Genomic DNA, 57,008 nt, shown 5'->3' with positions numbered 1-57,008 from the left:
CCAGGCGCAGCCGCTCGGGCAGGCCGTCGGTGAGCCGCCCGGCGGGCAGGTCGGCGAGGCCGACGGTGAGCGCGTCGGCGGCCTCGGCCAGCGCCTCGGCGGCGGCCGGGGTGATGACGGTGCGGGAGCGGCGGCCGGCCCGCTCGACGGCCTCGGGGGTGATCTCGGCCTGCGCGGCGGAGGAGACCCGGTCGGCGAGCTCGTGCGCCTCGTCGACGATCAGCAGCTTGTGCGGCGGGACGATCTGCCGGTCGGCCAGCATGTCGACGGCGAGCAGGCTGTGGTTGGTGACGACGATGTCGGCCTCACGGGCGCGAACCCGGGACGCCTCGGCGAAGCAGTCGGCGCCGTAGGGGCAGCGGGCCACCCCGACGCAGTCGCGCGCCGGCATGGACACCTGTTTCCAGGCGAGGTCCTCGACGCCGGGGTCGAGCTCGTCGCGGTCGCCGGTCTGCGTTTTCGCCGCCCAGGCCTGGACCCGCTGGATCTGCTTGCCGAGCCGGCCGGCCTCGCCCAGCCACTGCCCGGCCTTGGGCGCGACGGGCCCGGCGTCGAAGAGAGTGTCGGTCTGCCCGTCCTCGTCGGCGTGTTCGAGTTTCGCCACGCAGAGGTAGTGGTGCCGGCCCTTGAGCACGGCGAAGGTGGGTTTACGCCCGAGGACCGGCTGGACCGCCTCGGCGAGCCGGGGCAGGTCGTGCGCCACGAGCTGGTTCTGCAGCGCCAGGGTGGCGGTGGAGACCACCACGGGGCCGTCGACGAGCAGGGCGGGGGCGAGGTATCCGAGGCTCTTCCCGGTGCCCGTGCCGGCCTGGACGAGCAGGTGCTCACGGTCCCTGATCGCCTTGTCGATGGCCTCCACCATGGCCTGCTGGCCTGGGCGGGCGGACCCACCGGGAACCGCACCGACGGCGGCGGCGAGCAACTGCTCTGCGGTGGCTTTCTTCCTGGAAGCTGCGGGCACGGAGGAACCGTACCCGCCACCACCGACAGAACCGGGTCACCGCTAGGGTGCAAGCCATGCCGAGCGAGATGGTCCGGGTCATCTACACGAAGTACGACGGTTCGGCGCATCGCGATTACCCGGCACGTCGTCTGGCCGAGGACGACCTCGGCATCTGGGTCGGTGTGACCCGTGGCACCGCGTCTGTCTACCACGGCCGCCCGTCTGTCGAACAGATCCCGTTCGTCCTGCTGATTCCGCATCACGCGTGGTGGACCGGCATGTTCAACCCGCCCCCGCGGACCAGCGAGGTGTATTGCGACATCACCACCCCGGCCCGCTGGGAAGGTGACACGGTCCACATCATCGACCTCGACCTGGACGCGGTCCGCCGCCGCGAGACAGCCGTGGTGGAGCTGCGTGACGAGGACGAGTTCGCCGTGCACCGGGTGGCGTTCGGTTACCCGGACGATCTGGTGGAGCACGCCTTCGCGGCGTCCCGGCAGCTGATGGCGGCGCTCGGCGACGGCTCCGAGCCGTTCGCCTCGCATTACCGCAAGTACCTCCTCCAAGTGACCCAGCAGTAGTGCGGGTTCCCTCGGCGAAGACCGCTCTTACGGCATGTCGCGGGCGAAAATCAGCTTCTCCGGGTTCTGCTGGTTGAAGACGCCGGTGATCCGGCCCTCGTGGACCGCGACCGTGACGACCACGAACAGACTGTCGCCGTCCCGGTGGGTGGCGCGGAGCATCATCGCGGCGGAGCCGTTGACCAGGACCGGGTCCACCTTGATGTCGGTGAGGTCGGCCAGCCGGTGAGTGAGCAGGCCGGCGAAGAACCGGGCCACCTTGTCGGCCCCGAGGACCGGGCGCAGCGCGGTGCGGACCACTCCGCCGCCGTCACCGATGGCGACCACGTCGGGGGCGAGTACGGCGGCGAGGGTCCGCATGTCGCCGCCCTGTGCCGCCGCGAGGAACGCGGTGAGCACCCGCCGCTGCTCGGCGAGCCCCGCGGTGTGCCGGACCCCACCGTCGGCGACCGCCCGCCGGGCCCGTGACGCGTGCTGGCGGGCCGCCGTGGGTGTGCTGTCGAGGACCGCGGCCACCTCGTCGAACGGCACGCCGAACGCGTCGTGCAGGACGAACGCCACCCGCTGTTCGGGGGTGAGTCTCTCCAGGACCACGAGCAGGGCGATGCTGACCTGGTCGGCGAGTTCGGCCTGGCCGGCGGGGTCGCTGTCGGGTTCGATCACGAAGGCGGGGAGCCACTCGCCGGGGTACGAGGTACGCCGTACCCGCGCCGAATTGAGCTGGTCCAGGCAGATGCGTGCGGTGACGGTGGTGAGCCACCCGCGCGCGTCTCGTATCTCTTGGGTCTGCTGCGCGTAGCGCAGCCAGGCCTCCTGGACCGCGTCCTCGGCTTCGGCACGGCTGCCGAGCATCCGGTAGGCGACGGCCATCAGGTAGGAGCGCTGGTCCTCGAACTCGACCGCGGAGGGTGACGGCATGAAGGGAATTGTGCTCGACATTTGCCAGCCTGCGAGTATCAGCTGTGCCACAGTATGAAACACCCATAACGTACGAATCGGATGGTGCGTGGTGCAGGACATGGCGACTATCGCCGGCGGACTGGCCGGTCTCGCCGGCGCGGGAGGCGCGGTCTCGGTCGCGGTGCTCCGCCGCGCCCGCCCCTGTCTCGCCGCCGGTCACGCGCTGACCGGCCCGGACGCGACCGACCCGCTGCCCGGGGTGCTCAAACTCCGGCTGGCCGGCCTGACGGTACGGGTGGCGCCCGGCCCGCACGGCGAGCTCTTCCTCGGCCCCGGTCAGCCCCAGCCGGGCCGTACCCTGCGCCGTCTCGTCCTGGCGCCGCTCTTCGCCCGGGCCGCGGCCGCCGGCGGCCGGATCTGGCCCGACCAGCGGGCGCCGTTCCGGCTGGTGATCGAGTTCGGCGGGACGAACCGTGATCCGGCCGCGCTGCTGCGCGCCTACCGAATGCTGGACCGGCAGCTCCAGGACCACGCCGGCCTGCTGAGTCGCTGCCGTGACGGCGTGCTGACCCCGGGCGCGGTGACCGTGACGGTGACCGGCGCCGTCGACGTGCGTGACCTGCTCGCCGCACAGGCCGAGCGGTACGCGTTCGCCGACGGCACGTTCGACGACCTGGGCTCCCGCTCCACCCCGCCGTCGCTGGCGCCGATGGTCAGTGAGTCGTGGACCCGCCGGTTCGGCTGGGACGGCCAGGAGCCGATCACCGCCGAGGAACGGCACCAGCTGCACGCTCTGGTCCGGGCCGCGCACGACGACGGCCGTACGGTCCGGATCGCCGGCCTGCCGGACGGCACCAGGAAGGCTCGCGCGGCGATCTGGACCGAGCTCGGCGCGGCCGGGGTGGACGTGATCGCCGACACCGACCTGACCGGACTGGCCCGCCACCTACGCCGGCACCCGGTGGCCAGCCCTCCCCGCCCCCATCTTCCGACCAGGGCGGCCCGCCGTTCCGCACCCCGTCCCCACGCTCTCCGAACGCCGGGAAGTCATGAACCGGTTTAAGACCCGTCGCGAAGGGTGATCTCGCGAGGACCGATAGCATGCGTCCGGAGATCCATTCAAAAGCCGTCGATCGAGGTCCGCGTTGTGAAGTTCTCATTCCGCCCCGTCGAGGGGGCTTTCTACGAACTCTTCACCAGGGCCGCGGCCAACCTGGTCAAGGGCACCGAGCTGTTGAACGAGCTGGCGCTGCCCGGAGTGGACGTCCAGTCGGTCGCCGACCGGCTGAGCGATGTGGAACACGACAGCGACTCCATCACGCACGAGCTCTACAAGAAGATCAACTCCACCTTCATCACCCCGTTCGACCGGGAGGACATCTACTCGCTCGGCTCTCAGCTGGACGACGTGATGGACCACCTGGAGGCGGCCGGCAACCTGCTGTACCTCTACGGCCTGACCGCGCTGCCGTCACTGCCGCGGGAGATGCACGAGCTGGTCACCGTGCTGGACCAGCAGGCCAAGATCACCGCGGAGGCGATGCCGCGGCTCAAGGCGATGAAGAACCTCGAAGAGTACTGGATCGAGATCAACCGCCTGGAGAACGACGGCGACCGCGCCTACCGGATGCTGCTGGTCCGGCTCTTCTCCGGCGAGTACGACGCTCTCACCGTCCTGAAGATGAAAGAGGTCGTCGACGAGCTGGAAGCCGCCTGCGACGCGTTCGAGCACGTGGCGAACACGGTCGAGACCATCGCGGTCAAGGAGTCCTAGAGCGTGGATCCCGAATTCGTCGCCGTCGCGGCGGTGATCCTCGCCGCGATGGCGTTCGACTACACGAACGGCTTCCACGACGCGGCCAACGCCATCGCGACGAGCGTCAGCACCCGCGCGCTCACCCCGCGGATCGCGCTCGCCATGGCCGCGGTCGGCAACTTCATCGGCGCGCATCTCGGCACCGAGGTGGCCAAGACCGTCGGTGACGGCCTGGTCGACCTGCCACTCGGCATCCCCAGCCTGGGCATCGTCTTCGCCGGCGTGCTCGGCGCGATCACCTGGAACCTGATCACCTGGTACTTCGGGCTGCCGTCGAGTTCGTCGCACGCGCTCTTCGGCGGCCTGGTCGGCGCCACCCTCTTCGCGACCGCGGGCACCGTGCAGTGGGACAACATCATCAACAAGGTGCTGATCCCCATGGTGGTGTCGCCGTTCGTCGGGCTGGCGCTGGGCTTCGTCATGATGGTCGCGATCATGTGGATCTTCCGGCGTGGCCACCCCGGCCGGCTCAACCGCGGCTTCCGGCTGGCGCAGACCGCCTCGGCCGCGGCGATGTCCATCGGCCACGGCATGCAGGACGCGGCGAAGACCATGGGCATCGTGGTGCTGGCCCTCTACACCGGCGGCTTCCAGTCCGACTCCGAGCACATCCCGGAGTGGGTCTACTGGACGTCGGCGACGGTGCTGGCGGCCGGCACCTACGCCGGTGGCTGGCGGATCATCCGCACCCTGGGCCGCAAGATCATCGACCTGGGCCCGGCGGAGGGGTTCGCGGCCGAGACCGTGGCCAGCTCGGTGCTGTACTTCAACGCCCTGGTCCTGCACGCGCCGATCTCCACCACCCACACCATCACCTCGGCGATCATGGGCGTGGGCGCGACGAAACGGCTCAACGCGGTCCGCTGGAACGTGGCGGGCAACATCGTCATCGCGTGGATCACGACATTCCCCGCCGCCGCCTTCTTCGCCTGCGTCTTCTACTTCATAGTCCGCCCGCTGTTCGCCTAAAACTCCTCCACCCACCCGCGATCTTGTCGCTTTGCTGCGCACCGTCTTCGTGGAACTCCACAAGATCGGAATGGGATGGGGGGTGAGAGGTCGACTGCGGAATTCGTCTAGCTGCGGTAGACGACGCCTACCTGTTCGCGCAGCGCGTCCAACAGGGCCATCACCTCGAGTGTGGTGGTGTGCGGGACCAGCGGGCTCTCCAGCTCACCGGCGAGCAGGGCCCGCTGCACCTCGGCCGCCTCGAACTGGTAACCGCTGCCGGAGAACGGGAACTCGAACGTCTCGGGAGCGCGGCCCGGGCGGTTCAGCACGAACGACCGCGGCACGAAGAAGCCGGACGGCAGGTCGATCCGCCCGGCCGTACCGGTGATCGAGGCCGCGTTCCGGCTCTCGCCGTTGATGCTGCACGTCAGCGCCGCCACCGCCCCGGCCTCGTAGCCCAGCAGCACACCGGTGTTCTCGTCGACCCGCTCCGGGGTGAGGTGCGCCCAGGCCTGCGCGAACGCCGGCACGCCCAGGATCAGGTGCGCCAGGTGGATCGGGTAGACGCCGACGTCCAGCAGCGCGCCACCGCCGAGGGCCGGGTCACGCAGCCGGTGCGACGACTCGAACGGGCCCTGCAGCCCGAAGTCGGCGTGAAGGGCGCTGACGTCACCGATCGCGCCCTCGGCGACCAGCTCGGCGATCTTGCGGATGGCCGGGTTGCAGCGCATCCACATGGCCTCCATCAGGAACACCCCGCGGGCCCGCGCCGCCTCCACCAGTTGCGCGGCGGCGGACAGGTCCAGGGTGATCGGCTTCTCCACGAGGACGGCCTTCCCGGCCGCGACGCAGAGCATCGCCGCTTCCAGGTGGAAGGCATGCGGAGTCGCCACGTAGACCACGTCCACGCCGTCGTCGGCGGCCAGGTCCGCGTAGGAGCCGTGCGCACGGGCGAACCCGTACCGCTCCGCGAACGCCTGCGCGCTCGCGGCGTTGCGCGAACCCACCGCGGCGAGTTCCGCGCCCTCCACCAGTGGCAGGTCCGCTGCGAATGTGCTGGCGATCCCGCCGGGGCCGAGAATGCCCCAACGCACCTTCTGTCCAGTCATGATCGATACCGTATCGCCCGGAACCGCACCGGCGGCTCGATACCGGACCGCACAGGCCACGCCGGGCGGTGTGATGACCCGTGACCGGCGCGGCGCCGGATGGAAGGATCGACGGGTGACCGACCCGATGACGCTTCCGCCCGCAATGTCGCAGCGCGCACGCGAATTCACCGGACCACCCGCCCCGGCCCGTCCGGCGGCCACCGTGGTCCTGCTCCGCCCGCACGGCGACACCTACCAGGTCTACGTCCTCCGACGCGCCACCACGATGGTGTTCGGGGGCGTCTACGCCTTCCCCGGCGGCGTCGTCGACCCCACCGACCAGCCGACCACCGTCCGCACCGACTGGTCCGCCCGCCTCGGCGTCCCCGACGAGCAGGCCCGGGCCGTCGTCGGCGCCGCCGCCCGCGAGCTCTTCGAGGAGGCCGGCATCCTGCTGGCCGGCCCGCTCAGCGAGCCGGACCGCACCGTCACCGCGACCGGCGCCCCCGACTGGGAGGCCGACCGGGCCGCCGTCCAGCGCCGCGAGATCACCATGACCGAACTGCTGGCCCGCCGCTCCCTGCGCCTCCGCGACGACCTGCTGCTCCCCTGGGCCCGCTGGGTGACCCCCGACTTCGAACCCCGCCGCTACGACACCTGGTTCTTCGCCGCTCTGCTCCCCGAGGCTCAGACCGCCCGCGACGTCTCCGGCGAGGCCGACGGCACCGCCTGGATCGACCCGCACGCCGGTGATCTGCCGATGCTGCCGCCGACCCGCCGCACCCTGGACCAGATCGCCGCCTGCCGCTCCATCCCCGACGTGGTCGCCGCCTCCGCGCACCGGGACGCCGCGACACCCATGAACCCGCGCATCGAGATCACCGCCGACGGCCAGGTCACCGTCCATCTGCCGGACCAGAACTGAGAACACCCCATCGGGTACGAGCCACCCCGCCCACTGAACCGGGGCCGTCCCGCACTACGACGCGAGGTCCGCGTCACTCCCGGCCGCAGCGCGCGCACCGGGCTGCTGCGCGGTCACCGGCCACGGGATCAGCGGCGAAAGTCGCGGCAGGGCCGGCAGTGGCGCGGACCTCGCGGTGTGGTGCGGGACGGGCCGATCTCGGTGGGGGCGGTGCAGCCGTACCGAAGGATGAACGCCGGCCCGGGCGGACCCGGACCGGCGTTCATCGCGAGGAACCGACGCGGCTCAGCCGAAGCGGCCGGTGATGTAGTCCTCGGTCTTCTTCTGCGTCGGGTTGCTGAAGATCTTCTGGGTGTCGTCGTACTCGATCAGGCGGCCCGGGTCGCCGGTCTTCTCGATCGAGAAGAAGCCGGTCTTGTCGCTGACGCGGGCGGCCTGCTGCATGTTGTGCGTGACGATGATGATCGTGAAGCGGTCCTTCAGCTTGAACATCAGGTCCTCGATCGCCAGCGTCGAGATCGGGTCGAGCGCGGAGCACGGCTCGTCCATCAGCACGACCTGCGGCTCGACCGCGATGGTGCGGGCGATGCAGAGCCGCTGCTGCTGACCGCCGGAGAGGCCGGCGCCCGGCCGGTCGAGGCGGTCCTTGACCTCGTCCCACAGGTTCGCCGAGCGCAGCGACTTCTCGGCCGCGTCGTCCAGGAGCGACTTCTTCTTGACGCCGTTCAGCTTGAGGCCGGCGACCGCGTTCTCGTAGATCGACATCGTCGGGAACGGGTTGGGCCGCTGGAAGACCATGCCGATCATGCGGCGCACGGCGGTGACGTCCACGTCCGGGTCGTAGATGTTCTGGTCGTCGATGGTGAGCCTGCCCTCGATGCGGGCGCCCGGCAGTACCTCGTGCATCCGGTTGATGGACCGCAGGAAGGTCGACTTGCCGCAACCGGACGGGCCGATCAGAGCCGTGATCGTCTTCGGCTCGACGGTCATCGAAACGCTGTCGATGGCCTTGAAGGAGCCGTAGTAGGAGGAGACGTTGCTCGCCTCGATGCGCTTGGCCATTGATGACACCTCTTAACGGGACAGCTTGTTGCGGCGGGCGAGCAGCTTGGCGGAAACGGTCAGGACGAGCACCAACGCGACCAGGGTGAGCGCGGCGGTCCAGGCGCGGTCCGGCGCGAACTTCGAGCCGTCTCCGGCCTGCTGGTAGACGAAGAGCGACAGCGACTGCTGGTTGCCGGCGAACGGGTCCATGTTGATCGCCGCGGCGCCGCCGGCGACCAGCAGGACCGGGGCGGTCTCACCGGCCGCACGGGCGATGGACAGCATCACGCCGGTCACGATGCCGGGCAGGGCCGTCGGCAACACGACCCTGAGGATCGTCTTCCACTGCGGCACGCCGAGCGCGTACGAACCCTCCCGCAGCGGGCCGGGCACCAGGCGCAGCATCTCCTCGGTGGAACGGACGATCGTCGGCAGCATCAGGACCGCCAGGGCCAGCGAGGCGGCGAAGCCGGAGAAGCGCGGCTGTCCGTCGTTGAACCACGGACTGACGATCAGCACCCAGAAGGAGAGGATGAAGAGGCCGGCCACGATCGACGGGATACCGGTCATCACGTCGACGAAGAAGCGGACCGTGGCGGCGAACTTGCCGCGGCCGTACTCGACGAGGTAGATGGCGCCGAGCACGCCGAGGGGCACGGCCATCAGGGTGGCGAGGCCCACCTGCTCCAGGGTGCCGACGATGGCGTGGTAGGCGCCGCCGTTGGCGTCCCGGGCACCGATGTTGTTCATCGAGGTGCCGAAGAAGTCACCGTCGAGGCGCGCGGCGCCCTTCGAGATGAGCGTCCAGACCACCGAGGCGAGCGGCAGGATCGCCAGCAGGCACGCGGCGTAGATCAGCGACTTCATGGTCCGGTTGCGCGCGGCCCGGCGGCCTTCGATGCGACCCGCCACGACGGAGAGGCCGACCAGGTAGAGGGCGGCGCCGAGGACGACGACCAGGACCCAATTGCCGATGCCGAGGCCGAGCACGACCGCGGCGGCGACCACGAACGCGGCCACCGCGACCAGCACGTTGGTGACGACCGGGAGCTTCTTGCTCCGGATGTTGTCCGGCGTCATCACGACACCGGGGATTTCGCGCTCAATGAGGCTCATCGGTGCTCACCTGGCATGCCCTTCTGGCCCTCGCCTGCGAGGTTGTAGTGCGGGGCGGCCGGGTGCCGCTCGGTGCCGGCGGTCATGCCGCGTTGTCCCGGAACTCGCGACGGCGGTAGATGATCGCCCGCGCCGTCATGTTGACCACGAGTGTGATGGTGAAGAGCACCAGACCGGAGGCGATCAGAGCGCCACGGCCGGTGTCGGTGGCCTCGCCGAACGAGTTCGCGATGTTGGCGGCGATCGAGTTGCCGCCGTTCTCGATCAAGTTGAACGAGATGTCGAAGGCGACGCTGAGGGTCAGCGCCAGGGCGATGGTCTCGCCCAGGGCGCGGCCGAGTCCGAGCATCACCGCGGCGATGACGCCGGGCTTGCCGTACGGCAGGACCGCGGTCCGGATCATCTCCCAGCGGGTGGCGCCGAGAGCCAGGGCCGCCTCCTCGTTCATACCCGGGGTCTGCTGGAAGACCTCCCGGGAGAGGGAGGTGACGATCGGCAGCACCATGATCGCCAGCACCAGGCCGCCGAGCATGACCGACTGGCCGAACGGGCCGTCGCCGCCGAAGAGCGGGATCCAGCCGAAGTACTCGTTGAGCCAGAGCGAGAAGTCGCGGACCGGCACCTGAAGGACGTCGCGGCCCCAGAGTCCGAAGACGACACTGGGCACGGCCGCGAGCAGGTCGATCACGAAACCCAACGGGGTGGCCAGCCGCTTGGGCGCGTAGTGCGACAGGAACAGCGCGATGGCCATGGCGATCGGCACCGCGACGATCAGCGCGATGATCGAGCTGAGCACGGTGCCGAAGGCGAGCGCCGCGATCCCGAAGGTGGGTCGCGCGTCGTTCGGGGCCCACTCGAACTGGGTCAGGAAGTCCCCGTTGTTGGCCTGGAGAGCCGGAATCGCCTTGGAGATCAGGAAGACGGCGATGGCGACGATGATGACCAGCACCATCGCGCCGGAGGCTGTGGACAGGCCGCGGAAGCCCGTCTCGATCGAGAAACGGGACTTCTTGGCCAGAACGCCACCGCCACCGAGCGGGGGCTCGTTGAAATTGCTCGGGGAAGAGCCGTAGCCGGCGCCCCGGGCATGACGCGGAGTCATGCCCAGGTCGCCGGCGGTGGCGTTCGCCGAGCGGGAGGGGTTGTCACCCATCTGCGCGCTCGCTGTCGTCTCGGAGGGATTGACGAGGGGTCAGGTCAGGCGATTGCGGCGACCGACTCGGCGACCTTGGCGCGCAGGGTCTCCGGCAGCGGGGCGTAGCCGACCTTCGCCAGAGCCTTCTGGCCCTCGGCGCTCGAGGTGTACTTCAGGAACGCCTGGACCTCCTTGGCCTTGCCGCTGCCCTTGCTGCAGGCGATCTCGTAGGTCACCAGGACGATCGGGTACGCGCCCGGCGTGGTGGTGGCGTAGTCGATCGACAGCGCGAGGTCGCCGTCCTTGCCCTTGATCTCGGCGTTCTCGAAGGTCTTGCCGGCGCTCTCACCGGACAGCTCGGCGTACTCACCGGCGCCGTTCTTGATCTTCGCGGTCTGGAGGCCGAGGTTCTCCGCGAACGACATCTCGACGTAGGAGATGGTGTTCGGGGTGGTCTTGACCTTGGTCGCGATACCGTCCGACTTCGCGATGGCGGTGCCGCCCGGGGCCTTCCACGCCTTCGCGTTGCCGTAGGTCCAGTCCGCCCCGGCGGCCTTGCTCAGGTACTTGGTGAAGTTGTCGCTGGTGCCCGACTCGTCAGCGCGGTGGACCGACTCGATCTTCGCGTCCGGCAGGGTCTTGCCGGCGTTCTCGGCGGCGATCGCGGGGTCATTCCACTTGACGATCGCGCCGGAGAAGATCTTGGCGAGAAGGGAGGGCGAGAGCTGCAGACCGTCGACACCCTGGACGTTGTAGACGACGCCGATCGGGCCGATCACCATCGGGAGGTTGAGGGCCTTGCCGCCGACGCACTTGGCGTCGGCCTTCGTCTGCTCCTCCTCCTTCAGGGCGGAGTCGGAACCGGCGAAGTCGGCGGTGCCGTCGGTGAAGGCCGCGATCCCCGCGCCCGAGGCGGTGCCCTGGTAGTCGACCTTGGAGTTGGCGCACTTGGTCTGGTACGCCTTGATCCACTCGTCCATGGCGTTCTTCTGGGCGCTGGAGCCCTGAGCCGTCAGGCTGCCACTGACGCAGCTACCCGCAGCAGCGGACGTGCCACCGGCCGCCGGCTCGACGTTGTCCGAGCCGCACGCGGTGAGCGCGAAAGACGCAGTCAAAGCAATGCCGGCCACGAAACCGGACCGCTGGAGCTTCACGGTAGTCCCTTCAGATCATCTGCAGCCGGTCGCTCACCGGCTCACATGGGGAAAGCTAAGAGCGCCAAGTGACCGGATCCCCGGTCGCAAATGAACTGGGGGTGAACACGTCGGCCCCGGAAGGTAGCTATCCTCTGAGGGCTAGTTGTCCGTTAAGTGAACCACGCGCTTGCTAGGCGATATGCCGGAAATTTCCGGCGTACCGTTACCGGCTCGACACAGTGGCTTGTCCGTGGCGTTATCCGCGGCAGAGCAGAGCCGTCGTGGGCACACCTGACAACCGCGGATCTCTGGCGGAGAGCAGGCGCACGACGAGTCACCGATCGTCGCCCCGCGGCCCCGGGTCAACGGCGGTAGTTCACGTCCGTCTTGTAGACCTCGAAGCCGAGCCGCCGGTACAGCTTCACGGCAGCGGTGTTCGACTCGTCGACATAGAGGCTGGCGACGGTCAGGCCGGCCCCGGCCAGGTGACGCAGACCGGCCACGCTCAGCGCCGCGCCCAGCCCACGACGGTGCCCCGCCGGGTCGACACCGAGCACATAGATCTCGCCGATCGCCGGCTCGTCAGCGGTGGCCGGGTGCACCTTGGTCCAGTGGAAGCCGGCCAGGGCGTCCGTGATGTCCACGGCGAGCAGGAAGCCGGCCGGATCGAACCACGGCTCGGCCTGCCGGGTGCGCAGATCGTCCAGAGTCCAGCGGCCCTGCTCCGGGTGGTGCGCGAAAGCCCGCGCGTTGACGTCGAGCCAGGCCTGCTCGTCGGAGCCGGGGCGGAACCCGCGGACCGTGACGCCGTCGGGCAACGGAATGTCCGGCAGAGGATCGAGTAGGGAGCGGCGCATCTGCCAGAGCACCCGGGCGCGATCGAAACCGTTGCGCCCGGCGAAGGCCGCCGCGCCCAGATCGTCGCCGTGCGCCCAGAACCGCATCGGACCCGGCCCGGCGGCCGCCAGCAGAGCGGTGCCGAACCCGGCGCGGCGGTGATCGGGGTGGACGATCAACTCGCCGGAGGGTTCGGCGGAACTGTCCAGGAAGGCGTAACCGGCCAGCCGGTCGGCGGCATACGCGAGCAGATGCCGGCCCTCGTAGGGCACATCGCCGCGAACCCGCAGCACGACGTCCTCGGAGAGCGGATAGACGCCGTCCAGGTGGCCCGCGGCCGCGGCCAGGGCGAGAACGTCGTCCACCTCGGACGGCGACAGCCGGCCCGTGACACGGACCGGCTGTCGAATCGTCATGAGGGGACTCCGGGGTCAGACCGGCAGCGAGACGTGCTCGTTGTCGGGGAGCTGACGGCCCGAGGGGGGAACCACGAACTTGTAGCCGACCTGGCGAACCGTGCCGATCATCGACTCGTACTCCGAGCCGAGCTTGGCGCGCAGACGCCGGACGTGCACATCGACCGTGCGGGTGCCACCGAAGTAGTCGTAGCCCCAGACCTCGCGCAGCAGCTGGTCGCGGGTGAAGACCCGGCCGGGGTGCTGGGCTAGGAACTTGAGCAGCTCGAACTCCTTGTAGGTGAGGTCGAGCGGGCGGCCCTTGAGTTTCGCGGCGTAGGTGTCCGGGTCGATGTTGAGCTCGCCGGCCCGGACGGAGCCACCGGCTCCGGCGGTCGCGTTGTTGAGGCGGCCGACCGCCAGGCGCAGCCGGGCCTCGACCTCGGCCGGTCCCGCGCTCGCGAGGATGACGTCGTCGACACCCCAGTCAGCGTTCAGCGCGATCAGGCCGGCTTCGGTGACCACCGCGATCAGCGGGACACCGATGCCGGTGGCGTGCAGCATGCGGCAGGTGGCTCGTGCCTCCGACAGCTCGGAACGAGCGTCGACCATGACGGCGTCAGGGCTGGGGCCGGAAACCAGGGTGCGAACGTCACGGGGGGCGGTGCGAACCGAGTGGGGCAGAAGGTCCAGGGCGGGCAGTACGGCGGAAGGCTCACCAGCACGTGCCGTGACCAGCAGAAGGATCTCCACACTCACCTCCGTCCTTGCGGCTCGAAGCCGCTCGGGTGACCCGGTCTGCGCAGCTGGAGGCTTCGCCACCGGAGAATGGGGCCCGGCGTCACCGACGGGTGGGTTGCGCTTACCTTAACCGATACATCAGCCCCGGATACCGGCTCGCACTCGCAAGTGATGTAGAGAACGCCGGGAAGGTGGCCGAACGGCCGATTCTTAACCGGCCTTTTACCCGACCGGCGCAGCGATTGGGCCGACGGGTGTGGGGTCTGGCACGATCGCAGTCGTGTTCCCCTCGATGCCGAACGACGACCCCTGGGACGCCGAAGCCTCCCAGCAGGTCGCACGCTTGAACCCGGGCCGGCCCAAGGCCGGGTTCTACGGCGCCGTCCCGGAGGAGGACGAGGGCGTTCAGCCGCCCGGGTCCGAGGACGAGGACGAGGAGTTCGAGGAGATCGAGGTCCTCCCGGTCCGGCCGAAACTGTCCGCCGCCATCGGGGGCTTCGCCGCGCTGCTGGCCCTCGCCCTGATCGTCGGCGCACACGCGACCGGGCCCGGCTCGCGGGTGTCGTACGCCGTCGTGCTCTTCGGGGTGCAGTTGCTGGGCCTGCTCGCCTGGATCATGGCCCTGCGCCCGCCGGCGGCCGGTGTCACCGCGTCGGTCGTCGCGCTGACCGCGCTGGGCGCCGACTACCTCGCGGTCACCGGGGAACCGGGCGAGCTGCTCCCGATGTTCCTGACGGCTCTCGGCGGTTTCACGGTGGCGATGGTCGCCCAGGTGGTGCGGGCCGGGGACCGGCAGCGCGCCAAGGACTCGTGGCGCAGCACTCTTCTCATCGTCGGCGGCGCCACGGCGTACGCCACCCTGATCACTCTCACCCGGGAACCACTCGGCGCGCAGGCGATCCTGGTCTGCTGCACCGGCGCCGGCATGGCGCTGCTGGTCGCCCGGCTCACCGACGCGGTCTTCCCGAAACCGCGGATCGCCGCGCAGGTGGCGCGCGGCGCGACCGGCATCGTGGTCGGCGCCATGCTGGGCACGCTGACCTCGGCCATGCTGGGCAGTTACCTGGTGCTGCCGTTCACCCCGGGGAAGGGCGCGGTGCTCGGCCTGGTCGCGGCGGTCGCCGCGCACCTGGTCGACCTCGCGGTCAACTTCGGCGAGGCGGGGCGCCGGCTGGCCGGCGAGGCCCCGACCTTCTGGGTGGCCCGGCACATGCAGGGTCCGCTCGGCGGTCTCGCCCTCACCGCCGTCGCCGCGTACGCGTCGGTGCACTGGTACCTCTCCTGACCCTTCGGTTTCGCTGAACCCTGGAGCCGGGCATGTACGTTTCCCAGGGCAGCCGGTGATTCGGGAGGAACAGTGGCCGAGGTGTACGGATCGGAACGTCCCCGCCGCCGCCGGGGGCGCGCACCCTTCTTCGTGGTCCTGTCGTTGCTGCTGATCCTGCTGGTGGGACTGGTCGTGGTGGACCGGGTCGGCGCGTCGTTCGCCGAGAACGTGCTGGCCGAGAAGGTGTCCCAGGAGGTGGCGAACCAGAAGGCCACCAGCGGCCCGCCCCAGGTGACCATCGCCGGTGTCCCGTTCCTCACCCAGGTCCTGGCCGGTGAGTACAAGGAGATCCGGATCGAGCTGCCGGACTTCTCCGCGCCGGCCGGCACCGGCCAGGACGTCCGGATGGACCTGCTGGACATCCGTGCCCGCGACGTCAGCGCCCCGCTGAGCGCGCTGCGCTCCGGTCAGGGCGCGGTGGTGGCGGGGTCGGTCACCGGCACCGGCACGATCGGCTACGACCTGCTCGCGAGCGCGACCGGCCAGGAGGGTGTGACGCTGGCCGAGAAGGACGGCAAGGTGGTCGGGTCGGCGAAGTTCAAGATCACGCAGACCCAGTCCGTCGACCTGTCCGGCACGGCCGAGGTGAAGGCCGCCGACGGCAAGGTGCAGGTGCGTTTCACCGATGTGACGGCCCGCGACCTGCCGAACATCCCCGGCGCCCAGAGCCAGATCAACGCTTTCGCGCAGCAGATGGCCTTCGAGTTCAAGGTGCCGAAGCTGCCGATGAACCTGGTGGTGCAGGAGCTGAAGCCGCTCCCGGAGGGGCTGCGGGTCACCTTCGGGGCCAGCGATGTCACCCTCGCCGCGGGCGGGGTGTGACGACCGTCCGATCCCGGATGGTGGTCGGTCCTGTTCCGAGGGTTGAGCCCGCTGGTAGGGTCGTTTCCCATGAGCCTGTTGCTCACGAAAAGGCGCGCGATTGATCTGTGTCGCGTGGCCGCGTGCCTGTGTCGCCCTGTCAACTGACGGGGCCATTCAGTGCTGAGCACCTTCTCCCGCTCTAGCTAGCCCAGGGCAACTTCTAGCCCGGCAGTGGCGCCGTCGCACAGCAGCCCGTGATCCCACCTACCCATGGGTCCGCGCGGAGTGCGACACCAAGCTCTCTCCGTGCGCTGACTCTCCTCCACCCACCTTCCATAGGGAGTGAACCGATGAGTCGCGACACCGCACTCGTCTCGGCCGAGTGGGCCGAGCAGAACCTGGAAACCCCTGGCCTGGTCTTCGTCGAGGTCGATGAGGACACCACCGCCTACGACGGCGGCCACATCCCCGGCGCGATCAAGCTGGACTGGAAGAAGGACCTGCAGGACCCGGTCCGGCGTGACTTCGTCAACCAGGAGCAGTTCGCCGCTCTACTCTCCGAGCGCGGCATCTCCAACGACGACACCGTGATCCTGTACGGCGGCAACAACAACTGGTTCGCGGCGTACGCGTACTGGTACTTCAAGCTGTACGGCCACGAGGCGGTCAAGCTGATCGACGGCGGCCGCAAGAAGTGGGAACTGGACGCCCGCGTCTACACCAAGGACGTCCCGGTCCGGGCGGCGACCACCTACGTGGCGAAGGCGCCCGACCTGTCGATCCGCGCCTTCCGTGACGAGGTCGTCCAGGCCATCGGCGTGAAGAACCTGGTCGACGTGCGCAGCCCCGACGAGTTCGCGGGCCGCCTGCTCGCGCCGGCGCACCTGCCGCAGGAGCAGTCGCAGCGGGCCGGCCACATCCCGACCGCGATCAGCGTGCCGTGGAGCAAGGCCGCCAACGAGGACGGCACCTTCAAGTCCGACGAGGAACTCGCCAAGATCTACGGCGAGGCCGGCCTGGACGGCAGCAAGGACACCATCGCCTACTGCCGCATCGGCGAGCGCTCCTCGCACACCTGGTTCGTGCTCAAGGAGCTGCTCGGCCAGGAGAACGTGAAGAACTACGACGGTTCCTGGACCGAGTACGGCTCCCTCATCGGTGTGCCGATCGCCCTCGGCGACGAGCCTGGAAAGGCCTGATCATGACTTCTCCCGCTACCAACATCGCCACCACCGCGGCCGGCTGCGCCGCCCCTGACCAGTCCGCGCCCCTCCCCAGCAGCGTGGACCTGGCCAAGGAGACCGTCATCACCGGCATCGTTCGCAACGCCGAGGGCGAGGCCGTCGGCGGCGCCTACGTGCGCCTGCTGGACGGCTCCGGCGAGTTCACCGCCGAGGTGGTCTCCTCGCCCGAGGGCGTCTTCCGTTTCTTCGCGGCTCCCGGCTCGTGGACCGTGCGGGCGCTCAGCCGGCACGGCAACGGCGAGCTGGCCGTCGACGCCGCCCGTGGCGTCAACGACATCGCGCTGAACGTCGCCACCGCCTGACCCACGCTCTGTCGCACCGAAAAGGGGGACCCTCCGGGGTCCCCCTTTTCACGCCCGGCCCCGGCGTGCGGATCATGCGCCGCCGGTGGTGACCACCTCGGCGTGCGGCGGGATCTCCGGGCGCCGCCGGGACAGCCGGCGCACGCCGGTGTTGAGCACCGCGATCAGCGGCACCGCCACCAGCGCCCCGATGATGCCGGCCAGCACCACGCCGCAGGCGATCCCGACGATCACGGCGAGAGGGTGTACGGCCACCGCCCGGCCCATGATCAGCGGCTGGAGCACGTGCCCCTCGATCTGCTGCACCAGGATGACCGCGCCCAGGGTGATCAGGGCGACCACCCAGCCCTCGTCGACCAGCGCGACCAGAACCGCGACCACACCGGACACGCTGGCGCCGACGATCGGGATGAACGCCCCCAGGAAGACCAGCGCGGCCAGCGGGAACGCGAACTCCACCTCCAGCACCACCAGCGCCATGCCGATGCCGACCGCGTCGATGAAGGCGACCAGCACGGTGGCGCGGACGTAGGCGCCGAGGGTGGTCCAGGAGGCGTCCCCGGCGTCGGCCAGCGACCAGCGCGCGTTCACCGGGAACAGCCGGACGATGAACCGCCAGATCATCCGCCCGTCCCGCAGGAAGAAGAACGTCGCGAAGATGACCAGCAGCAGACCGGTGACCAACTCCGCGATGGTGGCGACGGTGGCGATGCCGGTCGACGTCAGGGACGCCGTGTTCGAGTTGATCCACGCCTGGGCGGAGTCGATCGACTGGTCCACCTGGGCGTCGGAGAGATGCAGCGGCCCGGTCCGGGCCCACGTCTGAATCTGCCGGACGCCGGCGCTGGCGTTCTCGGTCAGTTTCGGCACGCCGGCGATGAACTCGTTCACCACCAGGGTCAGGGTGCCCGCGACCGCGGCGATGCCGGTGACCATCACCAGGAAGGTGGCCAGCGACCGGGGCAGGCGCAGCCGCAGCAGCCAGCCCACGGCCGGGCCGAACAGCGCGGAGAGCAGCAGGGCGATGGCGAGCGGGACGACCACGATGCTGACCATGCTGATCAACTGGAGCAGCGCCCAGCCGATCACACCGACCACGATCAGCCGCCAGCTCCAGGCCGCCGCGATGCGCAGCGGCTGGGGCACGTCCGCGTCGTCCCGGCTGGAGGTCGAGTTGTGCACGAGTTCCGGGTCTGGCGAGGGCAGGACGAAATCGTCGTACCGCTCGGGGTCGGGGGCCGGACGGAGGGAACGGGCCACCCGCACCGAATCCCGGCCGGCGTCATAGGCCCTCTTCAGGTTGTCCCGGACCCGCTGAATGCGGTTCAACCGCAGTACCCCCTCGACCTGTCGAATGCGCGGTAATCACGCTAATACCCAGGTGCCCGGATCGCCTTCCCCGCCGCCGTGGCAAAACGGCGGCGGCGTACCGTCTGCAATCGTGAGTACCGACCCTGGACTGCCCATCCGGATGCTGCACGATCGCGTTCTCGTCCGCCAGGACGGCAGTGAGGGCGAGCGCCGGTCCACCGCCGGCATCGTGATCCCGGCCACCGCCTCGATGGGCCGCCGCCTGTCGTGGGCCACCGCCGTCGGAGTGGGCCCCAACGTCCGTTCGATCGTGGTGGGCGACCGGGTGCTGTTCGACCCCGACGACCGCTCCGAGGTGGAACTGCACGGCAAGGGCTACGTCCTGCTCCGCGAGCGGGACGTGCACGCGGTCGCTGCCACCCGGGTCGAACCCGACGGGACCGGCCTCTACCTCTGAGCCGCTACCTCTCCAGCCGCTACCGCTACATCTGAGCCGGCGGCATCGGCGCGAAGGGCGGCGGGCCTCCGTAGTGCGCCGGGGCCGGCGGCGGCAGGCGCACCGGCACCGGCATCACCGGCTCCGACGGGGGCGCCACGGTCCGCACCACCCCGTCCGGGAAGGCGATCCGGTAGTGCTTCCCGTCCCACCAGGCCGGCGGGGTCTGCGGGTCGCGCCCGGTGAACGTCGACCGGTAGGCGGAGATCGCGAGCAGCAGATCCCGTTCCTCGTTGAGGGCCCTCTGCAACTCGAGCGGGTTACGCAACAGGCCGCGCTGCATGCCGTCACGGACCAGGGCGAGCCTGGTCGCGGCGAACTGGAACTCACCCATCGCCCGGTGCCCGACCGGCCCGGCCACCCGGCGCGCCCACTCCCGTGCCGAGTGCCGGCGCCCCCGCGTGCCGAGCGCGGCGACCTCGGGCGGGGCGAACCAGCCGGTATCGGCGTACTGGTACAGCACCCGCTCGGCCAGCCGGCCCTCCCAGCTGCGCAACGCGACGGCGAGTCCGACGACGGCGAAGAAGAACGGCACCATGAAGCCGAGGTAGCCGTACAACATGATGAGGGTCTCGCCGGTGGCGCCGGCCAGCGTCGGCAGCAGGTTGAAGATGCCGTGCAGGATCATCGCCAGGATCACGCCCGCGATCGGCGCCAGGCGCCGGATCGTCCGGTCACTGGAGCGCGCCGCGATGCCGAGGCCGATCCCCGCCATCGAGGTGAAGAGGGGGTGCGCGAAGCCGGTGAACAGGATCCGCAGGATGAAGACCAGGAAGAGGTTCTGCAGGCCGGTCGCCGGGCCGTACTCGTCGGCGCCCTCGGCGTAGCCTTTCCCGCCCAGGTAGAGCACGTTCTCCACCATGGCGAAGCCGAGCGCGGAGAGACCGCAGTAGACGATGCCGGCAGTGATCCCCGACCAGTCGCCGCGCCGCCACCAGAAGAGCGCGAGCGGGCCGAGAACCTTCATCGTCTCCTCGATGAAGGGCGCGACGAGCACCGCGACCAGCGCGTCCGGCAGGCCGACTGCCTGGAACACGGCGGCGAAGCCGATGTTGACCCGGAGCGCGGTCAGGGTCGCCACGGCGGCGCCCCAGGTGAAGCAGAAGATCAGGTAGCGGCTCGGCTGCGGATCGTAGCGGTCCAGCCAGATGAAGCTGGCGACCAGCAGCGGGACCGGCAGGATCGCCGCGGCCAGACCGATGGGCAGGCCGGGAAAGCCGAGCTCGGAGCCGAGGATGTAAAACATGACCATTGCTGCGGCCGGGATCAACACGATGACCAGGGTGATCGGCAGCCAGCGCCGCCACCCGGTGCGACGCTCCGGCACAGGCGCGCCGGCCATCACGGGGTACGGCGGGACCGGCGGCTCGGGCGGCTCGGGCGCAGCCGGTGAAACCGCCTGCGGAGGGGCGGCGGGATCGGGTGAACCGCTCGGCGAGACGTCGGCCATGCCCGCCAGCGTAGTCACCACATCCCCGGCCGACCGGCCCGAGGAGCCCGAAACCGATCAAGGCGGCGCCGGCCCCTCAGCACCCGGGCCTCCGGCATGCCCGTGCGCCGGAAGCAATGCCCTCCGGCGAAGACCGGGATCAACTGCTCGACGTCGATTTCGGACTGGAGTCTGCCGGCACCCCAATAGCCGGAATTCACCTTAATAATGACACCGTACGACCCGCGTGACCGGTTGCGGTCACTACGCCGATAAATCGTCGCGGCCCGCCAGCCCATTCCCACTATCAGGGCGGCGCCGACAAAGCAACCACCGCCGGAAAAGTTCGTCATTCATGGCTTACGCGGATCAGGGCTGATAACTTTTCGTCGCCTGGCCGGGAACGAAACATTTTTGGAGCGATCCCGGCAGCACGGTTCCGCCGTCGCGGGCATTTATCAGCAATCCTTCGGAAGGACACAAAATGGCGTGGCTTTCGCTTGCCGCTAAGCTCATCAAGATGGGCGCCAAGTACGGATCCCGTTTCGCCAACTGGGTCTGGAACAACAAGAGCCGGATCATGAACTGGGTCGGCGCCGGCTGGACCGTCGTGGAGATCTTCAACTACATCGTTCGGATCCTCGGTTACTGAACAAAACATCTGTTCATTGATCGAAAATTGCGACGCACTTTTCTTTTGATGATCCAAAGTAGGTCGGCTCATTCACATGAGCCGACCTACTTTGTTTTATGCGCTCGCAGGCCTCGGACCGGCCGGGGACGCCGGCCCGGGTCGGGCACCCCGCGCACGGGCAAACAGCAGCCCCCGCCTCGGCGGGCTCGCACCGCACGCTCTCCGGTCACGGCACAGAGCCGCGGGTCCGGGCGGGGCCGCATGATCGGGTCCGACAGGCGACGACAGCAAGCCGGGCATGACCAGTTCGAATAGACCATCGTGGCGTAGAGGCCTCGATAATCTTCGGAACTGGTCATGCCCGGCTTGTCGTCACCAACAGCGGCGTCCGTACTAGACGTCACGACGATTCATGGACACTGCGGCGCCGCTGATGAACGCGGCCGACCACGCGACGAGCGCCGCCGCCGCGCCGGCCCATTTGCCGACGTCGTCCCCGGGGCTCAGCAGGGTGGTGACCGCTCCTCCGAAGCTGTGGTCGGAGATAGCGGCCGGGAGAACGCTGGCCGGAATCAGGGCCAGAACGATCGTCACCACGATGAGCAGGCCCAGGATGGCGAATACCGCACCGGCCGAGCTGCGCAGCAGACACCCGAGGCTGACGGCTGACACGCTGATGGCAGCGGTGGCGACAATCGCGCCGACGATGCCCAGAAGACTGGTCAGATTGGTGAGCGGGGTGAACAGCGGGCCCGGTGTGAGCGCGAGCCAGTTGACCGCTGCCACCAACAGGACCGTGACACTGACCAGAGCGGTGGAGACGCCGCCGACAGCGACGAGTTTGGCGGCCAGAACAGGTGTACGCCGAGGAGCCGCGCCGAACGCGAGCCGGATCATGCCGTTCCCGAAGTCACTGGCTCCCGCCACCGCACCGGCCGCGGCCACCAGGAATATCGACAGCTGCAGGCCCACGAGCGTCGTACTGATGTGGGTCTGGAGGATGTCGGCGGTGGTCTGCTGGGCGTCGATGTCGGTGAACAGAGCGACGGGAATGCCGATCGCGGTGCAGAGCGCCGTCACGGCCAGCAGGGTGACGAGCGATCGCACCGTCAGGAGTTTGATCAGTTCGCTCCGGACGAGGCCGGCGAAGGTCAGCTGGCGGGTCGGCGGAACATACTCCCCCTGAGGCGCATCCACAGGTCCTGCTGTGAGCGTCGTCTGGCTCATCTCATCCCATCTCGATCGTGCAAGGCTTCGGCCGGATTGGCGGCGGGGTGTCAGGGACCGGTGACCTAACGTCCGGAGAAGGTGACCGAGTCTGCCGTGAGCTCCATGAACGCTTCCTCGAGCGAGGCACGCACGGGAATGAGCTCGTGCAACGGGATCCGATGGACGGCGGCGAGATCGCCCAGCTCCGCCGCGGTCATTCCGTCGACCCGGAGTGACTCGTCCGGTCCGCTCGACATCTGCCCGCCGGCCGAGCGCACCAGCTGGCCCAGTTCGTCCCCGCGGGGCGTGCGGAGCAGGACTCCCCGGGACTTGCCACGGTGGATCAGTGAGCTGATCGCTTCATCGGCGATCAGCCGTCCGCGGCCGATGACCACGACGTGGTCCGCGGTCACCGCCATCTCGCTCATCAGGTGCGAGCTGAGCAGCACGCCCCGGCCTTCGGCTGCCAGCTTCTTGACCAGGTTGCGCATCCACAGGATGCCGTCCGGGTCCAGCCCGTTGATCGGTTCGTCGAACATCACGTTCGCCGGGTCGGCCAGCAGCGCGGTGGCGACTCCCAGTCGCTGCGACATTCCCAGCGAGAAACCGCCGATGCGACGGTCGGCCACGTCGCTGAGGCCCACCATGTCCAGCACGGTGCGGATCCGGGCGGTCCCGATTCCGATCGTGGTGGCGATGGCCTGCAGATGACGGAACGCAGTGCGTCCGGGGTGTCCGGACTTGGCGTCTATCGATGCGCCCAGCGCACCCAGGGGATTGCTGTGCTGGCTGAAGGGCACACCGTTCACGAGGATCGTTCCGCTGTCGGGCCGGGTGAGCCCCAGAATCATCCGCATCGTGGTGGATTTGCCGGATCCGTTAGGCCCCAGGAAGCCGGTGACGATACCGGGGCGCACGGTGAAGGACAGGTTGTCGACTGCCGGCTTCCCACCGTACTTCTTCGTGAGCCCGATGGCCTCGATCATGGATCTCTCTTTCGGTGGTCAGCGCGCGCTGGTCATCTCGATGAATCTGTCGGGCAGGGTGGTTCTTCTGGTCGGCACCCACAGGCGAATGGCTCGCGAGTCATAGACACCCAGACACAGAGCCGCGACTGACAGCCGACTGGAGAGGGCAAGCCGGTAGGAATGTATGAAGTACACGGAATCGCAGGGAACGACGTAGTGGGTGACCCAGAGGAAACCGCGCCGGAAGACGATCACCGAATTGTCCGCGTCGAGATCAGCGGTCGCCCACCCGTAATTGCCCGCGGCCAGCAGCAGGAATGCCACAGCAGCCATGATGACGACTGCTCTCACCGAGGGCATGCCGTGCACAGCGACGCCGGCCAGAATCAGTATCACCGCGCCGGCGCTGACGAGGCACCACCTGAGGGGGCGGCTGATTGTGCACGATCGGTCCATGGCAGGGGCGTACTCGGGGAAGTGTCTCCTGATTTCGTCGCGGAGGAACGCCAGTCGTGCGGCCGGGAAGATGACGTTCGCGCCGATCCGTTCACCGGACTGCCGGGAGACGAAACTGAGCCGGGCATATCCCGTTACCCGCATCAGGGGGTTCTGCTGGATCCTGATTCCCGCGACCTGAATTCGGGAGACCTGCCGCGATTCGGCGTAGGCGAGGCCGCCGGACATGGCGAACATCCCGCCACCGCCACGGACCTCGAACCCGCGGTACCGCAGCCACGCGACGGCCGTCCCGAATCCCAGCGCCACCGGCACGGCTACGACCAGAACCGCGATCATCAGCAGTGCCTGCGCCGCCGTGTCGCCGGGAAGCGCGGGAACCGTCAAGGACAGCGAGAACAGGCCGGTGATGTTCTCGTAGAACCCCATCAGAAACGGAATCACCAGAAGGAACTGCCCATAGGTGATGGAGAGCATCAGGTAGTCCCGTGCCCGAATCCGGTAGATCAGATCGTCGTCCTCCGGCCTGACGGCGTCGTCGACGCTCACCACGCCCGGCCCGCTATCGGTTTCCTCCGCGCTCCGGCTGGCTTTGAAGTAACCCTCGATCTCGGCGGCAACGGCTTTCGGGACGGCTTCGATGACCAGGTTGCCTTTTGACTCCGCGCCGATGCCGATCAGGACTCGCGAGCACCCGAGGAGGCGGCCGGCCGCCGATTGGGACACCTGCACGGAAACTACTTCCGACCAGCCGAGCGAGGTGGAACGCCGGACAGCGAGTCCCTCCTCGAAGCTGACCCCGCCGGCGCCGATCGTGAAGCGCGTCGTCCACCAGTCCGCGATCAGGCTCACCATGACGAGTCCGCCCACCAGGGCGAAGATCGCATCGACCGGGATACCGAACCAGACCGGCCACTTGGCCCGGATGGAGAGCCACATGATGAGCGACGGCACGAGGGTCGTCGCTGCCTCGGCGGCTCGAATCGCGAACATGGCCGGACTGTTTCGGCGCCTGTGGAGTGCCTCGGTCATTCGGCGTACTCACGGATGTGCTTTTCGAACCGGTCGGCTTCCGCCTTGGAGAGCGGCCCGATCGACCGCGAGTCGACAATCGTCGCCGCCCTGACGGTGAACAGATTGAACCAGCTCAAGATCGGGCCCTGACGAGTCTCGCAGTACAGGATTCGAGAGAGTGGATAGACTTGACGCCGTTTCCACCAGTGGCCCTGCTCGACGACGATGCAGGACGAAGTCAGGGTGTACCTGTAGTACCGGTAACGCCGCGGGATCAGAACCAGAGCATCCAAGAGGGCGAAGACCAGAGCGGCGATCGTAAGGATGTGGACCCACCGTTGCCAGTCCGGCGGGATGAACGACGTCAGCGACAGGACGGCGCAGAGGACGAGCACGACAGCGGCGCCGACGGCGTTCTCCACCTGCCAGAAGAGAACAGCGCGCTTGTCCAGTCGCCGCACGGCGGCCGGTGGGTTCGAGCCGACTGTGGCCGGCCGGCCAGGTCCGTCCGATCGAGGGCTCATGACCTACGGGGGATTGCGCCCGAGGACGCCTTCGCCTCGGTCTTCCTTTTGGCATCCCGGCCGTTCGCCCACATCAGGAGCAACATCACGAGGGCGGCGGCCGCTACGAGATAGGGCCGGCCGGGCTCCAGCCGCCCCTGAACGATGAGCATGACGACGGCGGCCACCAGGAGGACGGGCACGATGGCGCCCATCCAGACCGGGCCTTTACGGGCCATGAGCATGTGCAGGCCCAGTGTCGATAGCACCGCTGCGGCTACCCCGATGAGGACAGCGTTCTGGGACATCATGAATTCTTTCGGTAAATGTGAGCAGGGAGGACGGCGAACCTGATTTCTGCGCCCGATCGGACAGCGGGCGGCTTAACCGAAGTGCGAGTTCCTCCGGATGAGGAGGTCGCCACCGGCGCCATGGAGGCGGTCCCTGTTGAACCCGCCCGCAGGAGTCGTCGAAGGCAACGATTTCAGCTCGGCCGTCATCTGCAACAACTGCTCTGAGATCTTCAGCGCCCGCTGACCCTTGCTGGTGAGGCTGAGGCCCCGCACTTCCCGCTCGAACAGCTCGACCTGACACACCTTCTCGACTTCGCGAATGTGATAGGCAACGGTCGACTTGCCGTACTTGAGCTTCTTCGCGGTCTCCGCGATGCTGCCCGTCGAAGCGGCGACCACGAAAGTCTTGAGCATGTCTATATTCACGCAGCCTCCAGTTGTCCGGCACATTCAGCATCCCCTGCCGATGCGGCGCCAGTGTGGTTCGCCAAGCCGTCCGTACGGAAAATTATGACCAGCGAAATGAGGCCACCCGTGCGGTTGCAGTGAAAGGGCTCCAAGGGGGAGCCGCACCGCCGGATTTCCGTTCGGCGAAGGGCTGTCCGCCCTCGCAAGCGAACCCACAGGCTACGAGGTCGGCGGACGAGAAGGCACGGCCGGAAGCGCAGGGATCTTCGAACGCTCGGACGAGCACGTGTCCGACTATTCGATCCAGGGAATCGGCGGAGATCCAGCGAATCGGCTGATTCGGGTGCCCCACCCTCTCGCCCGCGTAGCCGGCCGCTCCGTCCGGCCACTACCGGTTCGGACCGATCATGGCAGCGACGCACGTGCCAGGATGCGGAGGTGATATCTCTGCCCGATGCTTTCCGGTCCGCCGCCCGCGGCGCCGGCGCCACCGCGAGCGACGCGGATCTCGACGCCGCCGCCCAGTACCTGATCGGCCGATGGACCGAGCCGCAACGCCACTATCACGACGTGACCCACCTCGAGGCGGTGCTCGAGGTGATCGATCGCTTCGCTCACCTCACCCCCAGCCCCGACCGGGTACGGCTGGCAGCCTGGCTGCACGACGCGGTCTACGACCCGCGTGCCCTGGGTGACGCGAACGAGCGGGACAGCGCCGAGTTCGCCGCCGGCCTGCTGCAGAGCCTGGGCGCCCCGGATGAGGTGGCCGCCGAGGTGGCCCGCCTGGTCGGCCTGACCGCGGGGCACGCGACCGAGGACGACGACCCGGACGGCGAGTTGCTCTGCGACGCCGACCTGTCGATCCTCGCCGCCGACGCGGAACGTTACGCCCGGTACACCGCCGCGATCCGCCGTGAGTACGCGCACGTGCCGGACGACGCGTTCCGGGCCGGCCGGTCCCGGGTCCTCACCGAGCTGCTGAAACTACCGTCGATCTACCGTCTGGAGCCGATCCGCGAGGCCTGGGAGGAACGGGCCCAGGCCAACCTCAAGGCCGAGCTCGAGGAGCTTGCCTAGGCACCAGGTGCTTGGGGCGGCGCAGCCCGGCTGTCCGGAGCCGGGCTGCCACGTCTCGAGAGGACACCAGGTTGGCGCCGAGCCAGAGCGCGCTGCGGAACCGGAACTCCGGGATGTCGTAGTGGTCCCGGTCGAAGGCCCGCCGCGGCGCGCCCAGCATCTCGGCGAAGGCGTGCAGTTCCTCGAACGACACGTCGCTGACCAGGTGCGACCAGAAGCAGCCGCGACCCGGCCAGCGAGGTTCGTCGACGAGGATCAAAGGTCGATCTCGAGCAGCTCGACCCGGCGGTCGGCGGCCAGCCCGCGCACGTCGGGAGCGCCGATCCGGGCCGCGTCGGCGGTCGCGTCGTCGGGCATGGTCTGCGACTGCCGCTCGGCGGTGACGCCGGCCAGGTAGTGCTCGACCTCCTTCTGCCGGATGGTGGCGTCCCAGCCGAGCGCTTCGCCCATGATCTGGGCGGTGTGCTCGGCCGAGTCGGCGCCCCGGTGTGTGGTCTCGAACGAGATCCGGGTGCGGCGGGTCAGCACGTCGTCCAGGTGCAGGGCGCCTTCGGCGAGGGCCGCGTACGCCACCTCGGCCGCGAGGTACTCCGGCGCCCCGGCGAGCGGGACGGCCAGTTCCGGCTGGGCGGCCATCATCGCGAGGAGGTGGACGGTGAGAGTCCCGTACCGCTCCAGAAGGTGTTCGACGACGCCCGCGGTGACGCCGTGCCGCCGTGCCATGTCCTGCCGGTCGCGCCATGCGGCGGCATAGCCGTCCGCGCCGAGGAGCGGAAGCTCGTCGGTGCGCGAGGGCCGGCCCGGCCCGCCCAGGCGGCGCACCGCGCGGTCGATGACGTCGGCCGCCATCACCCGGTACGTCGTGTACTTGCCCCCGGCCACCAGCAGCAGCCCGAGCATCGGCTCGACCACCGCGTGCTCGCGCGACAGTTTCGAGGTGGAGTCGGCCTCGCCGGAGAGCAGCGGGCGCAGCCCGGCGTAGACGCCCTCGATGTCGTCGGTGGTGAGCGGCCGGTCCAGCACCGCGTTGACCTGGTCGAGCAGGTATCTGATGTCGCGGGCGGAGGCCGCCGGATGGGACCGGTCGAGCTGCCAGTCGGTGTCGGTGGTGCCGATGATCCAGTGACCGCCCCAGGGCAGCACGAAGAGGACCGACGTGGCGGTCCGCAGGATCAGGCCGGCCTCGCCGGTGATCGCCGAGCGGGGCACCACCAGGTGCACGCCCTTGGAGGCGCGGACGCGGAAGCCGGGGCGGACGCCGACGTCGCTGAGCATCTGCGACATGTCGTCGCTCCACACGCCGGTGGCGGCGACCACGGTCCGGGCCCGGACCTCGAAGGGCTCCTCGCCGGGGGCCTCCAGGTCGCGGACCTTGACGCCGACCACCTGCCGGGCCTCGCGCACGAAGCCGGTGACGCGCGCGCTGGTGGCCACGGCCGCGCCCATGCTCGCCGCCGTCCGGGCCAGGTTGACGACCAGGCGAGCGTCGTCGACCTGGCCGTCGAAGTAGCGGATCGCGCCGGCCACCTGGTCGGCCCGGAGGCTGGGGAAGAGGTGCCGGGCGCCGTCACGGGTCAGGTGCCGGTGCAGGGGCATGCCCCGCCCGGCGCCGAAGACACCGGCGAACACGTCGTAGGCGGCCACCCCGAGCCCGTAGTAGCCGCGCTGCCAGGCCCGTGCGGGCAGGCTCGCGGCGGGCAGCGGCACCAGGATGGGCACCGGGCGCACCAGGTGCGGGGCGAGCCGAGTGGCCAGCAGGCCACGCTCGGTCAGCGCCTCGTGCACCAGGTGCAGTTCGAGCTGTTCCAGATAGCGCAGGCCACCGTGGATCAGTTTGCTGGACCGGCTGGAGGTGCCGGAGGCGAGGTCACGAGCCTCGACCAGGGCCACCTTGAGGCCCCGGGAGGCGGCGTCCACCGCCGCGCCGGCACCGGTGACCCCACCACCGATCACCAGGACGTCGAACTGTTCGTCACGCATCCGCCGCAGGTCGGCTGTCCGCCGGAGCGGAGAGAGCCGGCCGGCCGCGTTACGGGAGACCGAGGGATCACGCACCCGTCCTAGGTTAGCCCTTCGTTCCGCAACCCTGGCGGAGGAAAGTGGGCCACCGGTTTCCGTACTGTTATGCGGGGAATAGCGAGCATTCCCCCGTTGGTGGCGGTTAGCGTCGAACCTACGCCGGGCCACCCGGGTCCGCGTCGCACCCCCGAGGACGAGAATGCACCGGACCGGTGCCGCCGTTCTGTTGGTCTACACCGTCATGCTGGCTGCCACGGCCCTGGTCGTGCAGCGGGCCGAGGCGGCGATCACCTCACCGTTCGCGCTGCGTTACTCCGCCAACACCAACGGCTCGATCCTGCTGCGCGGCAACAGCAACCTGGTGTGCCCTCCGGCCGGCGACTGCCTCAACGCCCGCCAGGGACTCCAGCCGTCGGGCGAGTCCCTGGACAACAACGCCTACACGATGATGAACGCGGACGCCGACGGCGACCTCGGAGTCGGCACCGTCAACGACAGCACCGCGACGGTGACCCTCCCGCCCGGGAGCGTCGTCCTGTTCGCGGCGCTGTACTGGGCCGCGGACACCACCCCGGGATCCTCCGGCTCGGCCGCGCCGTTCCCCGGGCGCAAGAACAAGGTCCGCTTCCGCACGCCGGCGAACCCGGTCTGGCAGCCGATCACCGCGTCGACCACGCACGGCAACAACACGTACCAGGGGTTCGCCGACGTCACGGCGCTGGTGGCGGGGTCGGGTAACGGCGTGTACGGGGTGGCGGACATCCAGGCGGGCACCGGCGGGGGCCGGTTCGCCGGCTGGACGCTCGCCGTGGCGTACCGCAACCCCGCCGAGGACCTCCGGGCCCTGCGGATCTACGACGGCTTCGGCTCGGTGAGCACCTCTTCCGGCGAGGTCGACATCAAGGTGGGCGGCTTCGAGACCCCGCACAGCGGCACCGTACGGGCCGAGATCGGCACCGTGGTCTACGAGGGTGACCGGGGCATTACCGGCGACGTGCTGAAGCTCAACGGCACATCGGTGAGCGATGCCGCCAATCCGGCGAACAACTTCTTCAACGGCACGATCAGCGACGGAGGCGTATCCGTCCCCGGCCGGAATCCGGGCTGGCCCAACGTCTTCGGCGCCGACATCGACCAGTTCGACGCCACCGGCCGGCTCGGGCACGCCGCCACCTCGGCCACGCTGACCCTGGACAGCTCGGGCGACACCTTCTACCCCGGAGTCGTCACTTTCGCCATCGACCTCTACGCGCCCAAGCTGACGACCACGGTCACCAGTGTCGATGTGGACGGCGGCGCTCTGCTGCCCGGCGACGTCGTCGAGTACCGGATCGAGGTCCGCAATGAGGGCAACGACAGCGCCGACGCCGCGATGATCTCCAACGCCATCCCGACGTGGACGTCCTACGTGCCCGGTTCACTGCGTGTGCAGGGTGCGACGGTCACCGACGCGGCCGGGGACGACGCCGGCACGTACGCGGCCGGCCGGGCCGACCTGGCGCTGGGCAGCATCCCGTATCAGGGGGTGGTCCGCGCGACCCTGCGGGTCCGGGTGGAGGCCGGCGCCCCGCTCGGCTACGCGATCACCAACCTGGTCAACCTCACCTACACCGGCCGCTCCGCGCAGGTGACCGTCTCCGGGCCGGTCGCCGCTCTGGCCACCCCCATCGCCCCGGCCCAGACCGATCTGGTCGCCGCCCTGACCGTCCAGCCCGCCGTCGTCCAGCGTGCCGACGTGCCGGTCGCGGTCACCTACACCGGCACGGTGGCCAACGACGGCACCGCCCTGGAGAACGCCGCGACGGCGGAACTGACCCTGCCGGCCGGGCTGTCCGCCGGCGCCCTGCCCACCGGCTGCACCGTCTTCGCCCAGATCGTCACGTGCGCGCTCGGCCCGCTGGCACCCGGCACCCGGGCAACAGTGGTGATCCCCGCCACCGCCGGCGGCACGGCGGGCGCGCAACCCGGGGCGACCCTGCAGGCGTCCGGTTCCGGGACGGACGGGAACGTCGCCAACGACACCGCCACGGCCTCGTTCCGGATGAACCTGGCCCCGAACGCCGTCGACGACACCGCGGCGACGACGACCGGCGCCCGGGTGACCGTGGCGGTTCTCGGCAACGACGACGACCCGGACGGGCCCGCGGCCGCGCTGCACGCGACGATCCGGACACCACCCGGGCACGGCGCCGCGGTCGTGGAGGCGGACGGGACGATCTCCTACACGCCGGCCGCCACCTGGGCCGGCGACGACACGTTCCGGTACGAACTGACCGACGCGGACGGGGGCAGCGACACCGCGACGGTGTCCGTGCGGACCGCGAACGCTCGCCCGGTCGCCCGCGACGACGCGGACGCCACCGCCTCGGGCGCCGAGGTCTCCGTGGGCGTCCTCGGCAACGACGACGACCCGAACGGTGACACCCTCACCGTGGTCGCGGTCAGCGGCCCGCAGGCCGGAGCCGGCAGCGTACGGATCGACGGCGGCGCGATCGTCTACAACCCCGTCGCCACCTTCGTCGGCCAGGCCGTCCTCGGCTACACCGTCAGCGACGGGCAGGACACCGCCGTCGCGCAGGTCCTCGTCGACGTGGAGAACGCGCTGCCGACCGCCGCCGACGACCTGGCAGGCGTCTCGTACCGGGGCAGCGTGACGATTCCGGTACTGGCCAACGACGCCGACAGCAACGCGGACCCGATCAGCGTCCACACCGTCGGCGCCCCGTCCTCCGGCAGCGCCACGATCACCCCGGGCGGCATCCTCTACCAGGCGGCGCCCGGCTTCTCCGGCGTCGCGACGTTCGCGTACACCATCATCGACACCCACCTCGGCCAATCGACCGGGCAGGTCACCGTGACCGTCGCGAATGCGCCGCCGACCGCCTCGGACAAGACCGAGACGACCGCCTACCTCACGCCGGTGTCGGTGGCTCCGCTCGCCGGGGCGGCCGACGAGAACGGCGACACGCTGCGGGTCAGCGGCACGACCAGGACCGTGCACGGGCTCCTCGCCCACCACCCCGACGGGACGCTCACCTACACCCCGGACGATCGCTGGTCCGGGACCGAGAGCTTCACCGTCACGATCGCCGACACCCGCGGCGGGACTGTCACCACGACCGTCACCATCACCGTTCTGAACGCGCCGCCGGTCGCCCGTCCCGAGGCGACGACCCTTCCCTCCGGGCTGCCTTCGGTGATCGACGTGCTGGCCAACGACGAGGATCCGAACGGTGACACGCTCGGCGTCACCATCGACCTCCCCGCGGCACACGGCACCGCGACCGTCTCCGCCGGCCGGGTCGACTACCAGCCGGCGGCCGGGTACGCCGGACCCGACTCGTTCCACTACACCGTCAGCGACGGCCGCGGCGGCACCTCCGGCGCGACCGTGACCATCGAGTTGGTGAACGCGTACCCGCTGGCCCGGGCGGACGCGGCCGGCACCGACACCGGCGTCGGTGTGACCGTCGACGTCGCCGCCAACGACAGCGACCCGAACGGCGACACACTGACCGTCTCCGGGTGGACCGCGGCAGCGCACGGCACGGTCGCCGCCGGACCGGGCGGCACCCTGCGATACACGCCGGAACCGGGCTTCACCGGCCTGGACAGCTTCGGCTACACGATCGAGGATCCGCACCGGGCCAGTGCCGCGGCGGGCGTGACGATCACTGTGCGCAACGCCGCGCCCGTGGCGGTCGACGACGCGTACACCGTCCACCAACAGGGCAGCACCATCCTCAGCGTGCTGGGCAACGACAGCGACCCGAACACCGGCCAGACCCTCGGCATCGCCGGCGTCGGCGCCGGCAGCATCGGGACGGTCACCGTGACGGGGCCGGAAACGATCCAGTACACCCCTCGGCCGGGCTCTGCCGGGCTGGACACCTTCGACTATCTGCTCACCGACGACCTGGGCGGCACCGACACCGGCACGGTGCGGGTCACCGTCGACGCCGCGCCCACCGCGGTCGACGACACCGCCGACACTCCCGCGGCCACCTTCGTGGAGATCGCGGCCGCCGGGAACGACATCGACCCGGAGCAGCAACCCCTCACGGTGAGCTCGGCCGGGATGCCCGCCAACGGCATCGCGATGATCCAGGCGGCGGGCACCGTCGGGTACGCCCCGAACCGCGGCTTCACCGGAACGGACGCCTTCCCGTACGTGATCCGCGACGCGGCCGGCAACACCGCCTCCGGCCGGATCGAGGTACGGGTGGCCAACGCCGCCCCGGTGGCCCGCCCGGACGCCGCCGCCACACGGTCCGACGAGGTCGTCGACGTGGATGTGCTCGCCAACGACAGCGACGACAACCCCGGTCAGACACTCAGCCTCAGCGCGGTCGGCCCGCCGGACCACGGCACCGCGACCCGGGTGGGGAACCGGATCAGTTACACGCCGCCGGCCGAATGGACCGGTGAGGACCGGTTCCGGTACGTGGTGAGCGACGACCTGAACGGCCTCGCCGAGACGACCGTCACGGTCACTGTCACACACCAGATCCCGTTGGCCGTCGCGGACCTGCGCGCCACCCCGTACGGGAGGGCGGTGACCGTGCCGGTGCTCGACAACGACCTCGACCCCGCCGGATCTCTCCGGGTCACCGCGGTGACCACGCCCGACCACGGCACGGCCCAGATCAACGACGGGGCCACCGTCACCTACACCCCGCCGAGCGAGTTCTCCGGTACCGCGAGCTTCGACTACACCGCGAGAGGCCACGCCGGGGCGCCGACCACCGCGAGGGTCACCATCACCGTCGAGCCGCCACCGGTCGCCCCCGACCGGGAGGCCGGCACGCCGCCCGGCAGTCCCGTCGCCATCGCGCTGCCCACCAACGACGGCATGGGGCAGCCGGTCACCCTGGGCCGGGTCGCCCGGCCCGCGCACGGCACGGTGACCGTGAACGCCGACGGCACGATCACCTACACCCCGGATCCGGGGTTCATCGGGACGGACCGGTTCACCTACGAGATCATCGACGCGGCGGGCAACGTCGCGTACGGCACGATCGTCGTCACCGTGGCCGCCGACGATCCTTCACCCGATCCGTCCGGGTCCCCGAGCGCCACGCCGCCCGCGCCGTCCCCGTCGGCCATACCGTCCCCGTCGGCCACCGTGTCGACCCCGGTGACGTCACCGCCCGGCACATCGCCGCCCCTCCGGCCCACGGCCGCTCCCCCGACGAGTCCGGCGGGCCCGAGACCACCGGCTCGCACGCCGTCGTCAGCCCCGACGTCCGCGGCCCCGACTCCCGGCGCCGCCCCGGCCCCGCCCGACCTCCCGACGACCGGCCGGAACCTGACCGTCGCCACGGCCGCGGGCGCTCTGGCCACCGTGCTGGGCGCCGCCCTGTACCGGCTGGGGAGTTGCCGCGTACCCCCGGAGGTCCGGCCGGCGGAGCGGAACCGCCGCCGCTGAGTGACGGCGGCCCGGGAACGACAGAAGGCGGCCCGCCGGAGCGGACCGCCTTCCACGTGTGTTGCGACTGGACTTAGAAGTCCATGTCTCCGCCACCCGGGGCGCCGGCCGGAGCCGGGTTCTTCTCGGGCTTGTCAGCCACGACGGCCTCGGTGGTGAGGAACAGCGCGGCGATCGACGCGGCGTTCTGCAGCGCCGAGCGGGTGACCTTGGCCGGGTCGATGATGCCTGCGGCCAGGAGGTCGACGTACTCGCCGTTCGCGGCGTTCAGGCCCCAACCCGCTTCGAGGTTGCGCACCTTCTCCACCACGACGCCACCCTCGAGGCCGGCGTTGACGGCGATCTGACGCAGCGGGGCGTCCAGCGCGACCTTGACGATGTTGGCACCGGTGGCCTCGTCGCCCGACAGGTCCAGCTTGTCGAACGCGAACTTGCCGGCCTGCACCAGCGCGACGCCACCACCCGGGACGATGCCCTCCTCGACGGCCGCCTTCGCGTTGCGAACGGCGTCCTCGATGCGGTGCTTGCGCTCCTTGAGCTCGACCTCGGTGGCCGCGCCGACCTTGATCACCGCAACGCCGCCGGCCAGCTTGGCCAGGCGCTCCTGCAGCTTCTCACGGTCGTAGTCGGAGTCCGAACGCTCGATCTCGGCGCGGATCTGGTTGACCCGGCCCTGGAGCTGCTCGGCGTTGCCGGCACCGTCGACGATGGTGGTCTCGTCCTTGGTGATGACGACCTTGCGGGCCTGGCCCAGCAGGGTCAGGTCAGCGGCGTCCAGCTTGAGGCCGACCTCTTCGCTGATGACGGCGCCACCGGTCAGGATGGCGATGTCCTCCAGCATGGCCTTGCGGCGGTCACCGAAGCCCGGAGCCTTGACGGCGACGGACTTGAAGGTGCCACGGACCTTGTTGACGACCAGGGTGGCCAGGGCCTCGCCCTCGACGTCCTCGGCGATGATCACGAGGGGCTTGCCGCCCTGCATGACCTTCTCCAGGATCGGGAGCAGGTCCTTGACCGCGGAGATCTTGCTGTTCGCGATGAGGATGTAGGGGTCGTCGAAGACGGCCTCCATACGCTCGGCGTCGGTCATGAAGTACGCCGAGATGAAGCCCTTGTCGAAGCGCATGCCCTCGGTGAGCTCGAGCTCGAGCCCGAAGGTGTTGCTCTCCTCGACGGTGATGACGCCTTCCTTGCCGACCTTGTCCATGGCCTTGGCGATGATCTCGCCAACCGTGGAGTCACCGGCGGAGATGGAGGCGGTGGAGGCGATCTGCTCCTTGGTCTCCACGTCCTTCGCGAGCTTGCTCAGCTCCTCGGAGACGCTGGCGACGGCGGCCTCGATGCCCCGCTTGAGGGCCATCGGGTTCGCGCCGGCCGCGACGTTGCGCAGACCCTCACGAACCAGCGCCTGGGCCAGGACGGTCGCCGTCGTCGTGCCGTCACCGGCAACGTCGTCGGTCTTCTTGGCGACCTCCTTGACCAGCTCGGCGCCGATCTTCTCGTACGGGTCCTCGAGCTCGATCTCCTTGGCGATGGATACACCATCGTTGGTGATCGTGGGGGCGCCCCACTTCTTCTCCAGGACCACGTTGCGGCCCTTGGGACCGAGCGTCACCTTGACCGCGTCGGCGAGCTGGTTCATGCCCCGCTCGAGGCCCCGACGAGCCTCCTCGTCAAATGCGATGATCTTGGCCATACGGCGTTGTCCTCCCGGACATCCGCGGTGCCGGGCCTCTTCGGCCCCGCTCTCCGCACATTGAGGAACGTCTGTGGACGTCACCACCTGGCGATGTGACGTCCTCAGGCCGAGCCGGATAGCCCGCGACGACCGGCTCCGTGCCCCGATGCCGATGGCAGCACCGTGACCGGAACCCCACCGTCCCGACCTGCTGGCACTCATGATGCGCGAGTGCCAATCACTTGTTTAGCACTCTCCGATGGCGAGTGCAAGAAAGCCCATCTTCTCGCGAAACCTCGAAAGGGGCCGCCGTTTCAGCTAAGGATCTTGACGGCCCAGCTCAGCGGGGTCGTGAGCCCAGGCGAGGGCCGCCGGGGGCGACGTGACGAGCGCCCCAATCGACCAGCAGACCGCGAGGACGGCCTGCGCCAGCGACCACGTCACCGACACCGGCTCCGCGCCGGGCACCCGCAACCACGACTGCCCGACCGACAGCGCCGTCACGGCGACCGAGGTCAGCACCAGCGCCCCGAGGTCCTTGCGGCCCGCCACCGGCGGAAACAGCGTGGCGCCGAGCGAGCCGATCACGATCAGCGTCAGCAGCTCGATCACGGGCCAGAGCAGGAACGGAAGCCACTCGACGCCACCGCCGAAGATCGTGGGCGGAAGGCTCGAGATCAGCATGCTCGGCGCGATGGTCAGGACCATTGCCACCACCAGCAGACCCAGCGCCCGGGCCAGGGTCACCCGCCGCCTCGCCAGCACGGCGACCACGGTCAGCGGCACGACCATCGGAAGGGCGGTGAAGATCGGGTACAGCAGGTAGGGGGCCACCTCCCACTCGTACCGTCCCGAGCGCATCAGGCTTAACACCAGCAGGGGGTAGGCGACCACGAGAAGGAAGGTGAGCAGCACTGTCGCGGCCAGAGCCCACGGCCGCGCTCGCAACAGCCGCAGGCCGGACAACGACCCGGGGGCAGGGGGCTCTTCGGCGTAGGGCCGCGGGAACTCATCGCTCATCGCCGCATCATGTCCTGCCGGGGCCACTCGTCTTCACGGCAACCAGTTCACGACAACCAGCTTGCCGACCCGGTGCGGCGGCGGTAGGGATGACGCATGGAGAACTGGGACGTACGCCGCGTCACCCCGGAGGACGCCGGGCGCATGCGGGCGCTCCGGCTGGAGATGCTGGCGGACAGCCCACTCGCGTTCCTGGAGACTCTGGCCCAGGCAGCGGCCCGGCCGCACGAGAGCTACCGGCAGCGGATCAGGCAGAGCTCCGAGGGGCCCGACACGGCCCAGTTCATCGCCGATCCGGGTGGGCCCCTGATCGGTCACGCCGGCGGCACCACGGTGCCCGGTGAGCCCGGCTGCACGGTGATCTTCGCGGTCTATCTGACCCCGGCCCACCGTGGCGGCAAGGTGCTCGCCCAGCTCGTCGAGGCGGTCGCCGACTGGTCCGCGGCGGCCGGGCGCGACGAGCTGATGCTGGAGGTGGTCTGCGGCAACGAGCGGGCCGTCCGGGCGTACGAGAAGCTCGGTTTCACCGACACCGGCGTGCGGCTGCCGCACCCGACGGTCCGCGTCCTCACCGAGTTGCAGATGCGCCGGCGAGTCTGAGCGATGGCCGGGCGCGGGTGGCACGTGACCAGGACGGCGCTGACCGCCGCCAACGGGACGACCGCTCTCGGGCTGCTGCTGGCCGTGGCCACCGGCGCACGGATCCGGCGGGGCCGGCACGGGGTGCTGATCGCCGAGAACTACCGCTTCAAGCGGCCGGGAGCGACCTGCTTCACGGTCGGCTCGGTGATCATCACCAAGCGGACCGCCGAGTGGCTGCTGGCCGACGAGCGGGCCCGCCTCTTCACCCACGAGTGCCGGCACGCCGGCCAGTACGCGTTCCTCGGCCCGCTCTTCTGGCCGGCGTACTGGGTCGCGTGTGGCTGGTCGATCACGCTGACCAAGTCCTATGGGGTGCGCAACTGGTTCGAGAAGAACGCGGGCCTGGCCGACGGGAACTATCCGGAGGATCTTCCACTGAGGCCGTGGGTTCTACGTTTCCTGCGGCGGTAGGAGTTTGGTCGGGAGGACGGACGCACAGCGCCTCCGGGCACGTAGCCAGATGGGTCAGCGCTGGATCGTTGGGACCCTCGGAGATTGTCGCCAATGTCCAGGTGAGGGGCCTCGTACGGCGTCGCGTCCTCCCGCAGAGAGCATCCTGCCCATCCGGAGATCCGGATGCAAGTCCTCGGAGGAGGGAAATCCTCGACAACCGGCTGACGACCGGTTACCGACAGTGAGGTTTGCGCCCGGCAGCGGAGGCCGACCAGCGCAAACCCACATCACCCGCGAGACGGGAGAGCCGGCAACAAACCCGGGTCATCCCAGCAGGCCCGCCTCACGCGCGCCGCGCAGCGACGGCTTGATCGTGTGGGTCGGTCCAACCTGGCCGGCGACCGCGTCGAGAGTCTTCAAGCCCTCGCCGGTGTTGTAGACGACGGTCTCCTTGGCGGGGTCCAGCCTGCCGCTCGCCACCAGCTTCTTGAGCACCGCGACGGTGGTGCCGCCAGCGGTCTCGGCGAAGACGCCGGTGGTCTCGGCGAGCAGCCGGATGCCGTCGCGGATCTCGTCGTCGTTCGCGTAGTCCATCCAGCCGCCGGTGCGGCGGACGGCCTCGATCGCGTACGGCCCGGCGGACGGGTCACCGATGTTCAGCGACTTGGCGATACCGGTCGGCTTCACCGGGGTGATCACGTCGGTGTCGGCGTGCAGGGCCACCGCGATCGGGTTGCAGCCCTCCGATTGGGCGCCGAACACGGTCCAGCCGCCCTCGGGCGCCTCGGCCAGTCCGATCTCGACCAGCTCGGAGAACGCCTTGTCCACCTTGGTGAGCAGCTCACCGGAGGCCATCGGGATGACCACCTGGGCCGGGATGCGCCAGCCCAGCTGCTCGGCCACCTCGTAACCCAGGGTCTTGGAGCCCTCGGCGTAGAACGGCCGCACGTTCACGTTGACGAACGCGGTGTCCTCGAACTCGTCGGTCTCCACCAGTTCGCTGCAGAGCCGGTTCACGTCGTCGTAGGAACCCTCGATGGCGACCAGCTCGCCGCCGTACACCGCGGTCTGGATGATCTTGCCCGGTTCCAGATCGGCGGGGATGAAGACGATGCTCGGCACACCGGCTCGGGCAGCGTGCGCGGCCACCGAGTTGGCCAGGTTGCCGGTGGAGGCGCAGGAGAACCGCTTGAAGCCCATCTCCTTGGCCGCGGTCAGCGCCACCGAGACGACCCGGTCCTTGAACGAGTGGGTCGGGTTCTGCGAGTCGTCCTTCACCCAGAGCGGCGCCGTCAGGCCGATCGCGGCGGCCAGGGCCGGGGCGCTGATCAGCGGGGTCAGGCCCGGGTCGAGGCTCACCCGGGTCGCCGGGTCCTGGCCGGCGGGCAGCAGGGCCGCGTAACGCCAGATGTTCTGCGGGCCCGCCTCGATCTGGGCCCGGGTCACCCGCGCGAGCGCCGCCTCGTCGTAGGCCACCTCGAGCGGGCCGAAACACTCGTAACAGGCGTGCTGCGCGGCCAGCGGGTACTCAGCGCCGCAGGCGCGACAGATCAGGCCACGAGCGGGCGAGGTGGAGGTGGCAGCGGGCGCGTTGGCGACAGACGTCATGAGACGTTTCCTCTCATCTTTCCCCGCGGCGACCTGCCGGAACGGGGACGGAATTAGCACCTGCCACGCGCGGTCTCGCCATCGAGAATTGCTGCGCGGTGGTTGCCGGGGCTTCGTCGGGCCGTATCCCTCTGCCCCTCTGGATGAGGTATTCAGTTGTTCCCACACCTTACGACGAGATCCCGCCAACACCACAGGTAGTTCCCGAGGTGTGAGCGACCTCCTTCCCGGAGCGCGGGTCTAGAGCTCGGCCACGCAGGAGAGCTGGGTGGCGACCGGGCGGTAACCGAGACGGGCGTTCACCGCCAGCATCGGGGCGTTGGACTCGTCGTTGCTGGTGTAGGCGGTGCGCACCCCACCGGCCGCGGCCCGGACCAGCGCCGCGGTCTTCACCAGGCGGGCGAGGCCACGGCCGCGATACGCCGGCGCCGTGGCGGTCATGTCCGACCAGACCCGGTCGCCGTCCCGCAGCACCAGCGAGAACGCCACGACCGCCGAGCCGTCGAGCGCGACGGTGCTGGCGTCCCGGTCCAGGCCGGGCTCGTCCCAGATCTCGTAGCGCCAGGTCGGATACGGCGTCGGCTGCGACGGGACGTCACCCGGCTCGTCGGTCGCGGCGGCCACGTCGGCGTCGTAGAGCGCCCGCTCGTCGACCTCCCGGATTCCGGCGAGCCGGATCCCGGGCCCGGGATCCGGGACGCCGGTGAACCCGGTCAGGTCGAGCGCCGAGTAACGCAGCTCGCGGGACGGCTCGAACCCGTGACCACGGGCGAACCCGACCGCCTCCGGGACGGCCCAGGCGCCGGCCCGGCGGACTCCGACGGCTCGCAGATGCGCGGTGGCCTCGGCGAGCAGGGCGACGCCGACGCCTCGGCCGCGGTGGTCCGGGTGCACGTGGAGCGAGACCTGCCCGAACCCGGGATCCGCCGAGCGGGGCTGCCGGAACGCCGAGGCGGAGCCGACCACCTCACCGCCCCTCTCGGCCGCCAGGAAGATCCGGTCCTCACCCGGTGGTGGTGAGGCCAGCATGCGGCGGGTGGACGCCTCTCCACGGACCAGGTAGGGGTAGACCGCGGCGCGGAGCGCGACCACGGCCGCCGCGTCGGTGGGCCGGGCCGGGCGGATCGAGAAGTCAGCAGTCACGCCCGACATGTCACCCGGCCGGTGGCCCCGGAGTCAACCGATATCGGCGTCGGCCGGGGCCCGGCGCGGGGTCAGGAGGTGACGTCCTTGCGGGTGAAACGGTAGAACGCGAACCCCCAGAAGAGGGTGGCGTAGACGACGGCGGAGATCGCGCCCTTGGCCAGCTCGTCCGCCTGGATCGGGGTGGACAGCATCGCGCGCCAGGCCTCGGTGTAGTGCGTCGGCAGGATCTTCCGCAGGTCACCGAGGGCCTCGATCTGGTTCAGGATGCTGGAGAGGATCCAGAGCATCACCGCGCCGCCCACCGCGCCCAGCGCCGCGTCGGTCAGGACCGAGAGCAGGAACGCCAGGCCGGCCACCACCAGCAGGGTCACCGCCAGGTAGGCCACGATGCCGAGCAGGCGGAGAAGACCCTCGGCGGGGGAGATCTCGGCCGCGATGGTGCTGCCCAGCGGCCCCCACCCATAGCGCACGGTGCCGATCAGCAGGCCGGTTCCGACCAGCAGCAGCAGCGCCAGCAGTGAGTAACCGGCGGCGACGGTCAGCTTGACGCCGAGCAGCCGCGCACGTGGCACCGGGACCGCCAGCAGATATCGCAGGCTGCCCCAGCTCGCCTCACTCGCCACGGTGTCGCCGAAGAACAGCGCCACCACCACGACCAGCAGGAACCCGGCCGACACCGCCAGGCAGAAGAGAGCGAAATTGAGGCCGCTGGAGGTGGCCAGGTCGGCGATGCTGCTGAACGAGCCGCCGCCGTCGCCCTCGTCGTCCCCCGGGTTGCTGTTGCCGAACTCGAAGGCCGCCCAGACGATGATCGGCAGCACGACCATGAACCCGAGGGCCAGCTGGGTGCGCCGGCGGGACGCCTGGCGGCGCACCTCGGCCCAGATCGGCAGGGTGCGGGAGGCCTTGTAACCGGCCGCCGCCTCCAGCGTGCTGACAGCGCTCATCGGTCTCCACTCCCTCGCGAGTTGTCGCCGACCAGGGTCAGGAAGGCGTCCTCCAGCCGGCGGCGCGGCACCAGCCGGTCCACCCCGATGCCGGCCCCGACCAGCGAGGCGACCACCTCGGCCCGCGGCGTGCCGTTCATGTCGACGATCAGTCCGTTGGCGCCCTCGGCCGTCACCGAGCGCACGCCCAGCTCCTCCAGGATCCGGGTGGCGGCCGGCACGTCGGAGACGTCCAGCTGCACCGACGGGGACTCGCCGACGATGTCGTCCACCAGGCCGGACGCGACGATCCGGCCCTTGTTGACCACGACGGCGTGGGTGCAGGTCTGCTCCACCTCGGCGAGCAGGTGGCTGGAGACCAGCACGGCCCGGCCGTCGGTGGCGTAACGCTGCAGGACACGGCGCATCTCGGCGATCTGCGGCGGGTCCAGCCCGTCCGTCGGCTCGTCGAGGACCAGCAACTCGGGCAGGCCCAGCATGGCCTGGGCGATCGCGAGCCGCTGGCGCATGCCGTGGCTGTACTTACGGGTCTTGCGGTGGATCGAGTCGCCCAGGCCTGCGATCTCCAGCGCCTCGTCGAAGCGGGCGTCCGCCCACGGGCGGCCGGTGGCATGCCAGTACGCCTTGAGGTTCTGGTAGCCGGTCAGGTGCGGCAGGAAGCCCGGCCCCTCGACCAGCGAGCCGACCCGCGACAGGATGGGCGCGCCGGGAACCAGCCGGTGCCCGAAGACGAAGATCTCGCCGGCGGTCGGCTGCGTCAAGCCCATCAGCACCCGCAGCGTGGTGGTCTTGCCGGCGCCGTTCGGGCCGAGCAGACCGACGACCTGGCCGCGCTGGACCGTGAAGCTGATCTCCTGGACCGCCACGAACCCGTCGCCGTACGCCTTACGCAGGCCGTTCACCACGAGGGGTGTGTCCGCGTATTCCTCGGTGACGGTGACGTCCCGGCGGCGATGCAGGACCCGGCGCACCAGCAGCAGCGCCAGCAGGCCGAGCACGATCACGCCGACGACGCCGGCCAGCGCCCACCACCAGAGCCCACTCGGGTCGGCGATCGGCTTGCCGGTCAGGATCGGCAGAGTGAGCGCCGGCTCCACCGCGACGGTGTAGACGGCCGGGGCCGCCGGGGTGAGGAACGCCTGGTCGGAGGTGGCGACGGTGACGCGTACGGTATGGCCCGCCTCGATCTGCCGGACGACTGCCGGCAGCGTCACGGTGACCGGCTGGGCCTGGTCGAGGACGGCCGGCAGGCCGGTGAGCCGGACCGGCGCGACGAGGCCGGCGCTGAGCGTCGCCGTGCCGTTCGGGTCGACGTCGTAGAGCTTGACGAAGACGACCGCCTCGCCGGTCGGCGACGCCACCCGCAGTCGCAGCGTGGGTGAGCCGGAGACCTCGGCCGCCGTGGTCAGCGGCGCGGACTCGAAGACCGCGTGCTGGCCGGGGACGTCCAGGGCGATGCCGCCGCTGAGCACCGAGCTGAGCCGGCCGGTGAGGCCGGGCATCGAGGAGATGGCGCCGGGGTTGCCGTTCGGCGGGTTGGCGACCTGCTGCGCCGCCCCCTGCAGGGTGATCTCGGTGCTGCCGGTGCCGGACAGGCCGGGGTACGCGTCCGTGGAGTAGCCGTTGGTGACCAAACCCCGGTCGAGCGCGCTGAAGCCGGCCACCCGGGAGAAGGTGAAGTCGTCGCCCGGCGCCTCGCCCTCACCCTTGAGGTAGTGGTCGAGCCACTGGACCGTCAGGAACTTGACCCGGTCGGAGTCGGAGGTGGGACCCGCGCCGCCGTCGTGGCCGCCGGTGAACCAGGCGACCTTCACGGGAGTGCCGGCCGCCGCGATGCCCTTGGCGTTCGCGTCCGCCTCGGAGAGCGGGAAGAGGGTGTCGACGGCGCCCTGGATCAGCAGGGTCGGCGCCTTGATCTTGTCGAGCACCGAGGCCGGACTGGACCTGCGCAGCAGCGCGAGGGTGCTCTCGTCGGGCACGCCACCGGTCGCCATCTGCAGGTAGGCCTTGCAGACGTCCTCGGCGAAGCGGCCGCAGGCGGGATCGGTGGCCGGCATCGCGCCGCCACGGCCCGCGTCTGTCCCGCCGGTGAGCGCGGCGGCCGCGCCGCCGAGGGGGGCGGCTCCGCCGTTGCCGAAGAAGTAGCCGGCCCAGCTCTTCTTGAACACGCCGGTCGCGCTGGTGCCGGCGGCCTGCGGGACGAGGGCCTGGCCCAGGTCGTTCCAGGTGATCGACGGGACGATCGCGTCGACCCGCTGGTCCTGGCCGGCCAGCATGAGGGCGAGGGCGCCGCCGTAGGAGCCACCGACCGCCGCGACCTTCGGGTCGCCGGTGGCGTCGGTGCTGATCTCGGGACGGGTGGCCAGCCAGTCGAGCAGCCGCTGAGCGTCCTTGACCTCGTGGTCGGGGCTGTCCAGGTGGATTTGCCCGGTGCTGCGGCCGAAACCGCGGGCGGTGTAGGCGAGGACCGCGTAGCCGCGCTCGGCCAGCGACTCGGCATCGCTGCGGACCGACTCCTTGGTGCCGCCGAACCCGTGCGCGAGCAGGACCGCGGGGACCTTGCCGGCACGGTCACGGGGCAGATAGAAGCGGGCGTCCAACTCGACGGAGTCGCCGGACAGGCGGAGATCCTCGGTGGTCCAGGGGTCGGTCGTCGGGCGCGCGGCCCAGACGGCCGCGGCGGCGAGCACCACGAGAGTGGCCGCCACGGGGACGGCCCGGCGCCGGTTGAGCCGGGGTATCGCACGGCGCAAACCGGCGGTCAGGGCTGACATGGCGCAAACGCTAGCCCGATCTGGCTGAGGGGCGGCTGTGAAACCTCTCAGTGGTCCGGCCCGGTGCTGAGCCACTGCTCAGGGACGCCGACAGCGCCCGGGTGACCGGAGTCACCCGCACGGCGGCCAGGATCGGGAACGAGGCGTCACTACCGCTCGACGGATAGCGTGGACAGAACTCGACCCCAGATCATCAATCGGAGGCACGCCCGGTGGCAGACGATCTCACGCTGACCGTGACCCTGCGGCCGGCCGCACTGGATGCGAGGCGCGGCATCGTGCGGCTGCATCCGGAGGTGATGGCGGCGCTGGATCTGCGTCCCGGCGACCCGGTGCGGCTGACCGGAAACCGGGTCACGGCCGGCATCGTGGCGCGAGCGGAGACGACCGCCGGGCGCGGGCTGCTCTACGCCGACGACCTGATCCTGGGCAACCTCGGCATGCGCGACGGCGGCCAGGTCACCGTCACGCCGGTCCCGGTGGTGGCGGCGCGCGGGGTGACGCTCGCCGGGCCGCCCGAGGTGGTCGCCGTGGTCTCGCCCGAGATGCTGCGCCTGGCGCTGCTCGGCAAGGTGGTCAGCACCGGCGACGACGTCTCGCTGCTGCCGCAGGACGTCCTCCCGGACGCCGGGCACCGCCCGCTGGTCGAGGCCGCCCGGCGCAGCCTGGCCAACCGGGTCGGCTACGCCTGGACCAGCACGCTGCTGACCGTTGTCGAGGTGACCGACGGCGACGCCGCCCTGGTCACCATGGACACCGTCGTCGGCTGGCAGCACGGCCCGACCGCGGCCGCCGCCGGTTCCCACGGCACGGTCGCCACCCGCCAGGTCTCCCCGGCCGCTCCGGCCTCGACCGATCCCGAAGTGCCGCCACCCAGCCTGGACGACCTGCCCGGCCTGCGTGCCCAGGCCAAGGAGCTGGAGGAACTGCTCGACCTCGGCTTCCACCACCGGGAGGTGCTGGCCCGGCTGGGCACCCGGGTCACGCTCGGCATCCTCGTCTCCGGACCGTCCGGCTCCGGCAAGTCCGCGCTGGTCCGCGCGGTCGGCGCCGCGGTGGGCGCGGAGGTCCGGACGGTCTGGGCGCCCGAGCTGGCCGCCCTCACCAACAGCGCGGCGGCCACCCGGCTGCGGGAACTCTCCCAGGAGGTCCGCGGCAAAGGCCCCGCCGTGCTGCTCATCTCGGACGTCGAGGCGCTGGCCCCACGCGAGGAGCCGGGCCCGATCTCCACGGTGTTCCGGCAGGTGCTGGCCCAGACGGTGGCCGAGGGGACGGCCGTCGTCTGCACCACCAGCCGGCCGGAGTCGGTGGATCCGGCACTGCGGGCGCCCGATCTGCTCGCCGTCCAGCTGACCGTGCCGCTGCCGGACCAGGCTATGCGCCGGGAACAGCTCGGCGCGCTGACCCGGGGGATGCCACTGGCCGAGGACGTGCGGCTGGACGACGTCGCCGGGCGTACCCCCGGATTCGTCGCCGCCGACCTCGGCGCGCTCGCGCGGGAGGCGGGGGTCCGGGCGGCGTTGCGGCTCGTCGGCGCCGACGCCGGCCAGGAGGCGTCGCCGATCGTCACCATGGCCGACTTCGAGGCCGCCCTGGAGGTGGTCCGTCCCACGTCGATGGCCGAGTCCACCCTTGAGGTGGCGGAGGTGACGCTGGACGACGTCGGCGACATGGCCGAGGTGAAGCAGGTGCTCACCGAGTCGGTGCTGTGGCCGCTGACCTATCCGGACACGTTCGCCCGGCTCGGTGTCTCACCGCCGCGCGGAGTGCTGCTCTACGGCCCTCCCGGCTGCGGGAAGACCTACCTGGTCAAGGCGATCGCCGGGACAGGCAAGGCCAACGTGCTCTCGGTGAAGGGCGCCGAGTTGCTCAGCAAGTGGGTCGGCGACAGCGAGCGCGCGGTACGGGAGCTGTTCCGCCGCGCCCGGGAGGCCGCGCCGACCCTGGTCTTCCTGGACGAGGTCGACGCCCTGGCGCCGGCCCGCGGGCAGGGCACCGACGGCGGCGTCACCGACCGGGTGGTGGCGGCGCTGCTGACCGAGCTGGACGGCGTCGAGGACCTGCGCAACGTGGTGGTGATCGGCGCGACCAACCGGCCGGACCTGATCGACCCGGCCCTGCTGCGCCCCGGCCGGCTGGAACGGCTGGTGTTCGTGCCGCCGCCGGACGGTCAGGCCCGCACCGCGATCCTGCGGGCGTCGTCGAAGGCGGTCCCCCTGGACCCGGCGGTCGACCTGGACGAGCTCGGGGCCTCGCTCGACGGTTTCTCGGCGGCCGACTGCGCGGCCCTGATCCGGGAGTCGGCGCTGGCCGCGATGCGCGACTCCCTGGAGGCGTCGACGGTCACCGCGGCGAACGTGGCGACGGCCCGCTCCCGCATCCGGCCGTCCCTCGACCCGGCCCAGGTCGCGTGGCTCCAGGCCTACGCCGAAACGCACCAGCCCTGACGGGCCGCCGGCCGGGGCTCAGCGGCGGCGGGTGCGGGCGCGGGCCGAGCGGAGGCGGCGCAGGCGGCCGATCAGGACCGGTTCCCGTTCGAGGGCGGCCGGGTTGTCGAGCAGGGCGTTGAGGAGCTGGTAATAGCGGGTCGAGGACAGGCCGAAGGTGTCCCGGATGGCCTGTTCCTTGGCGCCGGCGTGTTTCCACCACTTGCCCTCGAAGGCGAGGATCTCCAGCTCACGATCGGTGAGCGGCGACGCGGGCAGCGCCTCGGCGGGCTCGGCCACACGCGGAGCGGGAATGAGCTGCTGCTCCTCGACGGGTTGCTCTCCGGTCGGGTCGGCGGCGGGCTGCATGACACTCCCAGACGGCATCGGTGACCACGGACTTCACGAAGGATCCTCAGCATAGGCGCCGCTGACGAACCCCGCAGACGCTACCCCAGGCGATCGGGTCGCTACTGAACGTCCATATTGCCGACACCCGCAAGTGGTCCCCTCGACCCCCCGACCACGGCCGGCCTAGGGACTCAGGCGGTGATCACGTCCACCCCGGCCTCCCGGAAGGCGGCGATCGTCGAGGCGGGCGCGCCGGAGTCGGTGACCAGGGTCTCGACCTTGCCGATCGGGCAGATCCGGGCGAACGCGTGGCCGCCGAGCTTGGACGAGTCGGCGATGACGACCACCCGCTTGGCCCGGGCGACCATCAGGCTGTTCATCGAGGCCTCGCCCTCGTGGTGCGAGGCGGCGCCGAGTTCGACGTCCAGGGCGTCCACGCCGAGCAGCACGATGTCGAGGGTGACCTCCTTGAGGAGGGCGCCGCCGAGCGGGCCGACCACCTCGAAGGACTGCGGGCGGACCACGCCACCGGCGACCACGATCTTCATGCGCGACCGGAGCAACAGCTCGTTCGCGATGTTCAGGGCGTTGGTCACCACCGTGAGTTGAGAGCCCTCACCACCGGCGTTGAGGTCGGGGCGGACCGCCAGGGCCCGGGCCACCTCGGTGATCGTGGTGCCGCCGTTGAGGCCGACGACGGTGCCGGGCGTGACCAGGCGGGCCGCGGCCTCGCCGATGCGCTGCTTCTCAGCGGAGTGCTTGGCACTCTTGTAGCGCAGCGGCAGGTCGTAGGAGACTCCGTTGGCGACCGCACCACCACGGGTCCGGGTGATCATCTGCTGTTGGGCGAGCTGATCGAAGTCGCGGCGAATGGTGGCCTGGGACACGTCGAGACGCTCGGAAGCCTCCTCGACGGTCACCCGCCCGCTCTCCGTGAGTAGCTCTAGCAGGGCATTCCACCGCGCGTACCGGTCCACCCACCACTCCCCGATGCACGTTCCATGATAAGTGTGTGCACATTAGTGCGCGAAAGGCCCGGAAGCAAAGCGACCTGATGCGCGAAGGACCTTGAGAACTTGCCCCAGGGGCAGCACCGTGAGCACAATAACGCGCGAAAGACCCGGGAACCGAGCGCGAATGCGCAGCATCTACCGGTGAGGAAACAGACATGAGCCATGTCAAAGCGGAGATCGCCACACAACCCGAGTGCTGGCGACAGGCGGCGAAATTAGCCGAGACACCGGGACTTCCGGCCCGTGGCGAGCGCGTCGCCGTCGTCGGCTGCGGCACCTCCTGGTTCATGGCCAAGTCGTACGCGGTCCTCCGGGAACAACTGGAGCACGGCGAGACCGACGCCTTCCAGGCCTCCGACTTCCCGTCCGCCCGGCGGTACGACCGGCTGATCGCGATCACCCGGTCCGGCGCCACCACCGAGACGCTCGACGTGATGCGGACCGTCCGGGAGCACACCCCGGTCACCGTGTTCACCGCCGACAGCGCCGAGCCGGCCGCCGAGATCGCCACCGACGCCGTGGTGCTCGACTTCGCCGACGAGAAATCCGTCGTGCAGACCCGTTTCGCCACCAGCGTGCTCGCCACCCTCCGCGCCCACCTCGGCCACGACATCGAGGCCGCCGCAGCCGACGCCGAGGTCGCCATCCGGCTGCCGCTGCCGGTGCACCCGGCGCTGGTCGACCAGATCACCTTCCTCGGCCGCGGCTGGACCGTCGGGCTCGCCGAGGAGGCCGCACTGAAATGCCGGGAGACCGCCGGGTTCTGGACCGAGTCGTACCCGGCCATGGACTACCGGCACGGCCCCATCTCGATCGCCGGGCCGCGCCGCGTGGTCTGGGCGTTCGGTGACGTCCCGGCCGGGCTGGCCGAGGAGGTCGAACGGACCGGCGCCGCGTTCGTGCACAGCAGGCACCACGGCGGTTACGGCTCGATCGGGCGCTGGCTCAGCGGGCGTGCCCCGCTCGACCCGATGGCCGACCTGATCCTGGCCCAGCGTGTCGCTCTGGCCTTGGCCACCACACAGGGCCTCGACCCGGACAATCCGCGCAACCTCACGCGTTCCGTAGTCCTCACGTGAACCCTTCGCACCAGGCGGTGGTAGCCCTCGACGTGGGCGGCACCGGGATGAAGTGCGCCCTGGTGCGACCGGACGGCACGGTTCACCACGAGGAACGGCACCCCACCCGGGCCGACCGTGGCCCCGAGGCGGTCACCGAGACGATCCTGTCGGTCGCCGAGTCACTGGCCGCCAGAGCCCGCGCCGACGGGCTCACCCCCGTCGCCGCAGGCATCGCGGTGCCGGGGGTCGTGGACGAGGCCAACGGTGTCGCGGTCTGGTCGGCGAACGTGGGCTTCCGTGACGTACCGCTGAGGGATCTCGCCGTGCGACGGCTGGGGATCCCCGCCGCGCTCGGCCACGACGTCCGCGTCGGCGCCCTCGCCGAAGCCCGCCTCGGCGCCGGGCGCGGACGGCGACATGTGCTGTTCGTGGCGATCGGCACCGGCATCGCCGGCGGCCTGATCATCGACGGCCGGGGATATCCGGGCGCGCACGGCGCCGCCGGCGAGCTCGGGCACGTCGTGGTCCGGCCGGGCGGCACACCGTGCGGTTGCGGGCTGCGCGGCTGCCTGGAGGCGGAAGCGTCGGCCAAGGCGGTCGGGCGGCGGTACGCGCACCTGTCCGGCGAACCCGGAGCCACCGCGTTCGACGTGGCCACCCGCGCCGCGAAGGGTGACGAACTGGCCGGGCGGGTCTGGCAGGACGCCGTCGAAGCCCTCGCCGACGGACTGGTCACCGCGCAGGCGCTCTACGACGTCGGTGTGGTGGTGCTCGGCGGCGGTCTCGCCGAAGCCGGGGACGCCCTGGTCGACCCGGTCCGGGACGCGGTCGCCCAGCGGGTCACCTTCCACCGCTCCCCCGAGATCGTCCGGGTCGAGCTGGGCGACACCGCCGGCTGCCTCGGCTCGGCGCTTCTGGCCCTGGACAGTTTGAAAGGCGCCCCGTGACCCGAATCTCCGGCCGGATCGTCACCCCCGGCGCGGTCGTCCCCGGACACCTCGACCTCGACGGCGGCCGGATCGCCGCGATCGTGCCGGACGATACCGTGGGCGACGACGTGATCGTGCCCGGCTTCGTCGACCTGCACTGCCACGGCGGCGGCGGCCACACCTTCACCACCGGCTCGGTGGCGGCCGCCCACGGCGCCGCCGCCTTCCACCTCGGCCACGGCACCACCACGATGCTGGCCAGCCTGGTCAGCTCGCCGTTCGAGCTGATGCGGTCGGCCACTGCCTCCTTCCGGCCGCTGGTCGACGAAGGCGTGCTGGCAGGTGTCCATTTCGAGGGGCCGTACCTGTCCGCGGTGCGGTGTGGCGCACAGAATCCCGCCTACCTGCGCGACCCGGTGCCGGCCGAGATCGTCGAACTGATCAAGATCGGTGAGGGCGCGGTACGGATGATGACCGTCGCCCCCGAACTGCCCGGCGCCCTGGAGGCCATCGCTCTTCTGCGCGACCACGGGGTGCTCGCCGCGATCGGGCACACCGATGCGACGTACGACCAGACCCACGCCGGAGTGGCCGCGGGCGCTACCGTCGCCACCCACCTCTTCAACGGCATGCGCCCACCGCACCACCGCGAGCCGGGCCCGGTCGTCGGCCTGCTCTCCTCGTCGGTCGCGTGTGAGCTGATCGCCGACGGCATCCATCTGCACCCCGGCATGCTGGCCTTCGCCGCCGGCAGCGTCGGGCCGGACCGGGCCGTGCTGATCACCGACGCGATGGACGCCACCGGCATGCCCGACGGCCGTTACGAACTCGGCGGCCAGGAGGTCGTGGTCGCCGACCGGGTGGCCCGCCTGGCCGAGGGCGGTTCGATCGCCGGGAGCACGCTCACCATGGACGTGGCGGTGCGCAACGCGGTCGCCGCGGGCGTGTCCCTGACCGACGCGGCCCGGATGGCCTCGACCACCCCGGCCCGCCTGCTCGGACTGGCGGACCGCGGCGCCCTGGCCCCGGGCCTCCGCGCCGACCTGGTCGTCCTCGACGACGGCCTGCGCCTCAAGCACGTCATGCGCGCCGGAGAGCGGATCTAGAGACCGACCGGCCGGCCCCAGCGCTGCGAGACGGCCGGGAGCGGGACGCGGTCCCACGGGATTCGTTCCAGCAGGCGGGCCAGGACCAGTCCGAGGAAGAGCGCGGCGATCGAGTCGGTGAGCCAGTGGAACCCGGTGTACACCGTCGTGATGAAAACGATCACCACCGGCAGCACCCGGACCAGCAGTGTCTCTTGGCGGGACAGGGCGCGGCCCAGGAGCGCGGCGAGGAGCAGTGCGATCACCGCATACCAGACGAACGCGTTAGCGACGTGGCCGGACGGATAGCTCTGTGCTGCCTTGCCGAAGGCGCTCGGGTTGAACAGGATGGTCTTGTCCGGGCCGGGGAATCGCGGCGCGGCCCGGTCGAAGAAGACCTTCGCCGGGCCGATGGTGAACATCGTCAGAAGAAAGGCCGCGGCGAAGGGCATCGCCGCCCGGATCGACCGGGTCCTCCGGAACAGCAGGAAGGTCAGGATCGCCGCCACCGGCATCAGCACCTGCCCGCCCTGGCCCAGGTAGTTGACGACCCGGGCGGTCCAGTACACCTGACGCTGGCCGTGCTGGTCGAAGGCCCACTCGGCCACCCGCTGGTCCAGGTCCAGCAGGTGGCCTCGGGCCAGGGCGACGGTCAGGGCCGCGAACGCGGCCAGCGCCAGCACGTCGGGCCACCAGCTTCGGGCGATCTTGTCGGTCACCCTCTAAAACTAGAGGTACGTACGCAACCGCCCGGCCAGCAGATCGCCCCGGACCCCGGAGTTCGGGCATCCGCCGAAGTGATGCAGCGCCACCACCTTGTTGGTGCGGCGTGAGATGACCGGCGAACCGGACGAACCACCGGCGGTGTCGCAGAAGTACGAGACGTCGGAATGCGGGGCGTACCCGGTGTAGTCGGGGTTGTCGACGGCGCAAGTGCCGGCCGCCTCGCCCTGGCTGCCCGCGATCCGGGCCGGCTCACCGGCCGGGTGCTGCGGCACGTAGAGCTCCTCGCCCTTGCGCGGCCGGACGGTGTCGAGCGTGAGGAAGCCGAACTTCTGGATAGACTCGAAGCCGTCCACGGTGAAGAGGGTGTAGTCGTAGGTCTTGTCGGTGGCGAGCACCTGGTCGCCCCAGACCTTCGTCGGCTTGAAGACGTCGAAACCACCGCACTTGGCGCACTGGTAGTTGAACCACACTTCGGTGTCGTACGCCTCGTCCGAGCTGGTCAGGCAGTGGTTGTTGGTGATCATGCGGTTCTTCGCGCCGACTCGCCAGCCGGTGCACAGCTCGGTGCCGTTGATCAGGAGCCGGGCGATCGCCTTCGATTTGGTGTAGGCGGCCGGGTCCTTGGACTCGTAACAGACCGCGTCGGTCGAGGTGTCCGTGCCGCAGACCGACTCCTCCCGCCCGGGGCCGGCCGGCGAGCGGTCCAGCCTCTCCGGCGAGCGGTTCGACCGGTTCTCCCGAGGCGGCCTGCGCTGATCGCCACGGGCCACCTTGTCGATCCCGATGCCGAGGCCGCCGAGGGCGTTGCCGAGGCCGAGCGGATTGACCTTGCGGTGCACCTCGACGATCGCGGTGTCGCCGGTGACCGACATCGCCCAGCGGCCGTCGGCGTCGGCCTCGTAGCGGTACGACTCGGTGCCCTTCGGGTTCGACACCGTCACGTAGTCGCCCGGCAGCATGGCGAGCCGGTCGAAGTGCACCTTGACGTAGGAGGCGCCGGGGTAGGCGAACTCCTGCCGCTGCGGCCCGGACAGGTAGCCGAGCACGCTGTCGACCGGGAGGAGCCGGCCGATCCGCTGGCGGCCGGCCTCCTTGACCGTCGCCGATTCCAGCCGGTGGTCGGCCGGGTGCGACGCCGAGGCGGCGGGCGACGGCTCCGCCGACACCGTGCCCGGCCGGGGAGCCGACGCGTCCGGCGTGTTCGGCGTGTCCGATGTGGTTGGTGGGACTGATGTGACTCGTGGGTCGCCCACCCGGCCGGCCGGCGCCGACCCGTGGTGGGCCACCGGAGTGGGCGCGGCGGCGGCGACCGCGGGCGCTTCGTGCCAGGTGCCGACCGGGCGATCGCTGTTCCGCGCCGACACCACCGCGCCGGCCGATCCGGCCAGCGCCAGGGCGGCGCACGCTCCGATGACGATGCCTGTCTTGCGTCGCATGCCACTCCCGTACGTCGTGGGCGTTTTCGCACCTGTGTAACGAGCCACGTGCGGGCACGACTCGCCGCACGAACCGGCACACTTGGTCCGTGCGCATCACCTCCGCCCTCATCGACCCCGCGCTGCTGGATCTGCCGTGGCACATCCCGCTGGAGGATTGGCCGGCCGATCATCTGGTCGCACTGCCACAGGGCATCTCGCGGCACATCGTCCGGTTCGTGAAGCTGAACGGCGTGGTCTACGCCATGAAGGAGACCCGCGAGCGGATCGCCGAGAAGGAGTACGACCTGCTCCGCGCCCTGGAGCGGATCGACTTCCCGGCCGTCGAGGCGATCGCCATCGCCACCGACCGGCAGACCCCGGAAGGTGAGCCGCTGGAGACCGTCCTGGTCACCCGGCATCTACAGTTCTCCCTGCCGTACCGCGCGCTGTTCTCCCACGTGCTGCGGCCCGACACCATGAACAGGCTGCTCGACGCGCTCGCCGCACTGGTGGTGCGGATGCACCTGACCGGTTTCTCGTGGGGCGACTGTTCGCTGTCGAACACCCTGTTCCGGCGGGACGCGGGCGCGTTCGCCGCCTATCTGGTGGACGCCGAGACCGGCAATCTCTACCCGAAACTGTCCGAGGGGCAGCGCAGCGAGGACATCGAGATCCTGCGGCTGAACATCTTCGGCGAGTGCCTGGACCTGCAGGCCGCCGAACTGCTGCACGAGTCGATCGACCCGGAGACGGTGGTCGACGACATCGTGGCGCGCTACGAGCGGCTGTGGCATGAGGTCACCTACGAGCAGGAGGTGGAGCGCGGCTGCCGGCATCAGGTCGAGCGGCGCATCCGGCGGCTCAACGAGCTGGGCTTCGACGTCGCCGAGGTGTTGATGTCCACGTCGGACGACGGCACGTTCCTGGTGCGCCCAAAAGTCGTCGACGCCGGTTACCACACCCGGCGGCTGATGCGGCTGACCGGCCTGGACGCCGAGGAGAACCAGGCCCGCCAGTTGCTCAACGACCTGGACGCCTATCGCGCCGAGAGCCACCTGAAAGACGAGCAGCAGGCCGCGCACCGCTGGCTGACCGAGGTGTTCGAGCCGGTGGTGCGGGCGGTGCCGGCGCACCTGCGCCGCAAGCTGGAGCCGCAGGAGATCTACTCGCAGATCATCCAGCACAAGTGGCTGCTCTCCGAGAAGGCCGGGCGGGATGTCGGGATGGGCCCGGCGGTGCAGAGTTACCTCACCGACGTGCTGGTCAACAAGCCGGACGAGCAGGCCGTGCTGGGCGTCGAGGCGGACTCACTGAGCGGGTCGCTCTAGCGGTGGGGACTCAGCGGCGGACTGGCCAGTTCGGCGAGTACCCGCAGGCCTCTACGGCGGGCCACCACCAGGATCTCGTCGCCCTCGGCCAGCACCCGGCGTGGGTCCGGCACCCAGTCGACCCAGCCTTCCCCGGCCGCTGACATGCCGATCACCCGCGCCTCGCCCGGGTGGTCGGCGTGGTCCAGCGGCGCTCCGTCCAGTGGGGACATCGCGGCGACGGTGACCGTCGCGACCAGCACCGAGTGCCGGTCGACCGGAATGGTGGCGTGCACGTCGCGTTCCAGCAGGGCCGCCGCGAAGACGGGCGCGCAGATCCGGGAGACGCTGCGCGAGGTGTTGATCTGGAAAGCCGACTCGACCCGCTGCGCGAAGTCGTCGTCGAAGAGACGGAGCACCACCCGCAGGTCCGGGCGGGCGACCCGGGACTGCAGCGCCGCCTGCAGATTCACCGTGTCGTCGGTGGAGAGCACGACCAGCGCCCGGCAGGTGTCGATCGAGGCGGCCCGCAGTGTGGCCTCGGCGGAGGCGTCACCCACGATCACCGGAACGCCCCGGCGCTGCGCGGTCTTGATTCCTCGCGCGTCCGCGGCCCGGTCGATCGCGACGACCCGCAACCCGAGGTCGGTGAGCTGGCGCAGCACCTGGGTGCCGACGTTGCCGAGCCCGACCAGCACGATGTGGTCGCTCAACTCGCCGACGATCCGGCCCTGGGTGAGCGCGAGCCGCGCGTTCACCATGCCGTCCACCACCGCGGCGGTGATCAGCGGGATCAGCGCGAGCCCGGCGATCGTCAGCACCAGCTGGGCGGCCTGCGCCACCGGATTGCGGTCGATCTCCACATCGGACGAGCCGACGGCGGTCAGCAGCGTCATGTAGACCGATTTCCAGAGGCCCTTGCCCTCGCCGTCGTATGTCGTCAGCACCAGCCCGGCGATCAGCGTGGTGGCCAGCGTGATCATCACCGCGATGCCGAGTTTGCGGCTGAGCGCCGCGCGCAGCGCCCGCCCGACCGTGCGCAGCGGCCGCCTGCGGCGCCCGGCTCTGGTCAGCAGTTTCCGGGTCACGTCCTCCCCGGCGGGCCGGCCGACGGCCTCGGCCAGCACCAGGTCGGACGGCTTCGCCTCCGCCTTCTTCGGCTCGGCGGGCAGGACGCTCACCTCACCGTCGCCGGCCGCGCTGGTCAGGGTCAACACCGCCAGACGCTCGGGTACGTCTCCGCGATGCGCGACATAGAGGGTGCGGCCGGCGCGCCGGAAGTGGGTCGGCGCGACCTCGCCGAGTGCCGCCGCGACGAAGGCCGGCGCGGCCATCTCGGCGTCGGAGAGCACCGCGCAGTCCGGGAAGAGCCGGACCACGCTCTGCCCGAGCCCGGTGTTGAACATCCGCACCACCACGCGCAGGTTCGCCTCGACCTCGCGGGCGCAGAGCGCGGCGTGCAGATTGACCATGTCGTCCGGCATGACGAGGGCGAGCGCCGAGGCCGCGGTCAGGCCGGCCTCGCGGAAGGCCCGCTCGTCCAGCCGGTCGGCTTTGAGCCACTCCACACCGAGGTCGCCGAGCTGGGCGAGGTCGGGCACGTCCGGGCGGATCCGGTGCGGGGTGATCACCGTGATGCGGATCCGGTGCCGTGAGTTGGTGAGTTCTTCGGCGAGGGTGTAGACCAGCGCGTCGGCGCCACAGAGCACCAGGTGAGGCCGGGTGTCCTCATCGGACTCTGCATGCTTGTGGATCTTTTCGATCGGCTCGGCGCTCACGTTCACGAATCGTAGTCAGCCGGAACCCGCCCGTGGGGACGCTCGTTGCCCCATCCGACACCTTATGTCCGACTTGGTGGGTATCGACCGAACCCATCGTCCGATGTGGCCAGGAGAAGATCAGTGCGCAAGTTGTGGTGTGCCGGAGCGATCGCGAGCGGATTCCTGCT

The 57,008-nt window shown here is 70.3% G+C and carries 52 protein-coding genes and 1 riboswitch (2 of these 53 running past the window's edge); of the genes, 22 read left to right on the top strand and 30 right to left on the bottom strand.

Annotation, left to right across the window (positions count from 1 at the left end):
* Positions 1-862: the 5' portion of an ATP-dependent DNA helicase gene (locus tag QLQ12_RS35380; RefSeq protein ID WP_282765210.1), read on the bottom strand. 1,049 nt of this gene lie to the left of the window's left edge; only the first 862 of its 1,911 coding nucleotides appear in the window; the start codon lies at positions 860-862; the stop codon falls past the left edge of the window.
* A gap of 155 nt (positions 863-1,017) precedes the next feature.
* Between QLQ12_RS35380 and QLQ12_RS35375 the strand changes: the two genes are divergently transcribed.
* Positions 1,018-1,527, top strand: coding sequence for a DUF402 domain-containing protein (locus tag QLQ12_RS35375; protein ID WP_282765156.1), 510 nt, complete (start codon positions 1,018-1,020; stop codon positions 1,525-1,527).
* A gap of 27 nt (positions 1,528-1,554) precedes the next feature.
* On the opposite strand, the gene sigJ is transcribed toward QLQ12_RS35375, so the two are convergent.
* Positions 1,555-2,445, bottom strand: a complete 891-nt coding sequence (sigJ, locus tag QLQ12_RS35370) for an RNA polymerase sigma factor SigJ (protein WP_282765155.1) — start codon at positions 2,443-2,445, stop codon at positions 1,555-1,557.
* A 100-nt stretch (positions 2,446-2,545) separates the two neighbouring features.
* Here sigJ and QLQ12_RS35365 point away from each other — a divergent pair, with 100 nt between their 5' ends.
* The 3 genes from QLQ12_RS35365 to QLQ12_RS35355 all read left to right on the top strand — a co-directional run bounded on the left by QLQ12_RS35365 (position 2,546) and on the right by QLQ12_RS35355 (position 5,212).
* Positions 2,546-3,490 carry a PI-PLC domain-containing protein gene (locus QLQ12_RS35365; protein WP_282765154.1) on the top strand — a complete coding sequence of 315 codons (945 nt, stop codon included), beginning with the start codon at positions 2,546-2,548 and terminating at the stop codon, positions 3,488-3,490.
* A gap of 84 nt (positions 3,491-3,574) precedes the next feature.
* The gene (locus tag QLQ12_RS35360; RefSeq protein ID WP_282765153.1) at positions 3,575-4,201 is read left to right on the top strand and encodes a DUF47 domain-containing protein; all 627 of its coding nucleotides are present in this window, start codon (positions 3,575-3,577) and stop codon (positions 4,199-4,201) included.
* Between the two features lie 3 nt (positions 4,202-4,204).
* Positions 4,205-5,212, top strand: a complete 1,008-nt coding sequence (locus QLQ12_RS35355; RefSeq protein ID WP_282765152.1) for an inorganic phosphate transporter — start codon at positions 4,205-4,207, stop codon at positions 5,210-5,212.
* A gap of 107 nt (positions 5,213-5,319) precedes the next feature.
* Here QLQ12_RS35355 and QLQ12_RS35350 read toward each other — a convergent pair whose 3' ends face one another.
* The gene (locus QLQ12_RS35350; protein ID WP_282765151.1) at positions 5,320-6,303 is read right to left on the bottom strand and encodes a Gfo/Idh/MocA family protein; all 984 of its coding nucleotides are present in this window, start codon (positions 6,301-6,303) and stop codon (positions 5,320-5,322) included.
* Positions 6,304-6,430: 127 nt separating this feature from the next.
* On the opposite strand from QLQ12_RS35350, the gene QLQ12_RS35345 reads away from it, so the two are divergent.
* Positions 6,431-7,210: an NUDIX hydrolase gene (locus tag QLQ12_RS35345; RefSeq protein ID WP_407651669.1), complete on the top strand. Its 780-nt coding sequence runs from the start codon at positions 6,431-6,433 to the stop codon at positions 7,208-7,210.
* Between the two features lie 285 nt (positions 7,211-7,495).
* Here QLQ12_RS35345 and pstB read toward each other — a convergent pair whose 3' ends face one another.
* The 6 genes from pstB to QLQ12_RS35315 form a co-directional block, all read right to left on the bottom strand.
* Positions 7,496-8,272 carry a phosphate ABC transporter ATP-binding protein PstB gene (gene pstB, locus QLQ12_RS35340; protein ID WP_282765149.1) on the bottom strand — a complete coding sequence of 259 codons (777 nt, stop codon included), beginning with the start codon at positions 8,270-8,272 and terminating at the stop codon, positions 7,496-7,498.
* Positions 8,273-8,284: 12 nt separating this feature from the next.
* On the bottom strand, positions 8,285-9,334 hold the full coding sequence (gene pstA / locus QLQ12_RS35335; RefSeq protein ID WP_407651668.1) for a phosphate ABC transporter permease PstA: 1,050 nt from the start codon (positions 9,332-9,334) through the stop codon (positions 8,285-8,287).
* 118 nt (positions 9,335-9,452) lie between these two features.
* Positions 9,453-10,523, bottom strand: coding sequence for a phosphate ABC transporter permease subunit PstC (gene pstC, locus QLQ12_RS35330; RefSeq protein WP_282765147.1), 1,071 nt, complete (start codon positions 10,521-10,523; stop codon positions 9,453-9,455).
* A gap of 44 nt (positions 10,524-10,567) precedes the next feature.
* A complete protein-coding gene (pstS, locus tag QLQ12_RS35325) occupies positions 10,568-11,659 on the bottom strand; it encodes a phosphate ABC transporter substrate-binding protein PstS (protein WP_282765146.1) in 1,092 nt (363 codons plus the stop codon).
* Between the two features lie 344 nt (positions 11,660-12,003).
* On the bottom strand, positions 12,004-12,894 hold the full coding sequence (gene mshD / locus QLQ12_RS35320; protein ID WP_282765145.1) for a mycothiol synthase: 891 nt from the start codon (positions 12,892-12,894) through the stop codon (positions 12,004-12,006).
* A 15-nt stretch (positions 12,895-12,909) separates the two neighbouring features.
* Entirely contained in the window at positions 12,910-13,626 is a 717-nt protein-coding gene (locus tag QLQ12_RS35315) for a winged helix-turn-helix transcriptional regulator (RefSeq protein WP_282765144.1), read from the bottom strand.
* A 280-nt stretch (positions 13,627-13,906) separates the two neighbouring features.
* On the opposite strand from QLQ12_RS35315, the gene QLQ12_RS35310 reads away from it, so the two are divergent.
* The 5 genes from QLQ12_RS35310 (at position 13,907) to QLQ12_RS35295 (ending at position 17,291) form a co-directional block, all read left to right on the top strand.
* Entirely contained in the window at positions 13,907-14,899 is a 993-nt protein-coding gene (locus tag QLQ12_RS35310) for a hypothetical protein (protein ID WP_407651667.1), read from the top strand.
* Positions 14,900-14,971: 72 nt separating this feature from the next.
* Complete coding sequence (locus QLQ12_RS35305) at positions 14,972-15,763, top strand: LmeA family phospholipid-binding protein (protein WP_282765142.1); 792 nt, start codon at positions 14,972-14,974, stop codon at positions 15,761-15,763.
* Positions 15,764-15,832: 69 nt separating this feature from the next.
* Complete coding sequence (locus tag QLQ12_RS47205) at positions 15,833-15,910, top strand: Ms5788A family Cys-rich leader peptide (protein WP_346265167.1); 78 nt, start codon at positions 15,833-15,835, stop codon at positions 15,908-15,910.
* A gap of 185 nt (positions 15,911-16,095) precedes the next feature.
* Entirely contained in the window at positions 16,096-16,944 is an 849-nt protein-coding gene (locus QLQ12_RS35300; RefSeq protein WP_282765141.1) for a sulfurtransferase, read from the top strand.
* Between the two features lie 2 nt (positions 16,945-16,946).
* The gene (locus tag QLQ12_RS35295; protein WP_282765140.1) at positions 16,947-17,291 is read left to right on the top strand and encodes a DUF1416 domain-containing protein; all 345 of its coding nucleotides are present in this window, start codon (positions 16,947-16,949) and stop codon (positions 17,289-17,291) included.
* Between the two features lie 72 nt (positions 17,292-17,363).
* Here QLQ12_RS35295 and QLQ12_RS35290 read toward each other — a convergent pair whose 3' ends face one another.
* Complete coding sequence (locus QLQ12_RS35290) at positions 17,364-18,620, bottom strand: AI-2E family transporter (protein ID WP_282765139.1); 1,257 nt, start codon at positions 18,618-18,620, stop codon at positions 17,364-17,366.
* A 142-nt stretch (positions 18,621-18,762) separates the two neighbouring features.
* Here QLQ12_RS35290 and QLQ12_RS35285 point away from each other — a divergent pair, with 142 nt between their 5' ends.
* Entirely contained in the window at positions 18,763-19,059 is a 297-nt protein-coding gene (locus QLQ12_RS35285) for a GroES family chaperonin (protein WP_282765209.1), read from the top strand.
* Positions 19,060-19,084: 25 nt separating this feature from the next.
* Here the strand turns inward: QLQ12_RS35285 and QLQ12_RS35280 are convergent, their stop codons facing one another.
* Positions 19,085-20,548 (bottom strand): PrsW family intramembrane metalloprotease, encoded by a 1,464-nt coding sequence (locus QLQ12_RS35280; protein WP_282765138.1) that lies wholly within the window; start codon positions 20,546-20,548, stop codon positions 19,085-19,087.
* A gap of 463 nt (positions 20,549-21,011) precedes the next feature.
* On the opposite strand from QLQ12_RS35280, the gene QLQ12_RS35275 reads away from it, so the two are divergent.
* Positions 21,012-21,179: an aureocin A53 family class IId bacteriocin gene (locus tag QLQ12_RS35275; RefSeq protein ID WP_282765137.1), complete on the top strand. Its 168-nt coding sequence runs from the start codon at positions 21,012-21,014 to the stop codon at positions 21,177-21,179.
* A 375-nt stretch (positions 21,180-21,554) separates the two neighbouring features.
* On the opposite strand, the gene QLQ12_RS35270 is transcribed toward QLQ12_RS35275, so the two are convergent.
* The 6 genes from QLQ12_RS35270 to QLQ12_RS35245 all read right to left on the bottom strand — a co-directional run bounded on the left by QLQ12_RS35270 (position 21,555) and on the right by QLQ12_RS35245 (position 26,018).
* Positions 21,555-22,358 (bottom strand): hypothetical protein, encoded by an 804-nt coding sequence (locus tag QLQ12_RS35270; protein WP_282765136.1) that lies wholly within the window; start codon positions 22,356-22,358, stop codon positions 21,555-21,557.
* 95 nt (positions 22,359-22,453) lie between these two features.
* Positions 22,454-23,356 (bottom strand): ATP-binding cassette domain-containing protein, encoded by a 903-nt coding sequence (locus tag QLQ12_RS35265; protein WP_282765135.1) that lies wholly within the window; start codon positions 23,354-23,356, stop codon positions 22,454-22,456.
* A gap of 18 nt (positions 23,357-23,374) precedes the next feature.
* The gene (locus QLQ12_RS35260) at positions 23,375-24,787 is read right to left on the bottom strand and encodes a PH domain-containing protein (protein WP_282765134.1); all 1,413 of its coding nucleotides are present in this window, start codon (positions 24,785-24,787) and stop codon (positions 23,375-23,377) included.
* A 35-nt stretch (positions 24,788-24,822) separates the two neighbouring features.
* Positions 24,823-25,230: a PH domain-containing protein gene (locus QLQ12_RS35255; RefSeq protein ID WP_282765133.1), complete on the bottom strand. Its 408-nt coding sequence runs from the start codon at positions 25,228-25,230 to the stop codon at positions 24,823-24,825.
* A gap of 98 nt (positions 25,231-25,328) precedes the next feature.
* On the bottom strand, positions 25,329-25,619 hold the full coding sequence (locus QLQ12_RS35250; RefSeq protein WP_282765132.1) for a hypothetical protein: 291 nt from the start codon (positions 25,617-25,619) through the stop codon (positions 25,329-25,331).
* Between the two features lie 75 nt (positions 25,620-25,694).
* The gene (locus QLQ12_RS35245) at positions 25,695-26,018 is read right to left on the bottom strand and encodes a LysR family transcriptional regulator (RefSeq protein WP_282765131.1); all 324 of its coding nucleotides are present in this window, start codon (positions 26,016-26,018) and stop codon (positions 25,695-25,697) included.
* 432 nt (positions 26,019-26,450) lie between these two features.
* Between QLQ12_RS35245 and QLQ12_RS35240 the strand changes: the two genes are divergently transcribed.
* Entirely contained in the window at positions 26,451-27,089 is a 639-nt protein-coding gene (locus tag QLQ12_RS35240; protein ID WP_282765130.1) for an HD domain-containing protein, read from the top strand.
* On the opposite strand, the gene QLQ12_RS35235 is transcribed toward QLQ12_RS35240, so the two are convergent.
* Both QLQ12_RS35235 and QLQ12_RS35230 read right to left on the bottom strand, forming a co-directional pair.
* A complete protein-coding gene (locus QLQ12_RS35235; protein WP_282765129.1) occupies positions 27,061-27,348 on the bottom strand; it encodes a DUF4031 domain-containing protein in 288 nt (95 codons plus the stop codon). The two genes, QLQ12_RS35240 and QLQ12_RS35235, sit on opposite strands and share 29 nt — an antisense overlap.
* Entirely contained in the window at positions 27,345-29,144 is a 1,800-nt protein-coding gene (locus QLQ12_RS35230) for a glycerol-3-phosphate dehydrogenase/oxidase (RefSeq protein WP_282765128.1), read from the bottom strand. Before QLQ12_RS35230 ends, QLQ12_RS35235 begins: the two co-directional genes overlap by 4 nt.
* Positions 29,145-29,307: 163 nt before the next feature.
* On the opposite strand from QLQ12_RS35230, the gene QLQ12_RS35225 reads away from it, so the two are divergent.
* A complete protein-coding gene (locus tag QLQ12_RS35225; RefSeq protein ID WP_282765127.1) occupies positions 29,308-34,536 on the top strand; it encodes a beta strand repeat-containing protein in 5,229 nt (1,742 codons plus the stop codon).
* 73 nt (positions 34,537-34,609) lie between these two features.
* Here QLQ12_RS35225 and groL read toward each other — a convergent pair whose 3' ends face one another.
* Both groL and QLQ12_RS35215 read right to left on the bottom strand, forming a co-directional pair.
* Entirely contained in the window at positions 34,610-36,232 is a 1,623-nt protein-coding gene (gene groL / locus QLQ12_RS35220; protein ID WP_282765126.1) for a chaperonin GroEL, read from the bottom strand.
* A 300-nt stretch (positions 36,233-36,532) separates the two neighbouring features.
* The gene (locus tag QLQ12_RS35215; protein WP_282765125.1) at positions 36,533-37,234 is read right to left on the bottom strand and encodes a hypothetical protein; all 702 of its coding nucleotides are present in this window, start codon (positions 37,232-37,234) and stop codon (positions 36,533-36,535) included.
* A gap of 96 nt (positions 37,235-37,330) precedes the next feature.
* Between QLQ12_RS35215 and QLQ12_RS35210 the strand changes: the two genes are divergently transcribed.
* On the top strand, positions 37,331-37,834 hold the full coding sequence (locus QLQ12_RS35210; RefSeq protein ID WP_282765123.1) for a GNAT family N-acetyltransferase: 504 nt from the start codon (positions 37,331-37,333) through the stop codon (positions 37,832-37,834).
* Between the two features lie 24 nt (positions 37,835-37,858).
* Positions 37,859-38,287, top strand: coding sequence for a hypothetical protein (locus QLQ12_RS35205; RefSeq protein ID WP_282765122.1), 429 nt, complete (start codon positions 37,859-37,861; stop codon positions 38,285-38,287).
* Between the two features lie 306 nt (positions 38,288-38,593).
* Here QLQ12_RS35205 and thrC read toward each other — a convergent pair whose 3' ends face one another.
* From thrC to QLQ12_RS35185, 4 genes are all read right to left on the bottom strand, one after another.
* Entirely contained in the window at positions 38,594-39,877 is a 1,284-nt protein-coding gene (thrC, locus tag QLQ12_RS35200) for a threonine synthase (RefSeq protein ID WP_282765120.1), read from the bottom strand.
* A gap of 10 nt (positions 39,878-39,887) precedes the next feature.
* Positions 39,888-40,027, bottom strand: a riboswitch (SAM riboswitch).
* Between the two features lie 90 nt (positions 40,028-40,117).
* Complete coding sequence (locus tag QLQ12_RS35195) at positions 40,118-41,020, bottom strand: GNAT family N-acetyltransferase (protein ID WP_282765119.1); 903 nt, start codon at positions 41,018-41,020, stop codon at positions 40,118-40,120.
* A 71-nt stretch (positions 41,021-41,091) separates the two neighbouring features.
* Positions 41,092-41,970, bottom strand: a complete 879-nt coding sequence (locus QLQ12_RS35190; RefSeq protein ID WP_282765118.1) for an ABC transporter permease — start codon at positions 41,968-41,970, stop codon at positions 41,092-41,094.
* Entirely contained in the window at positions 41,967-44,744 is a 2,778-nt protein-coding gene (locus QLQ12_RS35185; protein ID WP_282765117.1) for an alpha/beta fold hydrolase, read from the bottom strand. Before QLQ12_RS35185 ends, QLQ12_RS35190 begins: the two co-directional genes overlap by 4 nt.
* Positions 44,745-44,956: 212 nt before the next feature.
* Between QLQ12_RS35185 and QLQ12_RS35180 the strand changes: the two genes are divergently transcribed.
* Positions 44,957-47,191: an AAA family ATPase gene (locus QLQ12_RS35180; protein WP_282765116.1), complete on the top strand. Its 2,235-nt coding sequence runs from the start codon at positions 44,957-44,959 to the stop codon at positions 47,189-47,191.
* An 18-nt stretch (positions 47,192-47,209) separates the two neighbouring features.
* On the opposite strand, the gene QLQ12_RS35175 is transcribed toward QLQ12_RS35180, so the two are convergent.
* Together QLQ12_RS35175 and QLQ12_RS35170 are read right to left on the bottom strand one after the other, a co-directional pair.
* On the bottom strand, positions 47,210-47,539 hold the full coding sequence (locus QLQ12_RS35175) for a DUF3263 domain-containing protein (protein WP_282765115.1): 330 nt from the start codon (positions 47,537-47,539) through the stop codon (positions 47,210-47,212).
* A 173-nt stretch (positions 47,540-47,712) separates the two neighbouring features.
* The gene (locus QLQ12_RS35170; RefSeq protein WP_282765114.1) at positions 47,713-48,498 is read right to left on the bottom strand and encodes a DeoR/GlpR family DNA-binding transcription regulator; all 786 of its coding nucleotides are present in this window, start codon (positions 48,496-48,498) and stop codon (positions 47,713-47,715) included.
* Between the two features lie 191 nt (positions 48,499-48,689).
* Here QLQ12_RS35170 and QLQ12_RS35165 point away from each other — a divergent pair, with 191 nt between their 5' ends.
* The 3 genes from QLQ12_RS35165 to nagA are packed head-to-tail and all read left to right on the top strand — an operon-like array spanning position 48,690 to position 51,630.
* Positions 48,690-49,613, top strand: coding sequence for an SIS domain-containing protein (locus QLQ12_RS35165; RefSeq protein ID WP_282765113.1), 924 nt, complete (start codon positions 48,690-48,692; stop codon positions 49,611-49,613).
* Positions 49,610-50,542: an ROK family protein gene (locus tag QLQ12_RS35160; RefSeq protein ID WP_282765112.1), complete on the top strand. Its 933-nt coding sequence runs from the start codon at positions 49,610-49,612 to the stop codon at positions 50,540-50,542. Before QLQ12_RS35165 ends, QLQ12_RS35160 begins: the two co-directional genes overlap by 4 nt.
* Entirely contained in the window at positions 50,539-51,630 is a 1,092-nt protein-coding gene (nagA, locus tag QLQ12_RS35155) for an N-acetylglucosamine-6-phosphate deacetylase (protein WP_282765111.1), read from the top strand. Before QLQ12_RS35160 ends, nagA begins: the two co-directional genes overlap by 4 nt.
* Here the strand turns inward: nagA and QLQ12_RS35150 are convergent.
* Together QLQ12_RS35150 and QLQ12_RS35145 are read right to left on the bottom strand one after the other, a co-directional pair.
* Positions 51,627-52,328 (bottom strand): phosphatase PAP2 family protein, encoded by a 702-nt coding sequence (locus QLQ12_RS35150; RefSeq protein ID WP_282765110.1) that lies wholly within the window; start codon positions 52,326-52,328, stop codon positions 51,627-51,629. The two genes, nagA and QLQ12_RS35150, sit on opposite strands and share 4 nt — an antisense overlap.
* Before the next feature lie 9 nt (positions 52,329-52,337).
* The gene (locus QLQ12_RS35145; RefSeq protein WP_282765109.1) at positions 52,338-53,771 is read right to left on the bottom strand and encodes a trypsin-like serine peptidase; all 1,434 of its coding nucleotides are present in this window, start codon (positions 53,769-53,771) and stop codon (positions 52,338-52,340) included.
* A gap of 89 nt (positions 53,772-53,860) precedes the next feature.
* Here QLQ12_RS35145 and QLQ12_RS35140 point away from each other — a divergent pair, with 89 nt between their 5' ends.
* Positions 53,861-55,081 (top strand): DUF4032 domain-containing protein, encoded by a 1,221-nt coding sequence (locus QLQ12_RS35140; RefSeq protein ID WP_282765108.1) that lies wholly within the window; start codon positions 53,861-53,863, stop codon positions 55,079-55,081.
* On the opposite strand, the gene QLQ12_RS35135 is transcribed toward QLQ12_RS35140, so the two are convergent.
* Positions 55,078-56,838 carry an NAD(P)-binding protein gene (locus tag QLQ12_RS35135; RefSeq protein WP_282765107.1) on the bottom strand — a complete coding sequence of 587 codons (1,761 nt, stop codon included), beginning with the start codon at positions 56,836-56,838 and terminating at the stop codon, positions 55,078-55,080. The genes QLQ12_RS35140 and QLQ12_RS35135 overlap by 4 nt on opposite strands.
* Positions 56,839-56,961: 123 nt before the next feature.
* On the opposite strand from QLQ12_RS35135, the gene QLQ12_RS35130 reads away from it, so the two are divergent.
* Positions 56,962-57,008: the beginning of a hypothetical protein gene (locus QLQ12_RS35130; protein ID WP_282765106.1), read on the top strand. The gene runs 964 nt beyond the window's last position; the window shows 47 of its 1,011 coding nt (coding positions 1-47); it begins with the start codon at positions 56,962-56,964; its stop codon lies beyond the right edge, outside the window.

Origin of the sequence: Actinoplanes sandaracinus (genome assembly GCF_030009775.1) — a bacterium.
In the GTDB taxonomy this organism is placed as follows: Bacteria; Actinomycetota; Actinomycetes; order Mycobacteriales; family Micromonosporaceae; genus Actinoplanes; species Actinoplanes sandaracinus.
Note: the sequence above shows the minus strand (reverse complement) of the source record. Positions and strands in the feature narration are given on the sequence as shown.

Bases quoted from the DNA above. Each gene is read 5' to 3' on its own strand.
- QLQ12_RS35375 (WP_282765156.1), top strand. From the start codon at position 1,018: ATGCCGAGCGAGATGGTCCGGGTCATCTACACGAAGTACGACGGTTCG.
- sigJ (WP_282765155.1), bottom strand. From the start codon at position 2,445: ATGCCGTCACCCTCCGCGGTCGAGTTCGAGGACCAGCGCTCCTACCTG.
- QLQ12_RS35365 (WP_282765154.1), top strand. From the start codon at position 2,546: ATGGCGACTATCGCCGGCGGACTGGCCGGTCTCGCCGGCGCGGGAGGC.
- QLQ12_RS35350 (WP_282765151.1), bottom strand. From the start codon at position 6,303: ATGACTGGACAGAAGGTGCGTTGGGGCATTCTCGGCCCCGGCGGGATC.
- QLQ12_RS35345 (WP_407651669.1), top strand. From the start codon at position 6,431: ATGACGCTTCCGCCCGCAATGTCGCAGCGCGCACGCGAATTCACCGGA.
- pstB (WP_282765149.1), bottom strand. From the start codon at position 8,272: ATGGCCAAGCGCATCGAGGCGAGCAACGTCTCCTCCTACTACGGCTCC.
- pstA (WP_407651668.1), bottom strand. From the start codon at position 9,334: ATGACGCCGGACAACATCCGGAGCAAGAAGCTCCCGGTCGTCACCAAC.
- pstC (WP_282765147.1), bottom strand. From the start codon at position 10,523: ATGGGTGACAACCCCTCCCGCTCGGCGAACGCCACCGCCGGCGACCTG.
- mshD (WP_282765145.1), bottom strand. From the start codon at position 12,894: ATGACGATTCGACAGCCGGTCCGTGTCACGGGCCGGCTGTCGCCGTCC.
- QLQ12_RS35310 (WP_407651667.1), top strand. From the start codon at position 13,907: ATGCCGAACGACGACCCCTGGGACGCCGAAGCCTCCCAGCAGGTCGCA.
- QLQ12_RS47205 (WP_346265167.1), top strand. From the start codon at position 15,833: ATGAGCCTGTTGCTCACGAAAAGGCGCGCGATTGATCTGTGTCGCGTG.
- QLQ12_RS35300 (WP_282765141.1), top strand. From the start codon at position 16,096: ATGAGTCGCGACACCGCACTCGTCTCGGCCGAGTGGGCCGAGCAGAAC.
- QLQ12_RS35295 (WP_282765140.1), top strand. From the start codon at position 16,947: ATGACTTCTCCCGCTACCAACATCGCCACCACCGCGGCCGGCTGCGCC.
- QLQ12_RS35285 (WP_282765209.1), top strand. From the start codon at position 18,763: ATGCTGCACGATCGCGTTCTCGTCCGCCAGGACGGCAGTGAGGGCGAG.
- QLQ12_RS35280 (WP_282765138.1), bottom strand. From the start codon at position 20,548: ATGGCCGACGTCTCGCCGAGCGGTTCACCCGATCCCGCCGCCCCTCCG.
- QLQ12_RS35275 (WP_282765137.1), top strand. From the start codon at position 21,012: ATGGCGTGGCTTTCGCTTGCCGCTAAGCTCATCAAGATGGGCGCCAAG.
- QLQ12_RS35265 (WP_282765135.1), bottom strand. From the start codon at position 23,356: ATGATCGAGGCCATCGGGCTCACGAAGAAGTACGGTGGGAAGCCGGCA.
- QLQ12_RS35260 (WP_282765134.1), bottom strand. From the start codon at position 24,787: ATGTTCGCGATTCGAGCCGCCGAGGCAGCGACGACCCTCGTGCCGTCG.
- QLQ12_RS35250 (WP_282765132.1), bottom strand. From the start codon at position 25,619: ATGTCCCAGAACGCTGTCCTCATCGGGGTAGCCGCAGCGGTGCTATCG.
- QLQ12_RS35245 (WP_282765131.1), bottom strand. From the start codon at position 26,018: ATGCTCAAGACTTTCGTGGTCGCCGCTTCGACGGGCAGCATCGCGGAG.
- QLQ12_RS35225 (WP_282765127.1), top strand. From the start codon at position 29,308: ATGCACCGGACCGGTGCCGCCGTTCTGTTGGTCTACACCGTCATGCTG.
- groL (WP_282765126.1), bottom strand. From the start codon at position 36,232: ATGGCCAAGATCATCGCATTTGACGAGGAGGCTCGTCGGGGCCTCGAG.
- QLQ12_RS35215 (WP_282765125.1), bottom strand. From the start codon at position 37,234: ATGAGCGATGAGTTCCCGCGGCCCTACGCCGAAGAGCCCCCTGCCCCC.
- QLQ12_RS35210 (WP_282765123.1), top strand. From the start codon at position 37,331: ATGGAGAACTGGGACGTACGCCGCGTCACCCCGGAGGACGCCGGGCGC.
- thrC (WP_282765120.1), bottom strand. From the start codon at position 39,877: ATGACGTCTGTCGCCAACGCGCCCGCTGCCACCTCCACCTCGCCCGCT.
- QLQ12_RS35190 (WP_282765118.1), bottom strand. From the start codon at position 41,970: ATGAGCGCTGTCAGCACGCTGGAGGCGGCGGCCGGTTACAAGGCCTCC.
- QLQ12_RS35185 (WP_282765117.1), bottom strand. From the start codon at position 44,744: ATGTCAGCCCTGACCGCCGGTTTGCGCCGTGCGATACCCCGGCTCAAC.
- QLQ12_RS35175 (WP_282765115.1), bottom strand. From the start codon at position 47,539: ATGCAGCCCGCCGCCGACCCGACCGGAGAGCAACCCGTCGAGGAGCAG.
- QLQ12_RS35165 (WP_282765113.1), top strand. From the start codon at position 48,690: ATGAGCCATGTCAAAGCGGAGATCGCCACACAACCCGAGTGCTGGCGA.
- QLQ12_RS35145 (WP_282765109.1), bottom strand. From the start codon at position 53,771: ATGCGACGCAAGACAGGCATCGTCATCGGAGCGTGCGCCGCCCTGGCG.